Origin of the sequence: Arsukibacterium perlucidum DSM 18276, from assembly GCF_000382165.1 — a bacterium.
GTDB classification, from domain to species: domain Bacteria; phylum Pseudomonadota; class Gammaproteobacteria; order Enterobacterales; family Alteromonadaceae; genus Alishewanella; species Alishewanella perlucidum.
This window is the reverse complement of sequence record NZ_KB907725.1, coordinates 1-57,671: the sequence shown is the minus strand read 5'-3', so window position 1 is coordinate 57,671 and position 57,671 is coordinate 1. Positions and strand designations below refer to the sequence as shown.

52 protein-coding genes and 1 pseudogene are annotated in these 57,671 nt (G+C 51.0%); 33 read left to right on the top strand and 20 right to left on the bottom strand.

Annotated features, from left to right (window positions below):
- Positions 1-270 precede the first annotated feature (270 nt).
- The 6 genes from mtnK (at position 271) to H141_RS0115600 (ending at position 6,720) form a co-directional block, all read left to right on the top strand.
- On the top strand, positions 271-1,473 hold the full coding sequence (gene mtnK, locus H141_RS0115625; RefSeq protein ID WP_019677224.1) for an S-methyl-5-thioribose kinase: 1,203 nt from the start codon (positions 271-273) through the stop codon (positions 1,471-1,473).
- 135 nt (positions 1,474-1,608) lie between these two features.
- A complete protein-coding gene (locus tag H141_RS0115620; RefSeq protein ID WP_026349503.1) occupies positions 1,609-2,301 on the top strand; it encodes an ABC transporter ATP-binding protein in 693 nt (230 codons plus the stop codon).
- Positions 2,277-3,257: an HlyD family secretion protein gene (locus H141_RS0115615; RefSeq protein WP_019677222.1), complete on the top strand. Its 981-nt coding sequence runs from the start codon at positions 2,277-2,279 to the stop codon at positions 3,255-3,257. The genes H141_RS0115620 and H141_RS0115615 overlap by 25 nt, the downstream gene beginning before the upstream one ends.
- 14 nt (positions 3,258-3,271) lie before the next feature.
- Positions 3,272-4,288: an HlyD family secretion protein gene (locus tag H141_RS0115610; protein WP_205620408.1), complete on the top strand. Its 1,017-nt coding sequence runs from the start codon at positions 3,272-3,274 to the stop codon at positions 4,286-4,288.
- Entirely contained in the window at positions 4,278-5,480 is a 1,203-nt protein-coding gene (locus tag H141_RS0115605) for an efflux RND transporter periplasmic adaptor subunit (RefSeq protein ID WP_019677220.1), read from the top strand. Before H141_RS0115610 ends, H141_RS0115605 begins: the two co-directional genes overlap by 11 nt.
- Positions 5,481-5,484: 4 nt before the next feature.
- On the top strand, positions 5,485-6,720 hold the full coding sequence (locus H141_RS0115600) for an ABC transporter permease (protein ID WP_019677219.1): 1,236 nt from the start codon (positions 5,485-5,487) through the stop codon (positions 6,718-6,720).
- A gap of 57 nt (positions 6,721-6,777) precedes the next feature.
- On the opposite strand, the gene H141_RS0115595 is transcribed toward H141_RS0115600, so the two are convergent.
- Positions 6,778-7,389 (bottom strand): redoxin domain-containing protein, encoded by a 612-nt coding sequence (locus H141_RS0115595; RefSeq protein WP_019677218.1) that lies wholly within the window; start codon positions 7,387-7,389, stop codon positions 6,778-6,780.
- A 45-nt stretch (positions 7,390-7,434) separates the two neighbouring features.
- Positions 7,435-9,546 (bottom strand): protein-disulfide reductase DsbD family protein, encoded by a 2,112-nt coding sequence (locus H141_RS0115590; RefSeq protein WP_019677217.1) that lies wholly within the window; start codon positions 9,544-9,546, stop codon positions 7,435-7,437.
- A gap of 205 nt (positions 9,547-9,751) precedes the next feature.
- Between H141_RS0115590 and H141_RS0115585 the strand changes: the two genes are divergently transcribed.
- From H141_RS0115585 to msrA, 3 genes are all read left to right on the top strand, one after another.
- On the top strand, positions 9,752-11,974 hold the full coding sequence (locus tag H141_RS0115585; RefSeq protein ID WP_240473135.1) for a TonB-dependent receptor: 2,223 nt from the start codon (positions 9,752-9,754) through the stop codon (positions 11,972-11,974).
- Between the two features lie 203 nt (positions 11,975-12,177).
- Positions 12,178-13,260 carry a low-specificity L-threonine aldolase gene (ltaE, locus tag H141_RS0115580; protein WP_019677215.1) on the top strand — a complete coding sequence of 361 codons (1,083 nt, stop codon included), beginning with the start codon at positions 12,178-12,180 and terminating at the stop codon, positions 13,258-13,260.
- A gap of 102 nt (positions 13,261-13,362) precedes the next feature.
- On the top strand, positions 13,363-14,655 hold the full coding sequence (msrA, locus tag H141_RS0115575; RefSeq protein ID WP_019677214.1) for a peptide-methionine (S)-S-oxide reductase MsrA: 1,293 nt from the start codon (positions 13,363-13,365) through the stop codon (positions 14,653-14,655).
- Between the two features lies 1 nt (position 14,656).
- On the opposite strand, the gene H141_RS20465 is transcribed toward msrA, so the two are convergent.
- Positions 14,657-15,997 carry a mechanosensitive ion channel family protein gene (locus H141_RS20465; protein ID WP_019677213.1) on the bottom strand — a complete coding sequence of 447 codons (1,341 nt, stop codon included), beginning with the start codon at positions 15,995-15,997 and terminating at the stop codon, positions 14,657-14,659.
- A 77-nt stretch (positions 15,998-16,074) separates the two neighbouring features.
- Entirely contained in the window at positions 16,075-18,705 is a 2,631-nt protein-coding gene (gene ppc, locus H141_RS0115565; RefSeq protein WP_019677212.1) for a phosphoenolpyruvate carboxylase, read from the bottom strand.
- Positions 18,706-18,949: 244 nt separating this feature from the next.
- On the opposite strand from ppc, the gene H141_RS0115560 reads away from it, so the two are divergent.
- Entirely contained in the window at positions 18,950-19,666 is a 717-nt protein-coding gene (locus H141_RS0115560; protein ID WP_019677211.1) for a VC0807 family protein, read from the top strand.
- Here the strand turns inward: H141_RS0115560 and H141_RS0115555 are convergent.
- Positions 19,653-20,489, bottom strand: coding sequence for an ion transporter (locus H141_RS0115555; RefSeq protein ID WP_019677210.1), 837 nt, complete (start codon positions 20,487-20,489; stop codon positions 19,653-19,655). The two genes, H141_RS0115560 and H141_RS0115555, sit on opposite strands and share 14 nt — an antisense overlap.
- Before the next feature lie 387 nt (positions 20,490-20,876).
- Here H141_RS0115555 and H141_RS0115550 point away from each other — a divergent pair, with 387 nt between their 5' ends.
- From H141_RS0115550 to H141_RS0115520, 7 genes are all read left to right on the top strand, one after another.
- Entirely contained in the window at positions 20,877-21,164 is a 288-nt protein-coding gene (locus H141_RS0115550) for a BrnT family toxin (RefSeq protein ID WP_019677209.1), read from the top strand.
- Entirely contained in the window at positions 21,161-21,385 is a 225-nt protein-coding gene (locus tag H141_RS21200; RefSeq protein ID WP_083923070.1) for a BrnA antitoxin family protein, read from the top strand. The genes H141_RS0115550 and H141_RS21200 overlap by 4 nt, the downstream gene beginning before the upstream one ends.
- Positions 21,386-21,457: 72 nt before the next feature.
- The gene (locus H141_RS20460) at positions 21,458-21,778 is read left to right on the top strand and encodes a GNAT family N-acetyltransferase (protein ID WP_019677207.1); all 321 of its coding nucleotides are present in this window, start codon (positions 21,458-21,460) and stop codon (positions 21,776-21,778) included.
- A 25-nt stretch (positions 21,779-21,803) separates the two neighbouring features.
- Entirely contained in the window at positions 21,804-22,247 is a 444-nt protein-coding gene (locus H141_RS0115535) for a hypothetical protein (protein WP_157610965.1), read from the top strand.
- A 181-nt stretch (positions 22,248-22,428) separates the two neighbouring features.
- Positions 22,429-22,887 carry a helix-turn-helix domain-containing protein gene (locus tag H141_RS0115530; RefSeq protein WP_019677205.1) on the top strand — a complete coding sequence of 153 codons (459 nt, stop codon included), beginning with the start codon at positions 22,429-22,431 and terminating at the stop codon, positions 22,885-22,887.
- A gap of 23 nt (positions 22,888-22,910) precedes the next feature.
- Positions 22,911-23,603 (top strand): hypothetical protein, encoded by a 693-nt coding sequence (locus H141_RS0115525; RefSeq protein ID WP_019677204.1) that lies wholly within the window; start codon positions 22,911-22,913, stop codon positions 23,601-23,603.
- A gap of 66 nt (positions 23,604-23,669) precedes the next feature.
- Complete coding sequence (locus tag H141_RS0115520; protein WP_019677203.1) at positions 23,670-24,005, top strand: hypothetical protein; 336 nt, start codon at positions 23,670-23,672, stop codon at positions 24,003-24,005.
- 88 nt (positions 24,006-24,093) lie between these two features.
- Here H141_RS0115520 and H141_RS0115515 read toward each other — a convergent pair whose 3' ends face one another.
- Complete coding sequence (locus tag H141_RS0115515) at positions 24,094-25,272, bottom strand: cystathionine beta-lyase (RefSeq protein ID WP_019677202.1); 1,179 nt, start codon at positions 25,270-25,272, stop codon at positions 24,094-24,096.
- A 216-nt stretch (positions 25,273-25,488) separates the two neighbouring features.
- Between H141_RS0115515 and H141_RS0115510 the strand changes: the two genes are divergently transcribed.
- Positions 25,489-27,990 carry a TonB-dependent receptor plug domain-containing protein gene (locus H141_RS0115510; RefSeq protein WP_019677201.1) on the top strand — a complete coding sequence of 834 codons (2,502 nt, stop codon included), beginning with the start codon at positions 25,489-25,491 and terminating at the stop codon, positions 27,988-27,990.
- A gap of 40 nt (positions 27,991-28,030) precedes the next feature.
- On the opposite strand, the gene H141_RS0115505 is transcribed toward H141_RS0115510, so the two are convergent.
- Entirely contained in the window at positions 28,031-28,801 is a 771-nt protein-coding gene (locus tag H141_RS0115505) for an EAL domain-containing protein (protein WP_019677200.1), read from the bottom strand.
- A gap of 274 nt (positions 28,802-29,075) precedes the next feature.
- Between H141_RS0115505 and ubiD the strand changes: the two genes are divergently transcribed.
- Genes ubiD through fre form a run of 3 tightly spaced genes read left to right on the top strand, consistent with a single transcriptional unit; the run spans position 29,076 to position 31,597 of the window.
- On the top strand, positions 29,076-30,566 hold the full coding sequence (gene ubiD, locus H141_RS0115500; protein WP_019677199.1) for a 4-hydroxy-3-polyprenylbenzoate decarboxylase: 1,491 nt from the start codon (positions 29,076-29,078) through the stop codon (positions 30,564-30,566).
- Positions 30,563-30,841, top strand: a complete 279-nt coding sequence (locus H141_RS0115495; protein ID WP_019677198.1) for a 2Fe-2S iron-sulfur cluster-binding protein — start codon at positions 30,563-30,565, stop codon at positions 30,839-30,841. The genes ubiD and H141_RS0115495 overlap by 4 nt, the downstream gene beginning before the upstream one ends.
- 24 nt (positions 30,842-30,865) lie before the next feature.
- Positions 30,866-31,597 carry an NAD(P)H-flavin reductase gene (gene fre / locus H141_RS0115490; protein ID WP_019677197.1) on the top strand — a complete coding sequence of 244 codons (732 nt, stop codon included), beginning with the start codon at positions 30,866-30,868 and terminating at the stop codon, positions 31,595-31,597.
- 72 nt (positions 31,598-31,669) lie between these two features.
- Here fre and H141_RS21000 read toward each other — a convergent pair whose 3' ends face one another.
- Complete coding sequence (locus tag H141_RS21000) at positions 31,670-33,001, bottom strand: energy transducer TonB (protein WP_019677196.1); 1,332 nt, start codon at positions 32,999-33,001, stop codon at positions 31,670-31,672.
- A gap of 157 nt (positions 33,002-33,158) precedes the next feature.
- Between H141_RS21000 and H141_RS0115480 the strand changes: the two genes are divergently transcribed.
- Positions 33,159-33,569 carry an acyl-CoA thioesterase gene (locus H141_RS0115480; protein WP_019677195.1) on the top strand — a complete coding sequence of 137 codons (411 nt, stop codon included), beginning with the start codon at positions 33,159-33,161 and terminating at the stop codon, positions 33,567-33,569.
- 79 nt (positions 33,570-33,648) lie between these two features.
- Here the strand turns inward: H141_RS0115480 and H141_RS0115475 are convergent, their stop codons facing one another.
- The 12 genes from H141_RS0115475 to cyaY all read right to left on the bottom strand — a co-directional run bounded on the left by H141_RS0115475 (position 33,649) and on the right by cyaY (position 45,324).
- A complete protein-coding gene (locus tag H141_RS0115475) occupies positions 33,649-35,904 on the bottom strand; it encodes a transporter substrate-binding domain-containing protein (protein WP_083923069.1) in 2,256 nt (751 codons plus the stop codon).
- Positions 35,905-36,189: 285 nt separating this feature from the next.
- Entirely contained in the window at positions 36,190-36,903 is a 714-nt protein-coding gene (locus H141_RS0115470) for a hypothetical protein (RefSeq protein WP_019677193.1), read from the bottom strand.
- A gap of 99 nt (positions 36,904-37,002) precedes the next feature.
- Positions 37,003-38,061 (bottom strand): cyanophycinase, encoded by a 1,059-nt coding sequence (locus H141_RS20450; RefSeq protein ID WP_019677192.1) that lies wholly within the window; start codon positions 38,059-38,061, stop codon positions 37,003-37,005.
- Between the two features lie 68 nt (positions 38,062-38,129).
- Positions 38,130-39,527 (bottom strand): Type 1 glutamine amidotransferase-like domain-containing protein, encoded by a 1,398-nt coding sequence (locus H141_RS0115460; RefSeq protein WP_019677191.1) that lies wholly within the window; start codon positions 39,525-39,527, stop codon positions 38,130-38,132.
- A gap of 109 nt (positions 39,528-39,636) precedes the next feature.
- Positions 39,637-39,759 carry a hypothetical protein gene (locus tag H141_RS22015; RefSeq protein WP_276202896.1) on the bottom strand — a complete coding sequence of 41 codons (123 nt, stop codon included), beginning with the start codon at positions 39,757-39,759 and terminating at the stop codon, positions 39,637-39,639.
- Positions 39,760-39,910: 151 nt separating this feature from the next.
- Positions 39,911-40,423: a DNA-deoxyinosine glycosylase gene (locus tag H141_RS0115455; protein ID WP_019677190.1), complete on the bottom strand. Its 513-nt coding sequence runs from the start codon at positions 40,421-40,423 to the stop codon at positions 39,911-39,913.
- On the bottom strand, positions 40,423-41,502 hold the full coding sequence (locus H141_RS0115450) for a heme biosynthesis HemY N-terminal domain-containing protein (RefSeq protein WP_019677189.1): 1,080 nt from the start codon (positions 41,500-41,502) through the stop codon (positions 40,423-40,425). Before H141_RS0115450 ends, H141_RS0115455 begins: the two co-directional genes overlap by 1 nt.
- On the bottom strand, positions 41,499-42,629 hold the full coding sequence (locus tag H141_RS0115445) for a uroporphyrinogen-III C-methyltransferase (protein WP_019677188.1): 1,131 nt from the start codon (positions 42,627-42,629) through the stop codon (positions 41,499-41,501). Before H141_RS0115445 ends, H141_RS0115450 begins: the two co-directional genes overlap by 4 nt.
- Entirely contained in the window at positions 42,626-43,378 is a 753-nt protein-coding gene (locus H141_RS0115440) for a uroporphyrinogen-III synthase (protein ID WP_019677187.1), read from the bottom strand. Before H141_RS0115440 ends, H141_RS0115445 begins: the two co-directional genes overlap by 4 nt.
- Positions 43,375-44,307 carry a hydroxymethylbilane synthase gene (gene hemC / locus H141_RS0115435; RefSeq protein WP_019677186.1) on the bottom strand — a complete coding sequence of 311 codons (933 nt, stop codon included), beginning with the start codon at positions 44,305-44,307 and terminating at the stop codon, positions 43,375-43,377. The genes H141_RS0115440 and hemC overlap by 4 nt, the downstream gene beginning before the upstream one ends.
- Before the next feature lies 1 nt (position 44,308).
- Positions 44,309-44,989, bottom strand: coding sequence for an alpha/beta hydrolase (locus tag H141_RS0115430; protein WP_019677185.1), 681 nt, complete (start codon positions 44,987-44,989; stop codon positions 44,309-44,311).
- Entirely contained in the window at positions 44,989-45,324 is a 336-nt protein-coding gene (cyaY, locus tag H141_RS0115425; protein WP_019677184.1) for an iron donor protein CyaY, read from the bottom strand. Before cyaY ends, H141_RS0115430 begins: the two co-directional genes overlap by 1 nt.
- 72 nt (positions 45,325-45,396) lie before the next feature.
- Here cyaY and lptM point away from each other — a divergent pair, with 72 nt between their 5' ends.
- From lptM to H141_RS21495, 11 genes and pseudogenes are all read left to right on the top strand, one after another.
- Positions 45,397-45,609 (top strand): LPS translocon maturation chaperone LptM, encoded by a 213-nt coding sequence (lptM, locus tag H141_RS20445; RefSeq protein ID WP_019677183.1) that lies wholly within the window; start codon positions 45,397-45,399, stop codon positions 45,607-45,609.
- Entirely contained in the window at positions 45,596-46,855 is a 1,260-nt protein-coding gene (gene lysA, locus H141_RS0115415; protein WP_019677182.1) for a diaminopimelate decarboxylase, read from the top strand. Before lptM ends, lysA begins: the two co-directional genes overlap by 14 nt.
- Positions 46,856-46,865: 10 nt before the next feature.
- The gene (gene dapF, locus H141_RS0115410; protein ID WP_019677181.1) at positions 46,866-47,696 is read left to right on the top strand and encodes a diaminopimelate epimerase; all 831 of its coding nucleotides are present in this window, start codon (positions 46,866-46,868) and stop codon (positions 47,694-47,696) included.
- Positions 47,693-48,349 (top strand): DUF484 family protein, encoded by a 657-nt coding sequence (locus H141_RS0115405; RefSeq protein WP_019677180.1) that lies wholly within the window; start codon positions 47,693-47,695, stop codon positions 48,347-48,349. Before dapF ends, H141_RS0115405 begins: the two co-directional genes overlap by 4 nt.
- Positions 48,336-49,277 carry a tyrosine recombinase XerC gene (gene xerC / locus H141_RS0115400; RefSeq protein WP_019677179.1) on the top strand — a complete coding sequence of 314 codons (942 nt, stop codon included), beginning with the start codon at positions 48,336-48,338 and terminating at the stop codon, positions 49,275-49,277. The genes H141_RS0115405 and xerC overlap by 14 nt, the downstream gene beginning before the upstream one ends.
- Positions 49,277-51,349, top strand: a complete 2,073-nt coding sequence (locus H141_RS20995) for a M14 family zinc carboxypeptidase (RefSeq protein WP_019677178.1) — start codon at positions 49,277-49,279, stop codon at positions 51,347-51,349. Before xerC ends, H141_RS20995 begins: the two co-directional genes overlap by 1 nt.
- A complete protein-coding gene (locus H141_RS0115390) occupies positions 51,336-52,046 on the top strand; it encodes an HAD-IA family hydrolase (protein WP_019677177.1) in 711 nt (236 codons plus the stop codon). The genes H141_RS20995 and H141_RS0115390 overlap by 14 nt, the downstream gene beginning before the upstream one ends.
- Before the next feature lie 93 nt (positions 52,047-52,139).
- Entirely contained in the window at positions 52,140-54,311 is a 2,172-nt protein-coding gene (gene uvrD / locus H141_RS0115385; RefSeq protein WP_019677176.1) for a DNA helicase II, read from the top strand.
- Positions 54,312-56,378, top strand: a complete 2,067-nt coding sequence (locus H141_RS0115380) for a tRNA(Met) cytidine acetyltransferase TmcA domain-containing protein (RefSeq protein ID WP_019677175.1) — start codon at positions 54,312-54,314, stop codon at positions 56,376-56,378.
- A gap of 89 nt (positions 56,379-56,467) precedes the next feature.
- Complete coding sequence (locus H141_RS0115375) at positions 56,468-57,262, top strand: hypothetical protein (protein ID WP_157610963.1); 795 nt, start codon at positions 56,468-56,470, stop codon at positions 57,260-57,262.
- A gap of 240 nt (positions 57,263-57,502) precedes the next feature.
- Positions 57,503-57,671: pseudogene (locus H141_RS21495) on the top strand (IS110 family transposase); the annotation flags it as partial.

The following is a 57,671-nucleotide window of genomic DNA, read 5'->3' as shown; positions in this document are numbered from 1 at the left end:
GGTGCTTAACACTAATACTTTTGGCCTATACAAAATTGCAGAAAATTTGATCGCTTAAATTTTGAGCAACTGATTTGACGATTGAACGAGAAAACGGCTGGAACCTCTACTTGGGCGTCACAGAGTGTCTGAGTGAGCGCGCAAGTGACTCCAGGCACTTGCTTACCGTCGTGTTGCAGTTCTTTATCTTTGCACCACTGTGCTAAAGTTACCCCCGGGGCTGCGATTATGCAGCCCGGCTTTTATCAATTCAAGTAGCGGTGTCCCTGAATGAGTGAGTACAAAACCTTTAATGCCGACGAGGCAATGGCCTTTGCTGATGAGCATAGCGAACTGTTTGGCGACCATAGCAAATTAACTGCTGCAGAGTTTGACGATGCTAATCTGAACCTGGTATTTCGGGTAGAAAACGACAAAGGCACCTCGCTGATTGTTAAACAAGCGCTGCCCTATGTCCGTTTTGTTGGCGAAAGCTGGCCGTTAACTACCGACCGGGCGCGGATTGAAGCGGAAGTATTAAAAATGCACCGCCGCTTCTGCCCCGAGCATACGGTCGAAGTGCGCTACTTTGATCCGGTGGCCTGCGCCATGTTAATGGAAGACTTAAAAGCCTTCCGGATTTTACGCAACGAACTGATAGCCGGCAAAAAGTTTAACCACCTGGCACCGCAAATGGCGAAATATCTGGCCCATACTCTGTTCTTTACCAGTGATTTTGTAATGAGCAGCGAACACAAAAAGGCCGAAGTAGTGCGCTTTTTAAACCCGGAAATGTGCCTGATCAGCGAAGATTTATTTTTTACCGATCCCTACTGTAATCACGAGCGCAATAATATCGAGCCATCTATTCTGGAAAAAGCCAAAAGCCTGTGGCACGACGACGCTTTAAAAGCCGAAGTGGCTATGCTCAAAGCCGATTTTCTCAGTAAGCCACAGGCGCTGCTGCATGGCAGCTTACATAGCAGCAATATTCTTATCGATGATGAAACCTGTAAGGTTTTCGACGCGGAATTTGGCTTTTTCGGGCCGATCGGTTTTGATGTCGGCTGCCTGCTCGGCAATTTACTGCTGAATTATCTGGCCTGCCCCAGCTTGCATGACGCAGAAGACGCCGCTGAGCAGCAAGCCTTTTTACTGGAACAAGCCGAACAGTTATGGCAACAATTCAGCGAGCTGTTTACTGAACTAATGAACCGCGAAACCCAGGACCCGGCGCTGGAAAACAGCTTATATCAGCAGCGTTTTTTACGCCAGGTGTTCAGTGATGCTGCAGGTTATGCCGGCTGTGAACTGATCCGCCGCACTGTTGGCCTGGTTCATGCTGCCGACTTTGACAACATCGGCGATGCCGGCAAACGGGCCGGCTGTCAGCGCAGCGCGTTAAAACTGGGGCGTGAGTTGATTATGCAACGCGCTGATCTCAATAATATCAGCCAGTTACTTAATTTAGTGCGTTATCAGCAAACCGGCTGAGCCAACCAGGTAAAGCCTGCTTGACGTTTATTACATCTGCTTACAATTAATCAACCTGGTTGGCCATAACCGGCTATCAGCGTAGTTTAGCTTATGGCAAACTGTGGCGATTCTAACCACAAACAGATTAAGCGGATGATTACAGCAAAAGGACTTTATAAGAACTTTGGCAATGGCGACAGCCAGGTGCAGGCACTACGCGATGTCAGCCTGAGTATCGCCGAGAACGAATTTGTTGCCATTATGGGCAGCTCTGGTTCGGGCAAATCGACCCTGATGAATATTCTCGGTTGTCTCGACACCCCAAGCAGTGGCCAGTATCAGCTGGCCGGGCAGCTGATTGGCCAGCTGGATGATGTCAGCCTGTCGGCGATGCGTAACCAACATATTGGCTTTATTTTCCAGTCATTTCATCTGTTGCCCCGCCTTACTGCCGCCCAGAATGTGGCACTGCCACTGCGCTATACCGACACCGAGCCGGAGCAGGCCATTGCCCGCGCCAATGCGCTGCTGGAGCAGGTAGGGCTTAGCCACCGTAAAGATCATAAACCGCATGAAATGTCGGGTGGCCAACGCCAGCGGGTAGCGATTGCCCGGGCGCTGGTGAACCGGCCGAAAGTGATTTTTGCTGACGAGCCAACCGGCAACCTGGATAGCAAAACCTCAAAAGAAATTATGCAACTGCTGTGCGACCTACACCAGCAGGGTAATACCATTGTTATGGTAACGCACGAAGATGAAATTGCCGCCTATGCCGGCCGGGTGATCCGGATGCGCGATGGCCAGATCACGGAGGACAGTGCATGTTCCAAAGCACGTTCAGCTTAATTTTACTGGCCGCCAGCCAGCTCAGCCTTAGTGCTGGCGCCCTGGCCGCTGCCGGGCCAGACAGCGAGCTACCGCTCTTACTCACCGGCACCTTACAGTCAGCCGACCGGCAAGGCATAGTCGCACCGATGACCGACAACTGGCGGGTACAGGTGCAGTGGCTGCAAAGCGAAAGCGAGCCGGTAAAAACCGGTGATTTAATCGCCGTTTTTGATGCCGGCAATACCCAGGCCCAGATAGAACAGCTGAAAAGCAGCCTGATTAACCATCAGGAGCGGCTAAATCAGCTGAAAAGCGAGCATAAACAAGCGGTAATGGAAGCCGAGTACGAGCTGAACCGGCGCCAGTTACTGCTGGAAAAAGCCGGCATTGATGCCGGCGTACCGCAGGCTAACTTAAGCCAATATGATTACGAACAATATCAGCTGGAACAAAAACGCGCCCGCACCGAAGCCAGCAAGGCGGCAGAGAAGTTAGCCGTAGCCCGGATCACCGCTGAGGCAGCATTGACCAAACAGCAGCTGCAGATTGAGCAAACTCAGGCCGAGTTAACCGATGCCGAAAACCTGCTAAGCCGGATGAGTGTGTATGCCCTGCAGGATGGCAATATCAGTTATGGCAACCATCCATGGTACGGCACCAAAATTTATGCCGGCGTTACCGCGCAGCCTGGCTGGATAATTGCCGAGCTGAACCGCAAAGACAATTTATATATTGAAGCCTGGGTACATGAAACCGATTTGCCGCGCTTACAACAAGCCGCTGGCCTGCAGGCCCGTTTTGATATTGCGCCCGACCAGCCTTTTACCATTGCGCTTAGTGAACTGGCGCAACAGGGCGAAAAACGTCAGAGCTGGGGTAATGCCCTGTATTACAAAGCCTCGTTTAGCGCTGCCAGCCTGCCGCTTGCCAGCCCGATGCTGGGTATGGGTATGCTGATTGAGGTAGCCCGATAATGGCGAAAATAACGATGAAACCTATTTACCTAAAGCTCGCTGTGGTTATCAGTGCTTTGCTGCTTAGCGCTTGTCAGCAGGAAGCGGCCAGCAGCAAACAAGCTGTGGTCAGCAGTCATGTCCGGGCAACCGGCGAGCTGACTGCCGCCAATTCGTTTAAGGCCTCACCACCCAGTGTCAGCAACATGTGGCAATACAATATTAAACAGTTAGCACCGGAAAGCAGTATGTTAACTGAAGGCGCCGTGGTGGTGGCTTTTGATGGCCAGAGACTGGTAGACGAACTGAATAATAAAAGTATTGAACTGAAAAGCGCAGAGCAGGAACTGGCTAACCGGTTGCGCACTGATGAACAAACTTATGAAGAGCTGAAGCTGACCCTGGCCGAACGCAAGATGGAGTACGACCGTGAGCAGCGTAAAGCTGAAATTGTCGATCAGTCGCGCTCTGCCAATGACCGGCGTAAAGCACAGATAGACTTCACCATTGCCGACAACCAATACCAGCTGGCACAGGCCCGGCTGGCCAGCCACCAGCAACAGCGACTGGCCGAAGAGCAGATGCTGGCGGCCAAAGTCAGCCGCTTGCAATCGGAAGTAAGCCAGTTACAGCGAAATATCGCCAGTATGCAGGTAAAAGCCCCGTTCAGCGGGGTAATGGTGTACAGCATTGGCTTTGATGGCGAAAAATTCTCGGTTGGAGACAGTGCTCAGTTCGGCCAACCGGTGGCGGAAGTCAGCCAGCTCGACAGCCTGTATGTTAAAGCAGAAATTGACGAAATCGATTTAAAACAACTTACACCCGGTCTGGCGGTGGAAATAACCCTGGATGCGTATCCGGAGCGACGCTTTAATGGTGTGCTGCAAAGCCTGGGTAATGCGGTGCGGGACAAGTCCAACGACAACCTGCGCCGGGTGGTGGACGCCAGCGTCAGCCTGAACGACCTTGACACTGAACTGATGCGCCCTGGTATGAGCGCCCGCCTGAACATCAGCCTGAACACTAAACAAGGAGCGGATCATGCAAATTAAGCTATTTCGCTCGCTGCTGGCCGCAGCCGTAACCCTGGGATTGGTAACCGTAACCGGCTGCAGCGAACCGGAGTTACAGATCCCGGTTTATAAGGTTGCGCCAGACACTCTGGTGCATAAGGTGCAAACTGAAGGCGAATTGTTTGCGGTGAACTCTGTCACCATCAGTGCCCCGCGTAATGTGCAGGGCCCGCGCTTTATTGCCAGCCTGGCCAGAGAATACAGCCGGGTGGAACCGGGCGATGTGGTGGTCACTTTCGATGCGACCCAGCTGGTAAGGTCACAGCGCAAAGCCAACTCCAGCCTGAGCAGCGTGCAGGCCGACGAGCAGCAGAAACTGGCGGAGCAACAAAATGAACAAACCGCGCTGGGGCTGGATCAAACCCTGATCGCCCAGGAGTTTACTTTTGCCGATCGCTTCAGCATTGACGATGTGCAAATCCGCTCAAAACTGGAAATTCTTGATTCGATGCAAAATAAAGAATATCTGGGCGAAAAACAGCAATACCTGGGCTGGCAGGAGCAAAGCTTCAGCCAACGCAGCAGTGGCGAACTGGAGCTGTTGCAACTGCAACGCGGCCAGCAGCAAAACCTGTTGCAGCAAGCAGAAAGCGGCCTGGCCGCATTAGAAGTTAAGGCCCCCCATGCCGGTATTTTACTGTTCGACACCAACTGGCGTGGCGAAAAACCTGAAGTAGGCGGCATGGTGTTTCCCGGCTCAAAAATCGGCAGTATTCCCGATCTCGCGCTGCAACATCTGAAGCTGCAGGTGATAGAGCAGGAAGCGATAGGGCTGGCAGCCGGCCAGCGTGTCAGCTTCTATCTGGCAGCCTGGCCTGATGCAGAGCTGAGCGGCAGCATAGTGTCGGTTGCCGCGGTGGCGCAATCGCGCGAGCGACGCGACCCGCGCAAATATATAGAAGTGATAGTCGCGCCAGAGCAGCAAGACCCGCGTTTTATGCCCGGCATTAAAGTAATAGCCACGCTGTGGGTAAATGAAAAACCCGACGTATTAAAAGTCCCGCTACAAGCCATTTTCAGCGAACAGCAACAGTTGTATGTCTATAAACGCAATGGCAGTGACTTTGTTAAACAGCCCATCAGCCTGGGCAGTAAAAGCCTGAGCCACGCCGAAATCAGCACCGGCATTGTTGCCGGTGATGAAATTGCCCTTATAAATCCGGGAAGCTGACGCCATGAAACATACGCCTCTGATTAAAGACACCCTGGCCGAACTAGCCCAGCACAAGCTTCGTACTTTTTTAACCTTGCTGGGGATGATTTTCGGCGTGGGTGCAGTAATTGCCATGCTGAATATCGGCGAAGGTGCCGAGCGTGAAGCCTTAAAAACCATTGAAACCATGGGCCTGCGCAACCTGATTGTCGAAGGCCGCAAGTTTGATGAAAAAACCTTACAAGAGCAGCGCAAGCACTCGCTGGGGCTGAACCAGAGTGATATTGATGCTGCGGTGGCAACCATTCCCGGGGTTACCTCATACAGTGCCGAGCGCACCCTGGATACCCACGGTATTTATAGTCATGAAGGCAAAAGTGATGGCGTGGCGATTGGTGTCTCACCCAGCTATATGGAACTGAGCAAACTGCAGTTTGTTGCTGGCCGCAACTTTACCGGGCAGGAAAACCGCTATGCGGCACAAGTAGCCATTTTAGGCGCCCGGGTCGCTCAAAGCTTGTTTCCAAACGGCGATGCCCTGGGTAAACCGGTAAAAGTAAATCATGTCTGGCTGCAGGTAGTTGGCGTGCTGGCCGAACCCTATGCCGGCAGTGACGAATTTCAGGGCATTAAGCTCGGTGGTGAACAAAACCAGCTGTTTATGCCATTAAACACCGCGCAAACCCGCTTTAAAGCCGAGCCACTAAGCGCCGAGCTAACCTCATTCCGCTTGCAGCTAAGTGAAGATGCCAACAACGCCTTAAGTGCCAGGGCCCTTGATTACCTGTTAAAGCAACGGCATAACGACATTGATGATTACAATATTATCGTGCCGGCGGCCTTATTGGCCCAGCAAAAGCAAACTCAGCAGATTTTTAATATTGTGATGTCTTGCGTGGCCGGCATTTCGTTGCTGGTGGGCGGTATCGGCATTATGAACATAATGCTGGCGACAGTGCTGGAGCGCACCAAGGAAATCGGCCTGCTGCGGGCAGTGGGTGCCACCCGGCGCGATATTAAAATTCAGTTTGTCGCCGAAAGCTTTGCCATCGCCATTCTGGGCGGTTTACTGGGCATCGTATTTGGTATTTTACTGTCAGAGCTTATCGCCTTTTACTCCGACTGGGCGGTCAGCTGGTCACTGTTAGCCATTGGCCTGTCGTTTAGCATCTGTGCCTTAATCGGTGTGGCATTTGGAGTATACCCGGCGATTAAAGCCTCCGAGCTAGACCCGATCACCGCCTTACAGAGTGAGTAAAGCAATTATGCTCAGCCTGCAACCACAGGCTGAGCCATACTGCATTACGACATAGCGCTAATACTTCACACTACAGCCATAAGGCCGGGTTACCGCCGGATCTGGGATGTTGCCGGCCAGTACTGCGTTGGCAGCGTTGGCAAAGTACGGGGTGGCTTTGGCTATATCGTCTACCTTGGCTGACGGAATACTGTCGATACCGCCCATATATTGCAATACGCCCGCTTTATCGATGACATACATATGTGGCGTGGTTTTGGCGTCATAAGCTTTACCCATAGTGCCGCTTTCATCAAACAGTACCGCGGTCGGGCTGGCGTTACGGCTGCTGGTAAGCTCTGCGGATTTGGCACTGTCAATATGGCCCTGCTTACCTGGTGCCGATGAAATAACACTTAGCCAGACCACATCTTTTGCCTGCATGTCTTGTTGCAACTGCTGCATATTGCCACTGTAATGTTTAACCACGAACGGGCAATCATGATTGGTCCACTCCAGCACCACATTTTTGCCGGCGAAGTCCTGCAGGCTATGGCTGGTACCGTTGGCATCTTTAACAGTAAAATCCGGGGCCGGCTGGCCTACCTGTGGTGCGGCGGCCAGGGTGGCGGCAAACGCTGTTACACAAAGCATGGCGCCGGCGCTAACAACCAGTTTTGCTAATTTCATAATTATCACTCCTGTTAGTTCATTACTTATGTGATTGATTACAGCTTATTGCTGACTCAGAGAGTCAAAGGTTTGCCTGAGGGTATCAGGGGTTAAAATTTGTGGCAGCAGCTGTGGCGGCTGCCCCGGCCAGTACAATACGTAAAGTGGCACGCCATCGCGCTGATACTGCTGTAAGTAGACCGTAATGTCGCTGTCACGCCGGGTCCAGTCACCTTTTAAGTAACTGACGTTGTATTCACTAAGCGCCGCCTTGCTGCGCTCGGTATTCAAAGCGACCCGCTCGTTTACCAAACAAGTAATGCACCAGTCGGCTGTCATATTGACCAGTACCGGTTTACCTTGTTGGCGTAGCTCGCTGAGTTTTTCAGGTGACCAGCTTTGCCAGTGCTCCGTCGTGTTTGAGGTATGTTGCCCTTTGTTGTTCACTGCCACTTGCTGCGTAGCAACCTGCCACAGGGTAATAACCGCCAGCAACAGCAACCCCAGTGCCGCCAGCCGGTTAACCCAGCCAGCGCCGAGTTGCACTCTGCCCCACAGCCACAAGGCGGCAGCAAGCGCCACCATCCCCAGCAACAGCAGTGCTACCGCATCTATGCCGGTTTGCCGGCCAAATACCCAGACCAGCCAGACTGCGCTTAAATACAACGGCCAGGCTAACAGTTGTTTTAAAGTCTCCATCCAGGCACCGGGCTTCGGTAGCAGCCGGGCCAGCGCCGGTATAAACGCCAGCAGTAAAAACGGCAACGCCATACCCAGGCCCAGCGCGGCGAACACCAGCAACGCCACCTGCGGGCTTTGCGTTACCGCATAACCGAGCGCGGTGCCCATAAAAGGCGCGGTGCAGGGGCTGGCAACGATAACTGCCAGTACCCCGGTAAAAAACGATCCCTTGCCACCCCCTTTTGCGGCCAGCTCGCCGCCGGCATTCATTAAACCGAGGCCAAACTGCACCAGCCCGGATAAACTTAAGCCCAGCGCCAGCAGCAAATACGCCAGCAGGCCAACCAGCAGCGGGCTTTGCAGCTGAAAACCCCAGCCAATCGCATTACCGGCGGCTCGCAGCGCTATTAGCAAAGCAGCCAATACCAAAAAGCTTAGTACCACGCCCGCCGAATAGAGCAGGGCGTCGCGGCGCTGTTGTTGCCGCTGCTGACTGTTGCCGGCAATACTCAGCGCCTTTAACGACAATACCGGGAACACACAAGGCATTAAATTCAGAATAAGACCACCGCCGACAGCCATCAGTAAGATTAGCCACAAGTCAAAAGTATTCAGCGTGCCGCCGGTGACCAGAATTTCAGTACTGGTACCTTGTGCAGTGGGTTGCTCACGATATCGTAAGCTGGCGCTGTAGCCCTGGCCTGCGGCATCAATCAGTACCACGTCCACCTGCTCTGGGGGATCGCTAAAGTAGGTATTTAACGCCTGCTGCAGTAGCAGGCTACCGTCTTGCAGCACAATTTGTTGCGCTGCAGCATGGTCTACCAGCTCAGTGCCCGCCACAAAAAACGCTACCGGCGGTTGCGGCAACTGCGCATCTAATGCTGCAGAAAAGGCGCCGCCGCTGATTGCATAATCACCGACCGCCCCGGTTTTTAGCGGCAATGCTGCCCGGGCCTTTTCAAATAACGGCTGCTGGCTGACGGCCAGCCCGGCTTGGCCGCCGACGTTTAGCGTCAATGTAAAGCTGGCATCGGCCGGAATGCAGATTTCTTCACATACCAACCAATCAACCTCAGCATTAATAGTCAGGCTGTCTGCGGTATAGCCTGCCGGTATGGTCAGCTCAGTTAACAGTAAGGTTTGACCGGCATAGCCGTAGTTAACCAGCGGCGGGATCAGAAAAGATTGTGGCGTTGGCCAGGCAATAGTCCCGGCTTGCACTCCGGCGGGTAGCTGCCAGTTAATACTGGTGGCCAGGCCGGAATCACCAGGGTTTTTCCAGTAGGTATGCCAGCCCGGGTCCGGTTCAAAATGCAGCAGCACCGCAAACTGCTGGCCAGCAGTAACCGTGCTGTACTCACTTACCAGCTCTGCCTGAATATGCTTCGCTTGTTGCCAGCCAGTGCTACTGGCAGCCAGTGGTAGTGCTGCCGGCCCTAATGCCAGAAGCACTGCGGCAAGCCACACACCAAAGCGGGTTACTAACGCCATTATTAGTCCTCTTTTTGTTCAATACGCTATATAGCCAGTTAAGTTCAATAATGTAATTTAGTTACGGTTTTATTAAGCTAGACACAGCAAAATCCACGACAAAATGCTATATTAGCGAGGCTTTATTCTGTTGTTAGTCGTGGTCACTCCGGCTAACCTTATACCCACCCCAGTGATGATATGAAGGTTAAACTCAATGAAAGGCATGAAAAAGTCTGCTCTGAATCTGGCGATTTGCGCCGGTTTACTTGGTGCTGGTAGTTTTGCTGCTCTGGCGCAAACTCAGGAAAGCGATAGCGAACAACAAGAAAATAAGCTGGAAACGATAACAATAACCGCCCAGAAGCGCAGCCAGAGTATCCAGGAAGTGCCTATTTCGGTAGCCACCATCAGCCAGGAGCGGTTCAACGCTATTTTCTCCAGCGGCGATGATATTACCGCGCTGGCAGTAAAAGTACCGGGTTTGTACGCTGAAACGTCAAATGGCCGTGCTGCACCGCGTTTTTATATTCGCGGTTTAGGTAACACCGACTTTGACTTAGCCGCCTCGCAGCCAGTGTCCATTATCATGGACGAAGTCGTCATGGAAAACGTGATTCTAAAAAGCTTTCCGTTATTCGATATGCAGGCTGTTGAAGTAATCCGCGGCCCGCAGGGCACCTTATTTGGCCGTAACACTACTGCCGGTATTATTAAGTTTGACACGGTTAAACCTCGTCAGGATTTCGATGGTTATTTTAAAACCAGCGCCGGCAGCCTTGGTATGCGTAATGTTGAAGGCGCCATTGGCGGCGGCTTAACGGATGAGCTGTCAGCCCGGGTATCGTTAATGTCGAACCATCGTGACGACTGGGTCAGCAACAGCTTTTACGGCAACAAAGATGTTATGGGCGGTTATGATGAAATCGCTGGCCGGCTGCAATTCTTATATGAAGGCGACGGTTTTGACGCCCTTCTGAACCTGCATACCCGTAATTATGACGGTACCTCGAGCTTGTTCCGGGCTAATATTTTAAGCCCCGGCAGTAATAAGCTGAATGAAAATTACGATCGTGACACTGTAGCCTACAACGAAGGCCGGAATAACCCACAAAGCTATGATGCCTGGGGTGGTTCGTTAAAGCTTGATTTTGAACTGCAGGACATGACCCTGACCTCCATCTCTGCCATTGAGAAAGCCGATGGCGGTGGTATTGGTGATATCGATGGCGGCAACCCAACCGGCCCGGGTTTTATTCCGTTTCAGGCAGTTACCGAAGATCAACTGCGTGGTTTAAGGCAGGTAACTCAGGAAATCCGGCTGGCCAGTGATACTAACAATGCCCTGAGCTGGCAAACCGGTGCTTTTTACTTTGATTCAAGCTTCTCAGTAAACAGCATTGACGGCTTTTTCGGCGCTACTGAAGTATTCCACGGTAATACCAGCTGGGCCTTATTTGGTCAGAGCTCTTATAAAGTAGATGACAAACTGGATATCACTGCCGGTATCCGTTACACCGACGATGAAAAGACTTTCTATGTTGGCCAGCAAAACGTCAACGGTTTTGCGCTGGTCATTGGTGTTGCCCAAGAGCAGTATTATGCGCCAATCAGAGTGGCAGACGACAATATCAGCTGGGAGCTAAGCGCTAACTATCGCCTTACCTCAACCACAAGCTTATTTGCCCGGGTGGCAGAGGGTTTCCGTGCCCAGTCTATTCAGGGCCGCGATGTGGCGTTTGAAGCACCACCATCCGTTGCCGATTCAGAAACAATCACCTCGTTTGAAGTGGGTGCCAAGTCAGACTTACTTGATAACACCCTGCGCTTAAACGGTGCCCTGTTTTACTACACCATTGACGACATTCAACTGTCAGCCATTGGTGGTGAAACACAAGGCAACCAGTTAATCAACGCCGATCAGGGCGTGGGTTATGGTTTTGAAATCGACTTTGACTGGCGCGCTACGCCGTATTTCACCCTGGGCGGTGGTTTCAGTTATAACAACACTGAACTGCAGGACGATAATCTGACCGTAGCACCTTGCGGCTCAGGCACCTGTACCGTGCTCGACCCGATAAACAGCGAAGGCCAGGCCTTTATTCGTGGTAATCCGTTCCCGCAGGCACCGGAAACCATCTTAACCCTGAACGGCCGTTACGATTTCCCAATCGACAGCGGTGAAATTTATCTGTATGCCGATTATCAGTTACAGGGTAAAACCAACCTGTTCCTGTATGAGTCAGCCGAGTTCAGTTCTGACAATAACTTTGAAGCCGGCTTACGGGTGGCTTATATCAACTATGAGCATAACTACGAAGTGGGCTTCTTCGGCCGCAACATTACCGACGAAGATAATCTGAAAGGGGCTATCGATTTCAACAACCTGACCGGTTTTGTCAATGAACCGCGGGTATTAGGTGTTGATTTCAGGATCAGCTTCTACTAACAGTTTATGCCTTAGCTTCTACTAACAGTTTATGCCTTAGAGTGTAATTGCCTTCACAAAAACCGCCTGGGTAAGATCAGGCGGTTTTTTTATTTCCCGGCCAGCATGCTATTGGCCGAATCGACCTTGCTTTTTACCCTGCTGCCGTTTTAGCCTGCATTAAGTTGCAACACCACCCCAGCCTGATAAGCAGAGTAAAACTAATGGCCGATTTTCGCAGTGATACCGTAACCCAGCCCTGTGCCGCTATGCGCCGGGCAATGCATGACGCCGCATTAGGCGATGATGTGTTTAATGATGACCCTACAACGCTTGAACTGCAGCGCTATGCTGCAGAACTGCTGGGGTTTGAAGCCGCCTTATTTGCCCCGAGCGGTACCCAAACCAATTTGATAGCCATGATGAGCCACTGCCAGCGTGGCGATGAAGCCATTGTTGGCCAGCAATGGCACACCTATAAATGGGAAGCTGGCGGCATGGCGGTACTTGGTTCGGTACAGCCACAACCGCTGGAGCTGCAAAGCGATGGTACCCTGGCCCTTAGTGACATTGCCGGTGCCATAAAACCAGACGACCCGCACTTTGCCCGTACCCGGCTGATAGTGATTGAAAATACCGTCGGCGGCAAGGTCCTGCCGCTTAGCTATATGCGCGATGTGGCGGCGCTGGCCAGAGAGAATGGCTTAAAGTGTCATATCGACGGCGCGAGGCTGATGAATGCCGCCGTCGCGCTGGCAGATAAGCACCAGCTAAGCCCTCAGCAAATGGCCCGCGAGCTGTGTCAGGGTTATGATTCGGTGTCTTTATGTTTATCTAAGGGCCTGGGCTGCCCGGTCGGATCGTTATTGCTGGGTTCAGCGGATTTTATCCACCAGGCAAAGCGGGTCAGAAAAATGCTCGGTGGTGGTATGCGCCAGACCGGCGTACTGACTGCCGCCGGTTTGTATGCCCTTCAGCACAACATAGCGCGACTGGCTGATGACCATACCAATGCCCGGTATCTGGCCGACGGCTTAACTGAGCTGGCCAGCCAGTTGCCGGCCCTGCAACCGCTGACGGTGATCGCGCCACAAACTAATATCGTATTCACTGACATAAGTCCGGCCCTGGCCGCACGCTTACTGCCCTATCTGGCAGAGCATGGCGTAAAAGTGACTGCCAGCCGTTACCAGGCAAAGCAAGAGGCCTTAATGCGCCTGCGCTGGGTGTGTCATCTGGATATCAGCCGCAACCAGATAACGCAAGCTCTGGCGTTAATCAGGCAGTTTGCTGTGGAGCTCAATTAGGGCTGTGCTAAAAAGCTAGGCCTTTGAAAGCGCGCAGCCAGTGGCCCGGTCTTTATAGTAACCGGTCTGTTTAACTAACCAGAGCAATCACAGGACTATGACATGAAATACCTGAGTTTTAGCGTCGTCTTACTACTATCGTTGCTGGTGCTTTCCTCTCTGAATGTCGCGGCACAGGAAGCACCGGCGGTAAAACCGGCCAGCACTCAGCTGGACAGCATAGTGCTTGGCTCCGGCTGTTTCTGGGGCGCAGAAATGCGTTACGAGCAGCTACCCGGTGTGGTCGATGCGGTGTCAGGCTACGCCGATGGCAAGGGGGTTAAGCCCACTTACCGCGCAATTACCAAACGCAGTAATAAAAACAACCCGGACAATCATGCCGAAGTAGTGCAGGTTACCTTTGACCCACAACAAATCAGCCTGGAAGCGTTATTGCAGCACTATTTTGAAAGCCATGACCCTACCCAGCTGAACCGTCAGGGCAATGATATTGGTACCCAGTACCGTTCGATCATTCTGAGCAACAGCCCTGAGCAGCAGGCCCGCGCTCAGGCAGTAATGCAGCAGTATCAGCCATTGTTAACTGCGGCCGGCTATGGCCAGATTGTCACCCAGTTAAAACCTCTGACCGAATTTTTCCCGGCCGAGGAGTATCACCAGGACTATATCGCCAAAAACCCGAACGGTTACTGCCCCGACCATTCCACCGGCGTTCGGTTTAACAGTGCTGAAGCAGCGCTGACAGCAGAGGTTGATAACCGGGCAATGTTAAACGGTAAACATATCCTGGTGATAGACTCAGAAAGTTACTGCCCGTATTGTGAAAAGTTTAAAGCCGAGGTTGCCAGCAGTTATCAGGGCGATATACCAATGCATTTCCGCTTTGCCCGCCAGTTGCAGGGCCTGAGCATTAAAACCGAAGCGACAGCAACCCCGACTATTATTCTGCTGCAAGAAGGCCGCGAAGTGTTCGCGTTCCGGGGCTATTTAGCACCGGACGAATTTTATCTGCTGTTAGGTAAATTTAAACTGGGTGACAGCGAAGCTTTTGATGTCGCCTTTGATAAAGCTACCGATCAGCGATTTTGCAAAGAATACCAGATATTTAAAAACACCCCGGACGGTATTTTTGTCGATAAATTAAGTGGCGCGCCATTATTTGATACCCGTGATCGGTTTAACTCAGGTACCGGCTGGTTATCGTTTACCAAAGCCGTTGCTGATTCGGTCATCGAAAAACCTGATAACCGTTACGGCATGCGCCGCACTGAAATCCGCGCCAAAATCTCCGGCATTCATCTGGGCCATGTCTTTCCAGACGGCCCCAATGGTCAGCCGCGCTATTGCATTAATGCCACCGTACTCGACTTTGTGCCACGACCGGCACGCGGTTAACTTAGCTTGTCTTGGCAGCGGCGTTATCCTGCGCCGCTGGCAGTAAGTTTTCTTCGTCAGACTGGCGTAGCTCGGCATTAAATTGCTGTTCAATGCTGTCATCGGTGCTGACATCCACGGCCGGTTCAGCATCAGTGGCCACCACTGGCGTTGACGCAGGCTGTGGCTTGTCATTGTCCTTCGTTGCCGTGGCTGCCATATGGATCCGGTATATGGGTTCAGGCATTTCAATGCCCGCCTGATCAAAGGCCGTTTTCACCAGCCGGATCGCTTCGCTGCGGGCTTTTAAAAAATCGGTATCGCGCTGATCAAGCCAGGCAAATATTCTGATAGTAACCGTGCTGTCACCCAGTTCCTGTACCAGCACCCGTGGCCTGGGTTCAGCTAAAACACCGGGCATCGTTTGCAATGTGGCCACGGCCAGTTGCCGTACCACCAGTAAATCAAGGTCGACCGACACCCCAACGGTAAATTCAAACCGACGCAGCGGGTTGCGGCTGAAGTTAGTCATCGGTGAGGTAATAATCTGGCTGTTCGGAATCCGTAAATGATTGCCATCTAAGGTCATCAGCACGGTGTCGCGCGAGGTTAACCGCATTACTTTGCCGGTCATGTCATCAACCTGGATAAAATCACCTATCGCAAAAGGGTTACGGGTACTCAACAGCACCCCGGCCAAGTAGTTTTCCACAATGTTGCGAAAGGCAAAACCCAGGGCAATACCAATAACCCCTGCCACCCCCAGCATGGCACTGACCAGAGCCGTGGCATCCAGCAATTCCAACGCAATTAAAATACCAATACTGGTAATAATTAGCCGCACAAAACGCATACCCAGGTTGGTCGCCAGTTCGCTCAGCCCCAGCCGGCGTAACAGCGCACTGCGGTTAGACAGCCAGCTGCCTGCCATAGCAAACAGTACCACTGCCAGTATTGCCAGCAACAGCAATGGCAGCATTTGCACTGTAGTACCCAGCATTTCCCGGAATTTTTCGGCAGCAGGGGCTAACCGGGAACGCACCGCCAGCTGCTCCTGCAACTGGTTTTGTACATGCACCACCCCTTCCAGCCGGCTGGCGATTGCGGTCATTTCATTTTTCAGCTGGGCATTAGCTACCTCACCCCGTAGCGTAATAACCCCGGCACTAACGCTGATTTCTACATTCTCCAGGCCGGCCAGCGATGCCGTAATAGCGCTTAAGCGCTCAGCAATTGCCTGATCCTGTGGTGGATTAAGCACCTTAATCTCACCAGCCAGCTGTTCATCATCAGCCTGCAGCGCCAACGCACTGCCACAACCAAATATCCAAACTGCCAGTATCAGCTGTAACCAATGCCGCATTATCCCTCCGGCTTAATGTTAGTTTTCAGTAGGCTAATGTATACAGCTAACTATAGCAGCTCCCTGCAACAGCTTGGTTAACCCGAGTTGCGCATCCCGGCGGCAATACCAGCGATACTGACCATCAGCGCGCGGCTGATCATCGGATTTACCCGCTCGGGCTGATGCCGTACCCGGTACAACAGCTCGGCCTGCAGAATATGCAGCGGGTCAACGTAAGTGTTGCGCAACATAATCGATTCACGGATCCAACTCTCGCGGGCCATTAAGGTATCGCTGTGAATCAGCTGTAACAGCAACTCACGATCAGCAGTTAGCTGCGTTCTTAACTGCTGGCCAAGATGCTTTAACTCGTCCGGCACCAGCACTTTGTCATAATAAGCAGCAATTTCGCTGTCGGCTTTTAAAAATACCATTTCCAGCATCGACATCCGGGTAGCAAAAAACGGCCATTGCTGCTGCATTTCGTCAAGCAAAGCCGCTTTATCCTGCTCGGCAGCCTTAGCCAGTGCTGAGCCGGCACCCAACCAGGCAGGCAACATCAGGCGGTTTTGCGACCAGGCGAAAATCCACGGGATCGCCCGCAGGCTTTCCACCCCGCCAGTCGGGTTACGTTTGGCCGGCCGGCTGCCAAGCGGTAACTGGCCCAGCTCCTGCTCGGGCGTGGCGGCCCGGAAATAGGCGACGAAGTCTTTATCATGACGCACTACCGCGCGATACGCTTCGCACGAGTCGTCGGCCAGCTGTTGCATCAGCTCACGCCAGCTTTGTTTGGGTACCGGCGGCGGCAGTAACAAGCCTTCCAGTACGGCACTGGCATACAGTGCCAGGCTGCGCTCGGCTAATTTTGGCAGGCCAAACTTAAAGCGGATCATTTCACCCTGCTCGGTCACCCTTAAGCCACCAGCCAGCGAGCCCGGTGGCTGCGACAAAATAGCAGCATGAGCCGGGCCGCCGCCACGGCCAATGGTACCGCCACGGCCATGGAATAAGGTCAGTTGCACCTTGGCCTGCTGGCAAATGGCTACCAGGGCTTCCTGGGCGCTGTACTGGGCCCAGGCTGCGGCGAATACTCCAGCGTCTTTGGCTGAATCAGAGTAGCCAATCATCACTTCCTGTTTGCCGTTAATGTAACCACGGTACCAGTCGATGCTCAGCAACCGCTGCATACAATCCGGCGCGTTTTGTAAATCACTTAAGGTTTCAAACAACGGTGCCACCGGCATCCGGAAGCTGCTACCGGCTTCTTTTAACAGTAATTGCACTGCCAGCACGTCAGACGGTTTACCAGCCATTGAAATAACATAGGTACTAAGCGCTTCGCTGCCGTGGCGGGCCACGATATCGCAGGTATCCAGCACTTCCTGCACCTCGTCAGATGGCTGCCAATTTTTTGGAAACAGCGGCCGCTTGTTGGCCAGTTCGGCCAGTAAAAAGGCCTGGCGGGCGCCTTCGTCCCAGGCGCTGTAATCGCCCAGGCCCAGATGCTGGGTTAACTCGCCGAATACCTGAGCATGGCGGCCGGCATCCTGGCGGATATCCAGCTTTAACAAGGTTAAACCAAAGGCGTAGACGCGGCGAATGGTATCCAGCAGCCGGCCATGGGCAATGACGGCCATGCCGCAATCCAGCAACGACTGATAGCACAGCAGTAAAGGGTCAAGTAATTGCTGATTGTGCCAGATTAAATCCTGCGGCCGTTGCAGCCGCTCATGCTTCAACGCTTCGCTCAGCCAGTCGCGGCTGCGCAGCAGGCCGGTGCGCAATTGGTTCAGCACTAAGCGGTATGGCTCGCTGGCCTCACCTGAAGCGGCGCGTAATGCGTCATTCGCCTGATACATCGACAATTCGCTGCTCAGAAAATCTAAATCGGCGGCAAATAAGTCGGCAGCTTTCCAGCGGCTGAGCAGCAGCACCTGACGGGTTACTTTAGCCGTAACAAAAGGGTTACCATCGCGATCACCGCCCATCCAGGAGGAAAACCTGACCGGCGCAGCATCTAATGTCAGACCATTACCGGTAGCGCTTTGCAGTTTATTGTCCAGCTCGCGCAGAAAATCCGGAATAGCCTGCCACAATGAGCTTTCAATCACCGCAAAACCCGATTTGGCTTCATCTACCGGAGTGGGCCGTTGCTCGCGAATTTCATTGGTATGCCAGGCCTGGGCAATCAGCTCACTTAATCTCAGCTCAACTTTCTGTTGCTGAGTGGCGGTCAGATCGTGTTCCAGCTCGGTTAAACAGGCGGCAATTTCAGTCAGCTTATGAATAAGAGTGCGACGTGATACTTCGGTCGGGTGCGCGGTCAGTACCAGCTCAATCGATAAATTGGCCACCGCTTGTTTTATCTTAGTATCATCGAGCTTTTTATCCTGTAGCAGGCAGAATAACTCTTGCAGTGGCTCGGGTTTTTCAATGCTGGCATGGCCGATCCGGCTGATGGTGTGATGTTGCTCGGCTAAATTAGCCAGGTTTAAAAACTGGGCAAAAGCACGGGCCACCGGCAATAACTCATCGTCACTTAAGCCGCGCAGCACTTGTTTCAGCTTATCGGCCTGTAACTCTTCGCCCTGGCGCGCCGCCTTGGCCAGCGCCCGAATTTGTTCTACCCGATCCAGTACAGCGTCGCCCAGCTGCTGCCGGATCGTCTCACCCAGTTGAGTACCCAGCAAGCCAACATTAGTTTTTAGTGCAGCGTAATGGTCCATTTCAGCATCTCTGTTTTAATTAAGTGTTACCAATAAACTCACCCTAGCCTGTTATCAATTGGTACTCAACTATGATTGATTACAAAACGGGCAACGAAATTGGTAAGACCAAATTACCACACCAATGTGTCCGGGACCAGAATTCAACTTCCTTAATGCTATTCATCCCTAGCAGTATTGGCTAAAATAATCAGCAACAGCCATGTTATAGTTCGATACTATTTTAATAACGGTAGATCACCTGATGACCACACCAGCAAGCCCCCCAGCCCGCCCTGTTAAGCAAAAAAAATCCGGCTTTTTAAGTAATATGATTTTTAATATCGTGATCCCGGCAATGATCCTCAGCCGCTTTAGTGGCGAAGACGCTCTGGGGCCGGTGTGGGGGGTAGTAGTGGCGCTGGCCTTTCCATTGCTGTTTGGCCTGTGGGAGCTGGTAAAACTGGGTAAAGTTAACTTTTACTCGATTCTGGGCATTATCAGTGTATTGCTGACCGGCGGCATCAGCCTGCTGCAGCTCGACCCGTCATACATTGCGATTAAAGAAGCAATGATCCCGGCGATAATCGGCATAGTGGTGCTGGTAAGCCAGTACACCCCCTTTCCGCTGGTGAAAAAACTGCTGATTAACCCTGATTTACTGGATACCGATAAACTGTATCAGGCCCTGGCGGCCCAGACAAACCGTGAACTATTCGAGCAACGGGTGGCCCGGGCAGGCTATATCGTAGCGTCAGCGTTTTTTGTGTCGGCGGTGCTGAATTATGTGCTGGCTAAGGCCATCGTCATCAGCCAGCCCGGCACCACGGCCTATGCCGAAGAGCTGGGCCGGATGACCTGGCTCAGCTATCCGGTGATAGTACTGCCGGTAATGGTGATGCTAATGGGCGCCATCATTTATATGTTCGCCCAGATTGGCAAGCTTACCAACCAGCCTCTGGAAGAGTTTATTCTGGAGTAGGTTTTTTTAACTCGCTACTAAGCATCTGCAGCTCCTGCTGCAAATGCTGCATTTGCCGCAATAACTGCTGCTGAGTAGCCTGCTCGGCATCATGTTCTTGCTGATGCTCTTCGTCATGCATGGTTTGTACGGCATTAACAATAACCGCAATAAACAGGTTTAGCATGGTAAAGGTGGCGATCAGGATAAAGGGCACAAAGAACGCCCAGGCGTAAGGGAACTGTGCGATAACCGGCCGGGCAATGCCCATAGACCAGCTTTCCAGGGTCATGATCTGGAACAGAGTATACAAGGAGGCACCTAAGCTGCCAAACCACTCCGGGAAAGCCTCGCCAAACAGCTTGGTTACCATCACCGCCGCCACGTAATAGATCAGCGCCAGCACCATGGCAATCGACAGCATGCCGTTAAGCGATTTAATTAACGCCCCAACAATTTTGCGCATTGACGGCACAAAGGTCAGTACCCGTAACACCCGCAATACCCGCAGCGCCCGCAATACCGAGAATGGCCCGCTGGCCGGCAATAAGGCAATACCTACTACGATAAAGTCGAACAAGCTCCAGCCATCTTTGAAAAATGCCAGACGATGGGCAAACAGCCGTAGAGCAATTTCCACTACAAACACTGCCAGAATGCTTTTATCCAGCAGCAACACAGCGCTGCCAGCCACAGCCATTACCGCCGGCATGGTTTCCAGGCCCAGAGTTACTGCATTAATTAAAATCAGCGCCAGCAAAATACGCTGCACCAGGCCGTTTTCGACAAAGGCTTTTACCCGCTGTTGCATTGACGGCGTGGCAATGGCTTCGTTACTACTCATATCGCACCTCAGAATTAAACTGGCGCTATTGTATGTCAGCCAGATAACAGATCAATCAGCTGAACGGCCCATCCCGCTAAAATATTCTCCCGCGGTATACCGGCATGGTTTCAACACCCAAATTAAAGTGCTTGATTTACCTTTAGATAGCGGCATAATTTGGCTACAAATTTGCAACTTGATGGCTCTTAGTTACCCAACTTGCGGCTTTAGAGACGTTGGATAAATAGTTATATGACTCGATAAGATGAAATTACCAACAAAAACTGAAATTATAATGTAAACAAATATTAGCGCCAGCAACAAGCGCTGGCTGCGACGCCGACCCGCTAAATTTGGGCTTTAGGTCCTCTTGACGCCGAGCACCATTGTACATACGATGTACATATGATTAAATTCGAATGGAATATAGCCAAAGCAAGCTCAAATCTGAAGAAACACGGGGTGTCCTTCAGTGAGGCTCAGTCTGTCTTTTATGACGAGTTTGCTCTTCAGTTTTTTGATGCTGAGAGCTCAGAGGCTGAGGATCGCTTTCTCATGCTTGGTATGAGTAGTGAGGCTAGAGTCCTCCTCGTTTGCCACTGTGAACGAAACGATGGTGACACGATCCGCATCATATCAGCTCGTAAAGCAACTAGTAACGAACGTAAGCATTATCAAGGTGGATTAAAATGAAAGCTGAATACGATCTTTCAAAAATGAGTTCTCGTACGAACCCTTATGCGTCAAAGCTCAAAAAGCCCGTTACTATGCGCCTGAGTGAAGATGTTATTGCTTATTTTAAAGATATGGCGGAAGCAGAAGGGATACCTTATCAGAGCCTCATTAATCTTTACCTCAGAGATTGCGTGGCTCAACATCGCAAACTGAGTGTAAAGTGGCCATCCCAGCCTTAAAAAATAAAAGGCAGCCGACACGCACAGCGCAGCAGCTTTGAGCGTTAGCATTTCAGCCAGGTAGGTGTTCATTTGATAGTGCGTAAAGCAAAGCCAGAAGATGCTTCAAGGTTATCAGAACTATATACCCAGTTGGTCAACAACCCTGCGGTAAAAGTGGAGCCAGAGCAAATACAGGCTCTTTATGACAATGCTCGTTCAAAGCTCTTTGTCTGTGACTACCAAGGTAATGTTGTCGGGAGCGCGTTAGTTTCACTTTGTTCTGATGTTATGTTTCGTAAACAACCGTTTGCTGTAGTAGAAAACGTTATTGTTGATGCAAACAATGACTTGCAAAACGCCTCTACAACGCTCGACTCGCCACAAATTTTTGGCGTTTGTGGCGGGCCTTAGGTGCTAAAGCAGAATGGAGCTCGTATTGAGTTTTAATGTTAAATCAAAACTATTAATTAGCGGTGGCGTTATTGCGTCGGCTGCTGCTATCTGGCATCTGCTGTGTATTTGGGGCGGCCCAGGCTGGTTTGCTTTTGCGCGAGCGCCGAAGCAACTTATAGCCTCAGCTCAGCAAGGTACTTTACTCGCACCTGTCGGTACTGTAATCGTTGCAGGTTTAATGTTTGCATGTACGGTATTTGCCTTTTCAGCCGCTGGTTTAATTCGCAAAGTTCCATTGATTAAACCTGCTTTAATTACTATCGCATTGCTTTGTACTGTACGAGGGTTAATTGGCATTCCAACCTTTGTTTCAGCCGCCGGTTTAGATATCTGGCAAATAGTTGCCAGCACAGTTTGGTTGTACGTTGGCGTTTGTTTTATTGCTGGCAGTATTGAACATAGTACTGCTGTAAAATCAGGCATATAACATGGATAGGCAGGGCGATACGTAAACGCACGCCGAAACTTTCCTCACCAAGGTGCTCGCGTTTCTAGAATGCTTTACGTGAGTTAAATATGCAGCTGTCGGCTAAATGTCGGGGACTTTACGTACCTGACAGCTGAAAATATAAGTAACACTCTTGGTTCAGGAGTACAGGAGGCATCTGATGATTTTAAAAGAACTGCGAATTAGCCGGCATATTTCTCAAGAGCAATTAGCGCAAATGTCCGGGCTTAATGTCCGAACTATTCAGCGTATAGAGAGTGGCCATAATGCCAGTGTCGAATCATTAAAATGTCTTGCTGCGGCTCTTGATGTCGATGTGACAACACTGAACCAGGAGAGATTTATGATTGATAAAAGCACCAATGAATGGCAAAAGTTACCGCTTTTTTTAAAAATTTGGTTTTGGCTAAATTTTTTACAAGTGCGGCCTGCACGCAACACAGCAAAGCGGGCAGAAATAATATCGCATATTGCTGGTTTTATATTTTGCAGTGTCGGGTTGGTAAATGAAGCGGCGTTGGCTGGTGGCCTCATCATGCTGGCATTAGCGTACTTTTATTCATTGCTAAAATGGCAAGGTGATAAGTACGGGATCTGGTATGAGCCCGATGCTGCTTAAGTTTTAAATTTAAAAGAAGAGTTATGAAAAAAGTATCGGTTTTTTACCTCTTAGCTAGCTGCTTTATACTCGGGGCGCCTTTATATGTATTTAAGGGCGCTGTTGCTTGCGGCATGGCAAAGCCGTTGGGGTATAAAGAAATTCGGCCAAATATTTTTATTGCCAAAGCCAGCTCGAGATCAAATGCATCGTTAGACTTTATTAGCAAGGGAGCCCAAAGGGTCAGTGACACCTTTGGCGCGACAATAGCTTCACCGATGATCATACTGACCGATAGTGCACAGGAGTCTGATAAGTTTTTTGCTTCCGACACGGCGACCCCTCATGTCAGCCCGTTTGGCACTTGCCTTGTTGTCGGGCCGAAAGGCCAGAACGTAGATGTGATGGCGCATGAATTTGTTCACGCGGAAATATATGCCAGGCTTGGCTGGGTGGCTTGGGTGCTGGAAATGCCAAGGTGGTTTGAAGAAGGCGTGGCTTTATTGGTCGATTTTAGAGAGCCTTTTCTTCCTCAGAATATATCACTGGAAGATAGCGAAATTACCGCAGTTAAAACCATTTTCTACGGACATCATTTCTATACCGATAATGCCTTCAAAAATTATCAGGCGGCAAGATTAGCAGTTGAATCAGTTGATAAAACTGAGTTTTATGCCAACCTTGCTAGGATTAAACAAGGTCAAAAATTTGATGCTGTGTTTGGCATTGGTAACTAGTGCTGCCCCGCAACATATTCGGGTTCTTTGTGGCGAAGACTAATGACAGTTCATCCGGGAATATGAATGACTGATAAGCTTAATGAAACAACAGCAAAGCTGCTAACGACCGATTATCCGCAATGGCGTAACCTGCTGTCTTCTGTAGTTCTGGCAATTTTATGCACCGGCACTGCCTCATCATGGTGGTACGCCTATTACACAACTCCCGGCTCGGATTGCCACAAAGGTTTCGTATACCTCTCGGTTTTGTGGCTTGCTGTTCAATTTGTTGTCATCAGTTATCTGTATCGAACTACTACTATTCCGGCATTTGCCCGCGGCGCGATTAAGCTATTAATTATGCTAGCTAATATTTGGTTTGGATTATTCATTTTTTCGCTTAAGCCGTGTGCCTTGTAAATGAAAATCTACTGGACACTAAAAAATATACCAGAGCTATCAACTTTATCGCGAAAGGAACAGAATGCCCGCTGGCAGAAGGTTTATTTTAACTGCTTCCGGCATTGGCAAACCGCGCAAACGCGGCGGTTAAGTCGGCCAGTAAATCGTCGATATGCTCCAGGCCGATATGCAGCCGGATTAGTGGCCCGCTATATGGCCAGCTGCTGGCTGTGCGTAGTTTTTGCAGTTGCATAGTGGCAGTTACCAGGCTTTCATAGCCGCCCCAGGAAAAGCCCATTTTAAAATGGCTCATACCTTCAATAAATGCTGCCACCTGCTGCTGACTACCTTGCTCTAACACAAACGAAAACAAACCATTACTGCCAGAAAAATCACGCTGAAAAATAACATGCCCCGGGTGCGATGGTAAGGCAGGGTGTAACACCGTCTCTACCTCTGGCCGCTGCTGCAGCCAGTTGGCCACAGTGAGTGCGCTTTGTTCGTGCTGCTGCATCCGCACTGCCAAGGTTCGTAAACCACGCAGCGCCGTGTAGGCATCATCGGCAGAGGCACAATAGCCCATTAAATAACTGTGTTCGCGAAGCGCTGGCCAATGCTTTTCGTTAGCACTGGCGGTACCCAGCATCACATCGGAGTGGCCGACAATATATTTGGTAGCCGCCTGAATAGAAATATCCACCCCCAGCGCAAACGGCTGGCATAAAATGGGCGACGCCCAGGTGTTGTCTAGTATGGTGACAATATTATGCTGCTGTGCCACTGCACAAATGGCCGGAATATCCTGCATTTCAAAGGTTAGCGAGCCGGGCGACTCCAGAAAAATCACTTTGGTATTCGCTTTAATTAATCCGGCAATAGCGCTACCTATTTGCGGATCATAATACGTGGTTTCAATACCAAAGCCTTTTAACAGCTTGTCGCATAAGGCCCGGGTGGGCTCGTATACGCTGTCGACCATCAGCAGGTGATCACCACTTTGTAAAAATGCCAGCAGGGCGCCGCTTACTGCTGCTGCCCCGCAAGGATACAAGGCACAACCGGCCCCGCCTTCCAGTTCACAAATGGCTTCCTGCAACGCAAAATGGGTATCGGTGCCCCGCCGGCCATAAAAAGGTACCCGGTTGCCGCGCTGCAAGGTGGCCTGCTTCAGTTCACTAAAGGTATCAAATATGATGGTAGATGCCCGCACCACAGGGGGGTTAACCGCATAACCCGTGTATTTTTTAGCCCGGCCGGCATCGATAAGTTTAGTATTTTTATGCATGGATACGCCCCACTGCGACCTTAGTCGGATATAAAAGCCATCTGGATGTCTGTAGCATGCTAACCTGTTTTTAGAGAAAGATCACGATACTAAATATCAGGCTATTGATCCCGCTGCAGTTAACCACAGCATTGCATAATAGAAACAAAGTTTGCTGAAGTTTGACAAGCCCGATGCGGCAGCCTACGTTTTAATGATAACAACAAGGAGTTTACTATGCGCAGCGCAGCTATCCACCCTCTGGTATTGGCGATCAGTGCCGCTTTGCTCAGCCCGGCTTTTGCAGTGCAGGCGCAGAGCAACAATAACCAGCAAGCCGATGAGCAAAAAATAGAGCAAATCATCGTTACCGGCACCCGGGTTGCCGGCCGCTCAGTGGATGATACCGCAGTACCCATAGATATTATTGGGGTTGAAGCACTTGAGCGTTCAGGTTCGACCGAGCTCAATCAGGTGCTATCTGTAGCATTACCATCATTTAACTTTCCTCGCCCGGGTCTGGCGGATGGTACAGATACCATTCGCCCGGCTACCTTGCGCGGTCTTGGCCCCGACCAGTCTTTAGTGCTGGTAAACTCAAAACGGCGTCATGCCGCTTCGCTTGTTAACGTAAACGGCACGGTTGGCCGCGGCAGTTCTGCGGTAGACTTAAATACCATTCCGACCGCGGCTATTCGTAGTGTCGAAGTACTGCGTGATGGCGCCTCAGCCCAGTATGGCTCTGATGCCATAGCCGGGGTAATTAACGTCCGGCTGCGTGATGCCAGCGAAGGTGGCAGCGTCACCTTATCTTATGGCTATCGGGATTCAGCTTACACCACCCCTACTACGCCCCCCCCAGCTAATGCCACCTGGAGTGCACCGGCAGAGATTAAACGTAGTGTAAATGATGGCGAAACCATTAACTTATCTGGCTGGAAAGGCTTTGCCCTGCCCAGCAATGGCTATCTGACCCTGGCCGCTGAATTTAAAGACGGTGAACGCACTGAACGGGGTGGTTACGACTATCGCCAGCAATATCCGTTAGTCGGCGGCGAGTATGACCCGCGTGAACAAACCATTGAGCGGTTTAACGCCTGGTATGGTGAACCAGAATTGCAGCAATTTACCTTATTTGCCAATGCCGGCATGATGCTAGACAGTGGCAAGCTATATGGCTGGGCCAGCTTTCAGGACAGGTCAGCCCGCTCTGGCGGCTTTTACCGACGGGCGCTGGACGCTCGCAACGTGATTGAAGTGCATCCGGACGGCTTTCTACCCATTATTGCTCCAGACGTAACGGATACCAGCTTTGCTGTCGGCTATGAGTGGGACCTGGCCGAGTGGAGCATGGATGCTTCGGTAGTATACGGCATGAATGAGATGGCCTTTACCATTGAAAATACCGTTAACCGCTCTATTGGCCCCAGCAGCAAAACAGAATTTGATGCAGGTGGCTTTGACTACAATCAGTGGGTATTTAACTTATCAGGCGTAACGTCTTTTGATGTGGCCAGCTTTGCCTCACCGGTTAACCTGGCAACCGGCGTTGAGATTCGCCGTGAAGGTTACTCGATTTTTGCTGGTGAACCCGACTCCTACCGCAATGGCGGCGTATTGTTGCCAAACGGTAACCCTACTCAATCCGGCGCCCAGGTATTTCCTGGCTTCAGGCCAGCCAATGCGGTAGATGAAAGCCGGCGGGCAGTGGGTGTTTATGTTGACCTGGAGGCCAATATCACCGATAACCTGCTGGGTTCCGTGGCGCTGCGGGCAGAGGATTATTCAGATTTTGGTAATAATATTACCGGTAAACTGGCATTACGCTACGATGTCAGTGACAGCGTTGGCCTGCGGGGCAGTTTACAGAATGGCTTCCGGGCGCCGTCATTGCAGCAGCAACATTTTACCAGTACGGCCACTAACTTTATTGGTGGTATTCCGTTTGATATTACTACTTTCCCGGTAAATAACCCGGCCGCCATTGCTCTGGGCGCCACCCCGCTGGATGCCGAAGAGTCGGTTAACTTTTCTCTGGGTGCAGTGTTCCGGGTTGGTGATTTCTCACTGACCATTGATGGCTACAGGATAGATATCGACGACCGGATAGTGCTGTCAGAAAACCTGACACAGCCTAATGTGCGGGCTTACCTTGAGTCGCTGGGCCTGATTGGTATTGGCGGTGGCCGCTTCTTTATTAATGGGGTTGATACCGAAACCCAGGGCGTAGATATTGTGGCTAATTATCCGGTTTATACTGCCGACATGGGCCGCTTCGATTTAACCCTGGTGGCTAACTTTAACAGTACCGATGTGACCCGGGTGCCAGAAACGGCAGAACTATCGGCGCTGGACCCGGCCCCGACATTGTTTGGCAGGGTAAATGTACTGACCTTTGAAAAAGGCAACCCAAAAAATAAGTTAGGAGCACATGTTAACTGGAGTTTAGACCGCCTTGGCGCCACCTTCCGGGCGACCCGTTATGGCGAAGTGTTAGCGCCCAATGCTAACCCGGCCAACGACTTTACCCTGGATGCCACAACCCTGATTGATATTGAAGCGCGCTATCAGCTAACCGACAATATGAAGCTGGCGTTTGGTGCTGATAACCTGCTGGATGAATATCCGGATGCTTTTCCAATTAACCTTAATGGCACTGGCAATACTCCGTTTTCGAACTATTCACCCTTTGGCCGCTCTGGCCGGCTGGTGTATGGCAGAGTCAGTTACGATTTCTAATCAACAACCCATTATAAGAAAAGGCGCTTCGGCGCCTTTTTTATAACATACCGCTTAACTCGGCGGTGGTAATTAACCGTTCCAGCTCAGGCCTGGCAAAATAGTAGCCCTGATAATAACGAATGCCCAACCCTAACAGGCATTCCAGTTCAGCTTTAGTTTCCACACCCTCGGCCAATACCTGCGTGCCTTGCAGCTCACACTGAGAAATAGTTTGCTCCACTATAAACTGCTTGGCAGGGTTATTTTCAATATTACGGATAAGCTGCATATCCAGCTTTAATATGTGCGGCTTTAGTTCCACCAGCCAGTCCAGTGTCGCATAACCTGAGCCGTAGTCGTCAATCGCTGTTTTGAAGCCCCGTTTGGCATAGCTGCGAAAAATCCGGTTTAAATGGTCTTTATCTGGTATTTGCTCGCCTTCGGTCACTTCAAACACTAGCTTGGTTAAATCAAAACCATATAAATCTGCGGCTTCGATGGTGGCTTTAATACAGGTTTCCGGGTTATAAACAGCATTAGGTAAGAAGTTAATATTCAGATAAGTATTGCAGCCAAGCCTGGCCGCAGTTTCAATGGCTTTTACCCGGCAAGCCTGATCAAAATAGTATTTATTGCCGTCGTTAATATGTTCAAACACCCAACCGGCGCCCTGGCCTTCAGGGCCCCGCACCAGTGCTTCATAGCCACAAATAACCTGATTTTGCCAGTCAATAATCGGCTGAAACGCCATCCGGATCTGAAAACCCAGAGATTGACCGCTTAAACAGTCACTACAAGTTTGTTGTTTAATTTGTGCAGGAAAATCCATCAACAACCTTAATTTTCTGAAAAAATCACTATTTACTGTAGCGATTATCAACTGTTTTTACCAACTATAAATCGTTAAATCTCGTTGGTTCGAAGCAATTTCACTGATATTTTATAACCCTTTTTTGCTTGTCCATCGTATAGCCTGCTCTGATTGCTCTATAACTAAAATAATGTAAGCCAAAAATCACTCCAGGTGCTTAGCCGGCCAAACTGGCAAGCACGGGCCAGAGCTGTATAATAGCCTGCAATAACTTACAGGGCCGATGCCAAGTATGAAATACAAAGACCTACGCGATTTTATCAGCCAGCTGGAACAGCGTGGCGAGCTGGTGCGGGTAACCGCAGAAGTAGACCCGGTATTGGAAATGACCGAAATTGCCGACCGAACCCTGCGTGCCGGGGGCCCGGCCATTTTATTTGAAAACCCGAAAGGCTATAGCATGCCGGTGCTGGCCAACTTGTTTGGTACGCCACAGCGGGTGGCGCTGGGCATGGGCCAGGAAGAAGTATCGGCGCTGCGTGAAGTGGGTAAGCTACTGGCTTTTTTAAAAGAACCCGAGCCGCCAAAAGGCCTGAAAGATGCGTTTAGCAAACTGCCATTGTTTAAGCAGGTGCTGAATATGTCACCTAAGCAGGTAAAAAAAGCCCCTTGCCAGCAAGTTGTACTAAGCGGTGAAGATGTTGACCTGACGCAACTGCCGGTCATGACCTGCTGGCCAGGCGATGCGGCCCCGTTAATTACCTGGGGTCTAACCGTCACCAGAGGGCCGCATAAAGAGCGGCAGAACCTGGGCATTTACCGCCAGCAAGTGCTTAGTAAAAATAAACTGATTATGCGCTGGTTATCGCACCGTGGCGGTGCCCTGGATTTTTATGAGTTTCAAAAGGCCAACCCGGGCCAGAATTATCCGGTTTCGGTGGCGTTAGGCGCCGATCCGGCAACTATATTAGGTGCCGTAACCCCGGTGCCGGATACTTTATCTGAATACGGCTTTGCCGGCTTGCTGCGCGGTGATAACACCGAAGTAGTGAAATGTATCAGTAATGACCTGCAGGTACCGGCCAGCGCCGAAATTGTGCTGGAAGGTTATATTGCGCCCGGCGAAATGGCGCCGGAAGGACCTTATGGTGACCATACCGGATATTACAACGAAGTGGATAACTTCCCGGTATTTACCGTTACCCATATTACGATGCGCAAAGACCCTATCTACCACAGCACCTATACCGGCCGGCCACCAGATGAACCCGCAATACTGGGCGTGGCCCTGAATGAAGTATTTGTGCCGATCCTGCAAAAGCAGTTTCCGGAAATTACCGACTTTTACCTGCCACCTGAAGGCTGCTCGTACCGGCTGGCAGTTGTCACCATGAAAAAACAATACCCGGGCCATGCCAAGCGGGTAATGATGGGGGTTTGGTCTTACTTGCGCCAGTTTATGTATACCAAGTTTGTAATTGTCTGCGATGACGATATCAATGCCCGTGACTGGCAGGATGTGATCTGGGCTATAACCACCCGGATGGACCCGGCCCGCGATACTACCCTGGTGGAGAACACCCCGATAGATTATCTCGACTTTGCCTCGCCGGTATCTGGCTTAGGCTCGAAAATGGGCATGGACGCTACCAACAAATGGCCGGGCGAAACCAGCCGAGAGTGGGGTGAGCCTATCGTCATGGATCAGACCACGAAGCAGCGGGTAGATGCCATCTGGGACAGCCTGGGTATCGTCCTGCCGGTGAAGGAGCCCAGGCTTTGAGCTTCCAGGTTACCATAGCGCCGGCCCAACTCAGTTTTACGGTGCAGGACGGCGAAACTATTCTTAGTGCCGCCCTGCGCAGTGGCATCGATTTGCCAAACCGTTGCCGGCAAGGCGTCTGCACCAGCTGTGTCTGCAAACTTAAAAGTGGTGAAGTACGTTATAACGAGCCGCAACCGCTGAGTGAAGTGGACAAACAACAGCAGTTTACTTATTGTTGCCTGGCTTATCCGGTCAGCGACCTGGTATTGCACCACCCTTTTATCAGTGGCTGACTGCCGCTAGCGAACGAGAGCTTTATGACGAACAATGCGAACACCAGCAACACTGCTGTAGCCTGTAATGTAATTGCGATAGAAGCGCTGGCACCAGGGATCAGTAAAGTGGTGTTAAGCCCACTACAGGCAGCTGATTACAGTGCTGGCCAATATTTGCAACTGGTGTTAAGTGTAAAAGATAAAAGGCCTTTCTCCATCGCCAGTATTGCCAGTAGCAGCCAGCTGGAATTGCATATTGGCACCCCGGCAGGCGATACCTGGTCCAGTGCGGCACTAACCCATATTGCACAGCAATTCCGGGCGGGCTTACCAGTAATGGCAGAAATTGGCCTGGGCCAGGCGCAGCTGCGCAATAACAGCAACAGGCCGGTGATTTTGTTGGCCGGAGGTACCGGCTTCTCTTACGTTTATGCCATAGCACAAGCACTTAGCAAGGCAAACACCAGCCAGCCGGTGTTTTTATATTGGGGAGTGCGCCACCAGGATGCGTTGTATTATCAAGCTGAGTTACAACAATGGGCCAGCCAGCAGAAACAGTTCCGCTTTATACCGGTAGTGCAGCAACCCGACGCAGACTGGCAAGGCCGCACTGGTTTGGTACATGAAGCAGTGTTAGCTGATTTTGTCTCGCTGGAAGCCTACGATATTTATATCGCCGGCCCCTTTGCGATGGCAGGAGTAGTCCGTGAAGCCTTTGCCGAAAAGGGCGCCCACCGCGAGCATATGTTTGCCGATGCGTTTGCGTATATCTGAGCCTAATACCTGATCTTAACCAGTATTTATAAATATCTTTGCCGGCGATAACGTATTATTGCCGGCAACTAATTACATCAGCTGCTTTTTCATCTCACGGGCCTGCGGGTAATTAAGCGCGATAGCCTGTTCCAGTAATGCCATGCCTTGCTTGCGGTTTCCTTCCAGAATCATTCTACTGCCCGTCCAGGCCAGCACTACCGGATCGTTCTTCGACAGCAGGTAGCGCTCCCAACGGGAATCGTTTGCCGCCATAATTTGCTGAGCACGTTGATCTCCATTGCGCGCTGCTAACTCCCACCAAAAATAAGGGGTAAGCGACGACGCTACCTTTATAACGTGTTCTACATTGATATTTGCTGATAATTTATCAGATAAGCGGGTAATCCGATATTCGCCGGCGGCTCCCTCTTTGCTTACCTGCAGGCCAACAAGGTCAATATTCTGGCTATCCGGATATAATTTATGTGAGCTAACTCCGGTAATAATACCCTGTTCATTGAGCTTGATTGTAGCCCAACCACTAAACTGTTCGATTTCTATGCCGGGTGTTTTTTTGCTGGCAAAAACGGATAAATCAGGTAACTCTGCTGTTACCTTTGCCGTTTTGTCTTCAACAAAATAATGCTGGCTATAAGATGCGGCTAACTCTAGTAAGGTGCCAAGCGCCTCCTGATAATTTGGTACTCCAGCCACGGCATACTGCCACAATTTTTCTTTCTCAATCAGCTTAGTTAACTGAATGGCATCAACATAACCATCCAGGGTGAAATCAAGCTTAACCCTGACCAGATGCTTTTTATCACTCGGTTGATACTTCCAGCGTTTTATAGCGCGGATAGCCGACTTTTCGAACACCCCTTGCGGAAAAGCATCCAGAGTGTCAATTGATGTTACGCTACCCGACTCGTCTACCAGAAACCTTACATTTACATAACCAAACTGGCCATTCATTGCCGCTTCTTTAGGGTAACGCGGATGCACCCGCTTTATCGCTGTAGGCATTTCATATGCAGAATTTTCAGGGGCTGTCGGCACAACTTTGGGAATGAAAACTTGCTCCTGCAATGCCAACAGATCTTGTTGCACTGTGCGATTCTGCTCAGGTGTCAGTTTACTTTTAAGCTGATTTGCCAATTGGCTGGCCGTCGGATGCCCCAGCACGCCCGCCAGTTCAAAAAAAGCCACTGCTTTGGCCAGGTTAACATCCTCTCCCTCGCCGTGATACGCCATGGCTGCAAGATTAAATGCTGCCATGTCATTACCTACTTCTAATAGCTCAGTAAAGCCTTCCCGCGCTGACTGATAATCTTTGGCATCGTAGGCCAGCATGGCATCCAACCAATTTGCAGCCAGGCCCGTACCAGACCAAAGCAGCAAACATGTTAAAAATAGATAACGCATGACGATTCCCTGTTAATTTTTTTATTTCAACATAGGGTAGCAGATGGTTTCAGCCACTGCAGTATCTTTTTTAGTTACAACTAGTATTTCAACCATCTGGTATGGCCAGTTAAACTATGCCACACTTGACGCCTTTCAATAGAACAGGACCTTCTTTATGCAACATAAAACCCTGATTAAAGTTCGTGGCTATCACCTGGATATTTATCAGCATGTGAACAATGCCCGTTACCTGGAGTTTCTGGAGGAAGCACGCTGGGGTTACCTGGAAGACAGTGGCGATATCGAGTGGTTCGCCAAACATAAGCTGGCCTGGATTATAGTAAATATTAATATTAACTACCGGGTGGCCGCCACCATGGGCGATACCCTGGAAATATTTACCCGCTTTAGCAAAATTGGCGGCAAAAGCGCTGTGGTTAAACAGGAAGTGCGAATTGCCGGTAAAGACGCCATCGCGGCTGATGCTGAAGTGACTATTGTTTGCCTTGATCAGCAAACAGGCAAAGCCGTGGCCATTGATGGTGAGCTTAAACAACGGCTTGAACAGCATATTGCTGAGGCTTGAGCAACTAACGCTTAATGTGTTTACATCGATACAAGGCAGTAAGCTTACCGGGACTTGTTCAGAAGTGAAATCAGCAAAGCTATTGACTAGTGTGATTGATTAGGTCCTGCTCATCAGAGCGACGCCTTTTCATACTTGCTTTAACTTGGTACATCTGGGCATCAGCCAATGCGATGATCTTGTCGAGAGAGGCTTCCGCATTTTCTTGAAAAGCATACCCCATAGCAGCACTGGTTTGCATACGACTGCCATCTGGCAATTGACAATGAACGTTTTGGCAGCGGATCCTAAACGCTTCCAGAGCGCGGATTAGCTCAGTTTCGGTGGTGTTGGACAGCAAAATCAAAAACTCATCACCACCAATGCGATAACACTCGCTTTGCGGCCATTGAATTCTGACTTGTTCGGCAAACATGACCAATAGGGCATCCCCTGCGGCATGACCATATTCATCATTGACCTGCTTCAGGTTGTTCAAATCAGCAACAACGACGGCTCGCGGATAACAACCAACTTCTGCTGTTTCAACTTTATTGCTAAAGGCGTTGCGGTTATGAAAACCGGTTAAAGTGTCAGTATAGAGAAAATGCTCGCGTTCGATTAGCAGTTGCGTTCTGGCCTTTTGTTCCACCAGACGGCGCACCACGAGGACAGTGATTAGCACAATAAATAGTAAAGCAACGCCCATGACGGCGACCAGTTTTAGCAACTGAATATTCGCTTCGTTTTGTAAGCTGGGCACACCTTGAATTGCCGCGAATTTCACTTCCTCAAAGCGGATCAGGGGAATCACTTTGTCCATGATCGAGGCTAACTCTGGTTCATGACGGCTCACACCGAAGTAGACAAACGAGTCTTTGCTTGTGTTACCACGCTTTACCACATTGCTATAGCCCAATCCGTTAATATAGAACTCTACCACGGTCGGGTTTTCAACAATGTAGGCAACTTTGCCACTACGCAGTAACTGGAGCGATTCCTTTATGTCCGATGTTTTGATCAAGATCGGATTTTTGAGATTTTGATTTAAAAATTCTTCATGCCAAAAACCCTCAATCACCGCCACTGGTAACCCTTCTAATTGGTAAATATCTTGCACCGGTGCGCTGGTTTTTAAGCCCACGATAATATCCCGCTCGGCGCTGATGGGATGGGGAAATATAAAGCTTTTTAACCGATCTTCGGTTTTTGCCATATTGACAATATCAATCTTGCCGGCGCTGGCCTGTTGCATAATTTCGGCAAAAGACCCACTGACCACTTTTAAACGGATACCCAAACTATCTGCCACACGTTTTAACATTTCGCCGGCAATACCACGGTATTCACCTTGATGGAAGTAGTCAAACGGCAGGTAGTCTGCAGCGACGCCGACAACGGCCTCGCCCTTTTGATCAAGCCAGCTGAGCTCAGCTTCGGTTAAACGAAAAATCTTCCGATTGTACAAACGGACGGCATCACGCATTAAGTCGCGGATCGTCTCCTTCCTATAGGCAATGTACTTATCGAGAATGCTCGCGAAAACAGCCTGATCTTTTGACACCGCCAGGGTCATATCTGAAGTAATGACGTGTAGTTCGGCAATTAGAGTCAACTCTGGGTGCGCATACAAATATTCGAATTCGACGCCGCCACCAGAAGTGACAAAACCATCCACCTGGCCCAATACCAAAGCCAGCAAGGCGTGGCCTGGCTCGTCAAACTCGACACTTTTTGGGCGGACTCTTGGGTATTCTTTTGGCAGTTGTTGAATAACAAAATCATTGCGCAAAAAACCAACCGGCTTCTCATCCAAATCGCCTAGTGATTGGACCGGGTCATTTTTTCGGGCAAATACGGTATATGGATGCTTCCAAACTGGCTGAGTGAACCGCATGATTAATTCGCGTTCAGGCGTTGGGTTTGCCCCGTATAAGATGTTTATGTCTCCAGAAATAAATCTTAGGTACGCATCGTCCCAGTTTTTAACGTCCGCAGGAACAATCTGAATACCGAGTTGAGTTTGTATGTCCTTTAGTAATTCAGGCAGCAACCCAACCAGACGCCCTTGCAACTCAAAGCTATCGAGTCCCGCATAAGGATCAAAGCCGACGGTCAGAGTTTTCCCTTGTTGTGCGGCAAGCCATGCCTGCTCTGCACCACTGAGCTGTAGTGTTGGTTTCGTTTGTCCTGCCGCAGCAAACGATAGACCGCATCCAGTGATGAAAATGCAAAGCCAGCGCACAGCTGCAGAACAAATAGGACGTCTCCAATGTAATGCCAGAACATGTCTCCTAAAGCAAGCAAGATGCAGGTTGCGACTGCGTGCTGCTACCTCATATCCTATATCAAACATCTAAAGTAAGACATCCTTTAATTATAGTTAGCGCTGAGCGGCAGATTGACGCCAAAACGGATTTAACGTTGCCAATTTGGGTGCTCAAAATATCGACAAATCAATGCCTACGTCTCTAAGTGCGACGGATTTAACTTTAGCCTGTTAACAGAAAAAGGCAAAACGAAAGCCCTTAGATGTGTTGCTTTCTGAACGTTTTTCAAATCCGGCAGATTAAGGCAACACGATGCCTTAAATAGTGGTGCGGTTTAACAATCCAGCGTTTACCTGCTGATGCTTGAGTAACTAACGCTTAATGTGCTTATCCAGTGCCTGCTTTAACAGCTCACTGGAACTGATTTCATCGCCGCAGGGCACTGGCTTTGCGGCCATTAGCGCCGCAAAGCCGTCCAGCATTGGGTCGGCAATTCGACACCCCTCTCTTGTTCGGATTATTTGCCTACCATCATCTAATTTCGCCACAACTTGTTTTGCCGGCTCCTGACTAAGCGGCCAGTGCTTTTTATCCACTGTTAACCGCGGCTGTTGCTGCTTTTGTAAGGATTGCTGGTAGCTGGCAGTTGCGGCGCGGTCAATGGCTGCCTGATCAGGTTTGGCTACCTGGTTCAGGGCACGTTGGGTCAGGCTGTTGCTTGTTAGAGACCTGTCCCGACTAACCGACACCGACTGTTGGCTCGGTACAATTACCTCAGGGACCATTTCGGACAGTTCTGTTTGCGGACTTGCTGTACCGGCATTATCTGTAACCTTTGACTCTCTGGCGGTTGCCCTATCTGGTTGGCCCTGCTCTGGTGTCTGCTCAGTAACGACTGGTTGGCCGGGCGGAGGTGGTTGATATAAAAATGAAGTGATTGGCTCGGACAGCGGCAGCTGAACAGGGGCACGAAATTTTATGCTGACAAGCATGGCAGCTAGCAGAGCATGTACCAGCAGTGCCAGCAGCACCGGGTTACCATATTCACTGATCAAACGCTTTAAAGGGTGTGTAACCGCTGCCAAAGATTGCTGTCCCGGGCCTGATGTTGTTTTGTCAGCATCAGACCCTTAGCGCAGCAATTAATTCCGACGTCAGATGAACTTGGCAATAATTCCTTAAGTTTAGTAAGGATTTGCCGGGGTATAAAAGTTTTCGTTATTACCATTAATACTTATCCGGCTGGCTGGAACTGCACTGGTATGGTCGAGTAAGTGATAGCTGTGGCCTTTCTGCAGTTTGTAATACAGCAGGTCATCAATAATTACCGGCTTACCACACTCAGTTTGCCTGAAGTTCGTTTGCTGATCAGCACGCAGCAGGTAAACTTCATGCTCGCCGAAAACCTCGGTATTGCCGCTGCGCTCGACCCATAGCGCAGTGCGCTCTGATACGCCGATACCGGTAATTTGCTGTTGTTGATGGTGGGCCAGAAACACCATAAGCCGGCCCATTCTGTCGCGTTGTTTAAAATGGGTATCGCTAAGGGTATTGCCCAGCATTGGCGCTTTTAAAAAGTCCGGGCTGAAAGCGATATTAGTATCACAGAAATCTTGTACCACTTCTGATGACACTGCACTACCAACACCATCAGGATTATAAATAATACTACTGAGAATGGCATTGCCAGCCGAAGTGCCTCCAATAATGGCCCCACGCTGATAAGCGGCATGCAAGGCCTGTTGCAATGCAGTATCTTGCCAGTTTGCAATATAGGTTGACTGATCACCCCCGGCAAACCAAATGAACTCGGCGCTGCGCAATGCCCAGCTCACATAATCGCTGTTTGCTTTATCCCTGCTATCAACCAACAAGGTCTCAACCGATGCGGCTTGCAATAAATTCAGCAAGTAATCGTTGTAGCCGGCTGCGCCCTGCGTCCGCAAGACCAACACATTGCCACCCTGAATATACGGCCGCACTTTATCGGTAAAAATGCTGTCCACATCAGTACTGCCACCCATCAGAATAATGCCTGCTTGCTCCGGCGATAAAGGCACGCAAACATCTTCGTTATAGCCGACAGCAAAACGCTGCAGAGAGACAGGTTTTATTGGCCGTGGCCCGAAGCCACATTGCTCAGCATTAGCAATGACATCCAGTGCTGTTTTGGTATCTGCCTCCAATCCCTGCTGGCTGCATCCGCTCAGCAGTAAAACCAGCAGTAATAAACATAATTTCATTTTCACTTTACCTTAAACAAGTCTGCCACCTTGTGGTGGCAGACTGCACTTAACTCACTAAACCAGGCTTAATAGGGATTAGTCGGATTATAGAAACTGCCACTACGGCCATCTATACTCAGTCTCGATGGGCTGACACTGCTGCTATTGTTCAGCAGGTTGTAGCTCTGGCCTGGTAATAATTTATAGCGCAGTAAATCGTTGATGATGACCGGCTGGCCACAGCTGGTTTGCTGATACTGGGTCTGGCCATCGGCACGCAACACGTAAACCTCATGGCTGCCATCCACCACACCATTGCCGTCTGCGGTGACAAACAGTGATGTTGCTTCTGATACCGCCACGACCCGGCCAGTACTGCCCAGCTTGGCCTGGAACACCGCCGAGCGGCCCATCCGGTCACGCTGTTTAAAGTGAGTATCGGTAATAATGCCATCTAACACCGGCAGCCCCAGAAAGTTGCTACTGATGTTAATCGTTTCATGACAGAAATCTGTTACCGCTTCTGAGCTGATGGCACCCAGCACCCCATCCGGATCATAAATAAACTCGCCCAACACATGGTTACCAGCCGAGGTACCGCCTAATGCGCCACCTTTGTTATAAACATGCATTAAGGCATCCTGCACCCTGGTGCCTTGCCACTGATTCAGATAGTCAGACTGATCACCACCAGCAATAAATACGAACTCGGCACTGCGAATTGCCCAGTCAACGTAGTCACTATTGGCCTTGGTGCGGGTATTTACAATTAAGGTTTCTACCGAGGCGGCATCGGTTAAACCCTGCAAATAATCGTTATAAGCTGCGGTGCCAGAAGTACGTAGCACCACCACATTACCCCCTTTTATATGCGGCTTGATCCGGTTAGCGAATGCCGTATCAACATCGGCACCGCCGCCCATCAGTAGTAATGCCGGGGTAGTCAGACTGACACAAACATCGTTACTGCTACCCAGCAGGGTTGCGCTTAAGCCACCAGGTTTCGAGGGTCGGTTACCATAATTACAGTTCTCTGGTTCAGGTTCAGGCTCAGGGTTGGTGCCACCGCCGCCACTTTCTCCGCTAAAATTTACCGTTAACTGGTAATTGCCGGTGCCACTGTAACGGGTCACCTTTAGGTAATGTGGCCCGGCGGGCGAAGCAACATAACTGCCAGTTTCCGGGTTGGCACTGCTTTGGCCTGAAGCTATGTAACTGCCGCTTGAGCGGTATAGAAACCACTCAAAATCAACGTTATTGCCGTGGCTGAGGCTGACATTGATATCACCGGTTGCGGTAGTATCAAAATAAAACCAGTCCTGATCGTTGCGGCTGCCAATACTGGCTTGCACCGCTACCCCGCTGCACAGCGGACCATCGGCACCACTTTCGCTATTATTGTTTTCGCTTTCTAGTAATAAACAGGCCTGCGCATTGCCACAAAGCAATAGCGCAACCACGCCTAACAGACTTAGTGCTTTCATTTTTACTTCCTGCATATAGTTTTGTTTTAGGAAATGGCCAACAGGCCAAGTTTCTTCGCATGGCCAAACGCCAGGCAAAAGATTTTGGAGCTAACTCAGAGGGAGGTGGCTATTCGTCGAACCACTCAGACAAGTGATAGTCGGTGGCGCACTCATGCAAATAGTTATGCAGATTAGCCGGTTTGGCAACCGACCACAGTAATTTACTGGCTCCGCATAACAGTTTTTGCATAAGATTAGGTTCGTAACATAGTTTGATGACTGTTTAATTACTTTTCAATATTGACCTGAATAAGCATGCTGTCAAGCAGAAAATTCATGCAATTGTAAAAAAAACCGACAGGTACCTGATGCAGGAAAAGTTTACCTGAAAAATGATAATGTCAGTTATCAGGCAGCAACGGCGCCAGTTTTTGCCAATGCTGAAGTTTATCGGCAAAGCTCAGGCTGGCATGCGCCGGGCTGGTGGAAGGCAGTTGCAGTAGTTGCAACCCGTCAGGTAATTGCTGTTTGCCAATAACCTGCCGCCGGAAACTTTGCCAGGCTTTACCACCATTAAAGGCGATAGCGCTGATCTGGCTATGCTGTTGCATAAAACAGCTAAAATCGTTGGGCTGCTCCGCACTTATCGCACTATCCAGGCTACCCTGACGCTGGCAAAAACCAATCACATCCCACAACGCTACCTGCCTCGCAATTAAAGCCTGCAACCGCCCGGGATAACTTAAGGTCGGATCAAAATTAAGAATGCTGGCCATCAGCGGCCAGAATGCATTACGGGGATGGGCGTAGTATTGTTGCTGCTTCAGCGATTTCGCACCCGGCATGCTACCCAGAATTAACAACCTCGCATCTGGCTGCGCTACCGCAGCCAGGCCACTAAGTAAAGGTGACATTAACGTAGTTCAGGCTGGTACTGCCGGGCTTTTTGCCAGGCTTGTTGCGCCTGTTGTTGCTCGCCTTCCTGCTCTGCCAGATAGGCCAGCACCGCATAAAGGTAGCCATTACTCGGATTATCACGCAACCAGTGTTGAGTTTGCTTGCGCAAGCGCAAAACCGAGTGGCCCAGTGCTATTTGCCGCAGATGCGGCCACGCTGGTGCAATATCTGCCAGCGACAACACCGCCACCAACCGTTTTTCTGCCGCATCAGCCTGACCAGCATTGGCTTCAGCCCAGGCTAAGCCAAGTGCTGCCGCCGCTGATTTACGTTCTTTGGCGGGTAACGCCTGCCAGTCATTCTGTTGTTGATCAAATCCTGCTTCACCGGCCAGATGGCGAATTGCCTGTGGATAAAGCGCAAAACGTTGTTGCCGCCAGCTCACTTTATCAAACCAATGCCCGGTTGCTGCCCGACCAGCTGCCACCAATAGCTGTTGCCACTGGCCGGCTTGCTGCAAGGCACGCAGGTATAATTGGCCAAGCGCAGGGTCTACCGGCGGTTGTTGCAGCAAGGCTTCCAGAGTCAGCACAGCCTGGCTGGCATGGCCCTGGTGCAACAACATCTCGGCTTCCAGATACTGACGGTTTGGGTCATCTTCTGCCAACTTTGCCACTACACTTTTTGCCTGATCATAATCGCCAGCGTAAAACGCGGCATAAGCTGCCAAAAAACGTTTCTCCTGGCTGAAGTCGCCGGCTTGCAGCGCCAGTTGCAGTTGGCTGGCGGCTTCAGCCCACTGCCGCCTGGCATAGGCATGAAGTCCACTGGCAAATGCCCGGTTGGCTTTGCGCTCACGGCGGGAACTGAAAAAATTCAGGGAAAAATGTTGAATTCGTAGCAAGTGGCGTACTACTTTGACCAGCAAATACAACACCAGCAACGCCACTATCAGCACAATAGCAAAACCCAGCGCTGTCATTTCAATAACGTAGCCGGCCAGTACCAGTTTGATATAGCCAGGGTTATTAGTTAACACCGGCCCTAATAACATCGCCAGGGCCAGTATTGCTATTAGCAGAATGGCCTTGATCATAATTCTGTCTCCGCCATGCTTTGCAGGTAATCCTGCAATTGCGGGCCACTTTGCAATGCTGGCAGCTGTTGTTCAGTGATATCAATGGCCGCCAGTGCCAGTAGTTTTTCACTTAGTTGCTGTACCGCAGGTTCAGTCGCCTGAAAATGACGCTGCAGCTGATCACTGGCTTGTTGCAAGGCACTCCGATACACCGCGGGTTCACCTGATAACACAGCTAGCTGTGCCAGTAATAACTGCTGATTAAGGGCAATCCGCACCATCAGTTGTTGCTCTTCAGTTAGGTTGAAGTAATCTTCCGGCATCGCCACCCGGGCTGAAAACAACTGCTGCAGGCTACTGTCCCAGTAATACTTTAAGGTGCTGCGCCAGTTTTTCAGCTCGCCTTGCGGCTCTGCCACGGTAACGCTGAGCTCAGTTTGTTGCTGTTTCAGCGGCAAGCCCATACTGCTTTTGCGCATCTGGGCCAGTTCAACATGCACGGCGCTCAGATCGGGACTTTTTAACGCAGCCAGCGCTGTTAGATCAGCGGCGATCGCCTGACGCACGTTAATTAAAGAGGCGTCATCCAGCCCGGCCAGTTGCTGCTGCGCCCGTTGCAATAACAAGCGGGCGCTGTTGATATCCTGATTTAACCACAGGCTGTAATCCGCCCGTTTTAACAAAAACTGAATTTCAGCCAGGGCCCAATGCCGCGGCGGTGCGCCGTCACTTTGCTGCACCAGCTCGCGCACGGCCTGCATTTGCTGCTGTAATTGTTGTTGCTGGCGTTGCTGAGCGGCAGTTAATTGTTGCTCGAAGGCACTCAGGCTCTGTTGCTGGCTGCTCAGACTTTGCTGCAGCTGGCTCTGGCTGCTACTCAGCAACTCAGCACTTTGCCGGTTAATCTCCTGCTGTGCCTGCTGCAATTGCTGTTGCTGATTTTGCATTTGCTGCCATTGTGGCCATAACCAGTAACCCGCCGCAGCCACTGCTGCGGCCAACAAAAGTGAGCACAGTAATGCCAGCACAGCTATGGCGCGGCCAGCACCGGCAGGACGTTGCTCCTGCTCAGCAATTTGCTGCTTTAATTGCTCCAGTGGTGCTGCGGATTCTTCAGCCGGGGTTAACTCTGCCTGCTCACTCATAATATTTCCTTGTTAAGCTGAATAATTTGCTGCAGCAACGCCTGATCATTGGCATTTTCTGCCCGGCTGATGTGCTGTGGGCCAATCCCAAGTGCCAATGCCTGCTCCTGCATGCGCGGGCTTACCAGCAGCCAATGCCGCTGCTGCAGCCAGGCCACACCAGCCTCGGGCATTAAGGCGAACAGCTGCTGCAAAATTTCGTTACTGGTAGCTACAATACAGCGTACCTGTTGTTGCTGCCACAACTGCCACAGCTGGGCACCATCCAGTGGCAATGGCAACCTGGTGTAACTTTGTACATATTTAACGGTAGCACCGCGGGCAATCAATTGCTGTTTAAGCAGTTCACGGCCGCTGTTGCCGCGCACTACCACCACCTGCTTACCACTAACCTGTTGTAACTGCGGTAACGCCAGCAAACCTTCGCTACGCTGGTCCTGCGGTACTATTACTTCCCGGCTGGTCCAGCGTTGTAACAGCCCTGCGGTAGTGCTGCCGACCGCAAACAAATGCCCCGGCAACTGCTGCGGCTTGATTTGCTGTTCCAGCGCATGGACCGCACTGACACTGACAAAAATAACCAGCTCAGCCTGCTCCAGCAAGCTGATGTCTTTCGCTTTCAACGTCACCTGCTGCGTGGTAATCAATGGCTGATAACTATAAGCAACGCCCTGTTCATCCAGACTGGCCAGCAAATTGTCGGCTTTGCCCGCCGGTCGGGTGATTAAAAAAGGCGTGGTTATGCTCATGCGTTCGCCTGATATACCTGTTGCAAAATGGCGCCGGCGCCCTGGGCTAATAATTGCTCGGCAACAGCCAGACCAATTTGCTCGGCCAGCTCAGCGTTGCCGGTTTGCTCGGCGCGGATGATCACGCTGCCATCGAGCGAGCCCACGAGACCCCGTAACTGCAGCTGCTCATCTTTAAGCGTAGCAAAAGCCCCTATCGGCACCTGACAACCGCCCTGTAAACGCCGGTTCATCGCCCGCTCTGCCAGCACACATAATCGGGTTGGCTGATGCTCCAGCGGCGCCAGCAACTGCTGAATGGCGGTATCGTCACTGCGACATTCAATACCCACCGCGCCCTGGCCATTGGCCGGCAAGCTTTGCTCTGGTTCAAGGTAACTGGCAATCCGCGCCGAAAAACCGAGCCGGATTAAGCCAGCTGAGGCCAGAATAATGGCAGCAAACTCGCCGTTATCCAGCTTAGCCAGCCTGGTGTTAACATTACCGCGCAAGTCACGCACAGTTAAATCAGGCCGTAATGCTTTTAACTGACATTGCCGGCGCAGGCTGGAGGTACCAACCACCGCACCATGGGGCAACTGCGAAAGATCCTGAAACTGATTGGAAACAAAAGCATCACGCGGATCTTCACGCTGGCAAATAGTTTGCAGCACCAGGCCGTCCGGAAAGGCGACCGGTACATCTTTAATACTGTGCACCGCAATATCAGCCCGACCATCGAGCATGGCAGTTTCCAGCTCTTTAACAAACAAGCCTTTGCCACCTATTTTTGCCAATGGCGTATCAAGAATTTTATCGCCCTGAGTCGACATCGGCACCAGCTCTACCTGTAATGCCGGGTGGTGACGCAGCAATTCCGCTTTAACAAATTCAGCCTGCCACAAGGCCAGCGCGCTTTTGCGGGTTGCAATACGTACAATCTGGCTCATGTTAGCTTTCCTTTACTGTCATTAAGCGGCGTTGCAAGAAGCTGCTGATATCGGCCACTTCCTGCGCGCAAACACTGTGCTCCATCCGGTAATCCTGCCAGCTGACATTAAAGCCGAGGCTTTTTAAAGCATGAAACGCCTGCTGGCCCGCGGCCATCGGCACTACCGGGTCCTGGCTGCCATGGCCGATAAACACCGGCGTTGCCTTATTAGCAGATGTTGTCTCTGCCGCCAGCTTTTCCGGCGCGCACATATAGGTTGATAACGCCATTACTCCAGCCAGCTTATAAGGCAAGCGGGCCAGCAAATGCAGCGCTATCACTCCGCCCTGACTAAAGCCTGCCAGCACAATTTGCTCGCTACTCAGACCGTCGGCAATAAGTTTATCCAGCAACTGCTGCACTGCGCTGGCTGATTCACGCACGCCGGCTTCGTCGGCCCGGTGCGCTAAGTCCATGGTTTTAATATCGTACCAGGCGCGCATCCGCATACCGCCATTAACAGTAACCGGTCGCTCGGGCGCATGCGGAAACAAAAACCGGATACCGGCGTCAGCTGGCAACCTCAGTTCCGGCACTATAGGTGCAAAGCCATGGCCAGAATCGCCAAGGCCATGCAACCATATTACTGCCGCCTTAACCGGGCCGTTTGGTTTTACATCAACAAAAGGGAGTAACGCCATTATTCAGTTCCAGATTGCTGCGGAGCCAGCTCCACCGGGCTACCAGCCTGTTTTGAAGCTGCATCGGACAATAGCTGCCAGAATTCGCTACCGCTGCGGTTATCAATCCACTGCTGATTGCGCCATTCAAAGTGGTGGCCATTAAATTTTGTAGCTACCCAAAGCTGCTGCAGTGGCGGTTGTTTGTTAATAATAATTTTGCTTTGATCCGGAAAGGTTATCGACAATAAGCCACCATGCGATTCGTAGTCTAAATCAAGCTCAAGTTGCTCAATCGCCTCTTCTACCGCTAACAGGGTATTGTCGGTTAATTCGTCATATTCTAAGTCATTCATCTGCGTCACCTGTTTGCTTTTATCGCTAAGGATGCGATTATAGAGCCTCAAGCCGTTAAAGAAATAGAAACCATGCAAACGAAGCGCATTTCATCCCAGTTTCTTTTGCCTGCCTGCTTATTGCTGGGCAGCATTATGCTAACTGCCTGTGGTCAAAAAGGGCCTCTTACCTTACCACAAGCTGCACCAGAAGTGGCAGAGCCGGCCCAACAAAAGCCGGTAGCGCAAACCGCCGGGGAACAGCAACCCAGCGCCAGTGAGGAGCCAAGCCGTGGACCACTTTAATTATCAGCACAATACGCTGCACGCCGAACAGGTGGATCTGCATAAGCTGGCGGCTGAATTCGGCACCCCTTGCTATGTCTATTCAAAAGCAACCATCGAGCGCCATTATCAGGCATTTGCCAATGCCGCAGCGGCGCATCCGCATAGCCTGGTTTGTTACGCGGTAAAAGCCAACAGTAATCTGGCAGTGTTAAATGTACTGAGTAAGCTGGGCAGTGGTTTTGATATTGTCTCAGGTGGTGAACTGCGCCGGGTGATTGCCGCTGGCGGCGATCCGGCGAAAGTGGTGTTTTCCGGGGTGGCGAAAACCGCCGACGATATGCGTTTTGCGCTGCAGCTGGGCATTAAATGTTTTAATGTTGAGTCAGAGGCTGAACTGGAACGTCTGCAACAGGTGGCCAGCAGCCTGAATATCATGGCGCCGGTATCCTTGCGGGTAAACCCGGATATCGATGCCAAAACCCATCCTTATATTTCTACCGGCTTAAAAGCCAATAAGTTTGGCGTTGATATTTTAAAGGCACCAGACATTTATCGGGCCGCAAGCCAGATGAGCCATCTGCAGCTGGTGGGGGTAGATTGCCATATCGGCTCGCAGCTCACCGAAACCCAGCCGTTTTTAGAAGCATTGGAAAAGCTGCTGCAGTTAATTGAAGCGCTGAAACAAGAAGGCATTCAGCTTAGCCATATTGATATCGGTGGCGGCCTGGGCGTTACCTACGACAAAGAAACGCCGCCCGAACCTTATGCCTATATCAGCAAAGTGGTAGAGCGCTTGCAACAATATCCGCAGCTGGAACTGATCATGGAGCCCGGCCGCGCTATTATGGCCAATGCCGGCATTTTGCTGACCAAAGTGGAATATTTAAAACCAGGTCAGGAAAAGAACTTCGCTATTGTCGATGCAGCGATGAACGATTTAATCCGGCCAGCGCTGTACAGTGCCTGGCAGAATATCGTGCCGGTAAGTCAGCAAAGTAGTGCAACCGCCCAGCTGTATGATGTAGTAGGCCCGGTATGTGAAACCGGTGATTTTCTTGGCAAAGACCGCATGCTGGCCATTGCTGAGGGCGATTTACTGGCGGTGCGCTCGGCGGGCGCTTATGGCTTTACCATGAGCTCCAACTATAACAGCCGGCCACGGGTGGCTGAAGTGATGGTGGAGGGTAACCACTGCCACTTAATCCGGGCACGCGAACAGTGGCAGGATTTATGGCGCGGCGAAAAGCTGCTAAGCGAACAGTAATAAGGCTTTGATGATCATTAACTTTTCAAAAATGCACGGCCTGGGCAACGACTTTATGATGGTCGATAGTGTTAGCCAGAATCTGTTTCTTACCAAAGAGCAAATTCGCCAGCTGGCGGACCGCAACTTCGGCATTGGCTTCGACCAGTTGCTGATGGTAGAGCCACCGTATGACCCTGAGCTGGATTTTCATTACCGGATTTTTAACGCCGATGGCAGTGAAGTTGAGCAATGCGGCAATGGTGCCCGCTGCTTTGCTAAGTTTGTCCGTCATCGCGGCCTGACTAATAAAAGCAAAATTCAGGTAAGTACCAAATCGGGCAAAATTACTCTGTATGTTGAGCAGGATGGCCAGGTAACGGTAAACATGGGCGTGCCGCAGCTGGATCCGGCACTGGTGCCGTTTAAAGCTCAAAAGCAGGAAGCCACCTACATTATGCGGGCTGACGAGCATACTGTGCTTTGTGGCGTAGCCTCTATGGGTAACCCGCACGCGGTGCTGGAAGTTGAAGATATTGCCAGCGCCAATGTGGCAGAGTTGGGCCCTCTTTTAGAAGTGCATGAGCGCTTTCCGCAAAAAGCCAATATCGGCTTTATGCAGATAGTGTCACCACAGCATATTAAACTGCGGGTATGGGAGCGCGGCGCCGGAGAAACCCTGGCCTGTGGTACCGGTGCCTGTGCTGCTGCGGTCATTGGCCAGCTGCAGAAAAAACTCGGGCCACAGGTGCAGGTTGACTTACCCGGTGGCACCTTACACATTCGCTGGAATGGGCCTGGCCAGGTTGTGAAAATGACCGGCCCGGCTGAACACGTATTTGATGGACAACTTTCGTTATGAACGACACCCTGACTCAGGATAAAGACGCTATTGCCGCCACTGTGGTACTGGATTATTTGCAGGACCACCCGGAGTTTTTTCAACAGTACCCGCAGCTGTTACAACACATGCGCCTGCCGCATCAGCAACGGGGCAGCGTGTCGCTGGTTGAGCGTCAGCTGGAAATGCAACGAACCAAAATTGCCGCACTGGAAGATGATATCACCCGCTTAATGTCGGTTGCCCGCCAGAACGAACATATTTTTCATGCTCTGAACACCCTGCACCTGAGTTTGCTGCAACAGCCGTCACTGGCCGATGCCGAGCAGGCGCTGCAACAGTTTGCCAAAAGTATGCCGCAAGTGCATGCCTGCCGGCTGGTGTGTCTGCAACCTGACAGCAGTGCCATCAGCCAATACCAGTTGTTATTGTCGCGCCGCTTAAGCAGTGACAATGTTTATCTGGGCCGGTTAAACAGGGAAGAACAGCAGCCGTTATTCGGCGAGTCCATTCATTCGGTTGCCTTACTGCAAATTGGCAGTGGCCCGGGTTTGGCGCTGCTGGCTTTTGGCAGCGAGCAGGATGATCACTTTCAGCCGGCCATGGACCGGCTGTTTATCCGCCACCTGGCCAAACTGCTACTGCTGGTATTGCCTGGCCATGACGACAGCTGAGCCGCGCTGGCAACAAGATCTGGAACAATACCTTAGCTACCTGCGCTTTGAGCGCGGTTATGCCAACCGCACCTTACAAACTTATCGCCAGCAGCTTAGCCTGTTCGCCTCCAGCCATCAGCCGTCAGGCACTGAGCCAGCTGAATTCAGCTGGCTCCAGCAAACAGAAACCTCGCTGCAAAGCTATCTGGCTAATGGCCGGCGCCGCGGCCTCAGTGCCCGCAGCCTGGCGTTAACGGTCGCCTCATTGCGCGGCCTCTACCGCTACCTGCAGCAACAGCAGCAGGTTAGCGACAACCCGGCCCAGTACCTGACAATTCCCAAACCCAAGGCAAAACTGCCGAAAAATCTTGATATTGATACCTTGCAGCATTTACTCAGCTTTGACAGCAGCGATGATGTGCTGGCTTGCCGGGATAAAGCCATGCTGGAGTTATTTTATTCGTCCGGCCTGCGCCTGGCAGAATTAGTTGGCAGCAATATTAATGATATCGACTGGCACGAGCAGTTAATCCGGGTGCGCGGCAAAGGCAGTAAGGAGCGGCAAATACCGATAGGTTCAGTGGCATTAAAAGCGCTGCAGCACTGGCTCAGTCAGCGCCATCTTTTATTGGGCGACGCTACGCCGGAGGCGGATCAAAACGCGCTGTTTTTAAGCAAACAACAGCAACGAATTTCCGCGCGCCAGGTACGGCAACGGGTTGAACATTGGGCTAAAGTGCAGGGCCTGGGCCAGCAGCTGCATCCGCATATGCTGCGCCACTCTTTTGCCAGCCATGTACTGCAATCCAGCGGCGATCTGCGCGCGGTGCAGGACTTACTGGGCCATGCTAACCTTAGTACCACCCAGGTTTACACCCACCTCGATTTTCAGCATCTGGCTGCGGTGTACGACAATGCCCACCCGAGGGCCCGGAAAAAAACCTAATGCCAATGTCAGTACGTTTAATGTTGCTTATGTTAATGTTGCCGCTAAACGGTGCCGCTGCAGATGAACTGACAACAGCATCAACATCAGCAACGGCTTATCAGCAAGTGCGGCTGCAGGCCACGGATATGGCGCAACATGCTCAGGCCAGCATCAGCCTGCACCCTTATATTCTGGCGACCGACCGCACAGCGTTAACGTTAGATGTGCGGCTACCCACCGCAGAACTGGCAGCGCTTAAAAACTACAACATAAGCTGGCAGCCACTGCCCGCCAATGCCTACCCTAATCTGGATGCCACACGCCAAACCGCTGCCGCCAGCGATACAACTTTTGATACCTCTGCTGACACTATTGCCGGCTACCCGTGTTACCACACGGTAGAGGGCACCTATCAGCAGGCAGCACAACTGGCTGCCGATTATCCCGAGGTAGCGCAGTGGTTCAGTATTGGCAGTTCATGGCAGCAGCTGCAGGGCGAAGGCGGTTACCCGCTGATGGTATTGCGACTGGGCCGACGCGAACCGGTCGCCAATCCGGCCGATGAAAGGCCCATCTTATTTGTACAAAGTGCCATGCATGCCCGCGAGTATGTTACTGCTGAGCTGAACCTGCAATTTGCCAGGCAATTGCTGCAGAATTATCAGCAGCAGGCCGATGCCCATTGGTTGCTGAATTTTACCGAGATTCATTTACTGTTTCAGATGAACCCCGATGGCCGCAAATATGCCGAACAAGGACAGTTGTGGCGTAAAAATGCCAACCTTAACCATTGTCCGCAGGATGAACCCGGAGTCGATTTAAACCGCAACTTCAGCTACAGCTGGAATATCAGCAGTAATGGTTCCAGCGGTGACGCCTGCTCTACCGTCTACCGTGGCCCGCAAGCGGGCTCTGAACCCGAAACCCAGGCTGTCGAGAACTACATTCGCCAATTATATAGCGATCGCCGTGGCAGCAGTTTTCAGGATCCGGCACCAGCAGACACCACGGGGTTGCATCTCGACTTACACAGTGCCGGCGAACTGGTGCTCTGGCCCTGGGGCCATACTACTACCCCGGCACCAAATGCCAGCCAGTTGCAAACTCTGGGCCGCAAGCTGGCCTGGTTTAATAATTACTATCCCAGTCAGAGCATCGGTTTATACCCGACCGACGGCACCAGTGACAGTGTCAGTTACGGTGAGCTGGGTGTGGCGGCCATTACCCTGGAACTGGGTACCGGCTTTTTTCAGAGCTGCCAGTTTTTTAGCAACTCACTGCTACCGGCTAACTTACCGCTGTTAAATTACGCGGCTAAAATCAGCAAGGCGCCTTATCAACTGCCCGCCGGGCCTGACATTAGCTCTGTTAACGTTAACGGTGCCAGCCATGCTTATATTCAAGCCGGAGACGAAGTAACCCTGACCCTTACCGCCGATGATCAGCGCTTTAATCAGAGCAATGGCCGTGAGCCGACTCAAACCGTTGTCGCCGCCAGGATTTACCGGGATGCACCGCCCTGGCACAGTAGCAGCGTAGAGCTCGGCACAGCTGACATCTTTAACAGTAATGCTAATGGCTCAGTGGCCAATATGCGGGCCCAGCTGCTGAGTAACGACTGGCCAGCGGGCAGGCAGCTGTTATATGTGCAGGCTGAAGACAGCGATGGCAACGTCGGTGCTGTCAGCGCAGTTTTTGTTACTGTTGGTGATTTACGCAGCCCGGTTGCTGATTTCAGTAGCCAGTGTACTGCACTCGGCTGCTCCTTTGACGCCAGTGCCAGCAGCGCAGATTCAGCGATTACCGCTTACCAGTGGCAGCTTTCGGATGGCAGCAGCTACAGCGGTGCCAAGGTAAACCATCAATTTGCCAGCGCCGGCAGTTATCAGGTAACGCTAACCATTACCGACAGCGATGAGTTAAGCGCCAGCATCAGCAAAACCGCTTCCGTTACCGCGCCACCTGCCCCGCCTCCACAGCCTGCCGCGGCAGAAGGCAGTGGTGGCAGCAGCAACGTATATGTATATGGCGGCTTGCTGTTACTGCTTTTTGTCCGCCGCTTTTTTGGGAAAACCAATGCAAATTTATAAAGCACTAACACCATTGCAGGCATTGTCATTTGATTTAGATGATACCTTGTATGATAACGCACCGGTTATCGAAGCCGCTGAGCAGGCAATGCTAAGCGCGCTGGCAAAACTTGCACCACAAAGTAACCAGACCAGCAGCGACTTCTGGTGGCAACACCGCTTAAAGCTGGCCAAAATCACGCCGGAAATTCGCCACGATATTGGTCGCTGGCGTCTTTTAGGTATTGAGGCTGGGCTACTTGAGCTGGGCATAGCGCAAGCAGAAGCTAAAAAAGTAGCACAGCAGGGCTATGATGCTTTTCTCGACGCCCGCACCCGGATTAGTGTTACCCCTGAGATCACAGGTCTGTTAACCAAACTGGCCAAACAGTACCGGTTAATTGCCATAACCAATGGTAATGCCTGTATTAAGAAGATGGGTATAGGTGAATTATTTGAATTCAGCTTACAGGCAGGGCCTGATGGCAAAATGAAACCCTACCCTGATATGTTTCAGCTGGCGGCAGCGCGGCTGCAGCTTAATCCCGCGCAAATTCTGCATATAGGTGACAGTCACCGCGCCGATGTGATGGGTGCCTTAGCCGCTTGCTGCCAGACCGCCTGGCTGGATCATCATCAGCAACCAGTAAGTACCTTGCCACATATCCGGCTAACGGACGTGCAGCAGTTAAACGCTTTACTGCTGCCAATCAGCTGACACTGGTTATTTATCCACTAAATTCTGTTGCTTTACTTGGCGCTTACGGCAGGGCTGTTATAATGGCCGCAAATGGTTTACTGAGATGTGCTGATGGATGTATCCAACCTGCTGGATGGCTTAAACGATAAACAACGTGACGCGGTGGCGGCACCGGCGCAGCATATGCTGATTTTAGCCGGTGCTGGCAGTGGTAAAACCCGGGTACTGGTGCATCGTTTAGCCTGGTTAATGCAGGTGGAAACCGTCGCGCCCTATAGCTTACTGGCGGTGACTTTTACCAATAAGGCAGCACAGGAAATGCGCGGCCGGATTGAAAGCACTATTGGCGTCAGTTTAAATAACCTGTGGATGGGCACCTTTCACGGTTTATCACATCGGATGCTGCGGGCGCATTATCAGCAGGCCGGCTTACCCCAGGGCTTTCAGATCATCGACTCGGACGATCAGTACCGGTTGGTTAAGCGGGTACTAAAGGCGCTGAATCTGGATGAAAAGCACTGGCCGGCCAAGCAAATTCAGTGGTTTATTAATGGCCGCAAAGACGATGGCCAGCGTCCGGGTATGATTGACGCCGGTGGCGATTTCAGCCTGCAGCAGATGGTGAAGATTTATGCTGCCTATCAGGAAATGTGTGACCGTGCAGGCTTAGTCGATTTCGCCGAAATTCTGCTACGCAGCTTTGAGCTGCTGAAAAACCATGCCGATGTACGTGGCCATTATCAGCAGCGATTCCGCCATATTCTGGTAGACGAATTTCAGGATACTAACGCTATTCAGTATAACTGGCTTAGGCTACTGGCTGGTACAGCGGCCAAAGTGATGATTGTCGGTGATGACGATCAGTCAATTTACGGCTGGCGCGGCGCCCGGGTTGAAAATATTCAGCAGTTTCTGCGCGATTTTGACGGCGCAGAAACAATCCGGCTGGAGCAAAACTACCGCTCTACCGCCACTATCTTAAAAGCCGCTAACGCCGTAATTGCCAATAACAGTGGCCGGCTGGGTAAGGATTTATGGACTGACGGCAGCGACGGCGAAACCATTTCGCTGTATACCGCTTTTAATGAACTGGATGAAGCCCGCTTTATCGTGTCGCGTATTCGCAGCTGGCATAACCAGGGCGGCAGCCTGACCGAAAGCGCCATTTTGTATCGTAACAATGCCCAGTCGCGGGTGCTGGAAGAGGCGCTTATTCAGGAGGGCCTGCACTATCGTATTTATGGTGGTTTGCGCTTTTACGAGCGGCAGGAGATTAAAGATGCCCTGGCTTACTTAAGGCTGATCAGCAACCGCCAGGACGATGCGGCAATGGAGCGGATTATTAATACGCCGGCCCGCGGTATTGGTGATACCACCATGAATAAGGTGCGACTGCAAGCCCGCAGTGAACAGCAAACACTGTGGCAGGCGCTGCAGCAGATGTTACAGCAAAAGCAACTGAGTGGCAGGGCGGCTAATGCGATAGAGCAGTTTATGCAGCTTATCGATCGATTAGAGCAGGAGCTGACCGACTTACCGCTGTTTGAACAGGCCGAGCATATTATTAAGCAGTCGGGTTTATATGCGATGTATCAGGCAGAAAAGGGTGAAAAAGCCCAGACCCGGATTGAAAACTTAAACGAACTGGTCACCGCTTGTCAGAACTTTAATAGCAGCACAGTTGAAGACATGAGCCCGCTGGCGGCATTTTTATCCCAGGCGGCGCTGGAGGCTGGTGATTATCAGGCCGAAGAGCATTCTGATGCAGTGCAGTTGATGACCCTGCACAGCGCCAAAGGTCTGGAGTTTCCGCTGGTCTTTATTTGTGGCCTGGAAGAAGGTATGTTTCCCAGCCAGCAAAGCGGCGACGACCCGACCCGGCTGGAAGAAGAGCGGAGGCTGTGTTATGTCGGCATGACCCGCGCCATGCAGAAACTGTACTTGTGCCATGCTGAAAGCCGCCGTTTATATGGTCAGGAGCAGTATCATAAAGCATCGCGTTTTATTCGTGAGATCCCGGCAGAATATCTGGAAGAAATTCGGTTAACTACCCAGGTGAGCCGGCCATCGCAGGCTGGCAGGTTCGGCAGTGCAGCCAGTCATGTCGCCTTTGAAAACACCGGTTTTAAACTGGGCCAGCGGGTACTGCATGATAAATTTGGTGAAGGCACTGTGCTTAATTACGAAGGTGTTGGTGCACAGTCACGTATTCAGGTTAACTTTGACCAGCTTGGCAGCAAATGGCTGATGACAGCCTACGCCAGGCTGCAGGCTACTGGCTAAATGCCGGTAACAGCCTGCCTGCAACCGCTGCTGGCTGAAGCCGCAGCCCGTCAGATCCGGTTGCCGGTTTTGTTGCAAGGCAAGCAAGCTGAGCTGCGGCTTCAGTGCCAACAGCTGATTGCGACGATTAAACCGCAACGATTGTACTGGCTGGGTGAACAAGCGCCTGCCGCCAGCACTCAGCTCAAACCCGGCAACAACTACCAGCTACTGGGTAGCGAATGCGATATGTTGGTAGTTAATGCCTTCTCTGGATTTAATGCTGATTTAATCGCTGCCAGTGCCGGTTGTTTAAAGGCCGGCGGCTTGTGGCTGCTGCTGGCACCACCCGATGAACACTGGTATCAGCAGCCAAACCCGGCGCATAGTATGTTGTTACCTTATCCGCTTAATCCGTTGGCTCATCAGGGCCAGTTTATTCGCTTCTGGTTAGCCAGGCTGGCTGAATGCCAGCTGCTAAAGCTTACCTTGAATAATGATCAGCTCAATGTTAACCAGCAACTCACCCTGCCAGATTATCAGTCGCCTGCAGCTGTAGCAGCTCTCTATGCCAGCACTGAACAACAACAGGCTGTAGCAGCGATTTTAAAAGTGGTATCGGGACACCGGAAAAGACCTCTGGTTTTGGTGGCTGATCGTGGTCGCGGTAAATCTGCTGCGCTGGGCTTAGCAGCGGCACTGTTAGTGCAACAAGGTAAAAAACGACTGATAATCACCGCAGCCAGCCCAAATGCGGCGGCTACCGCAATTAGCCATTATCAGCAGCAATTGCCAGATACCCCGGGGCTACGCTTTATGGCTGTTGACCAGCTGCTGTTGGAACAACCAGAACTGGATTTATTATTAATTGATGAAGCCGCAGCCCTGCCAACAGCAGTATTAAAACAACTGGCTGATCACTATAGCCGGATTGTGTTTGCTACTACTGAGCATGGTTATGAAGGCACCGGTCGCGGTTTTCAGCTGCGCTTTCAACGCTATCTTGAGCAAACCCAAAGTGGCTGGAAACGACTACAGATTAAACAGCCGGTGCGCTATCAGCAGCATGATCCGTTAGAGCGGCTTATCTTTACCAGCTTTTTACTGCAACAACCTGAAACTGAGCCAATATACCGCCCTGGCCAGCCTCTGCAGCTGCGCCAGTATCAGCACAATGACTGGCTGGCTACACCAGAGCAACTTAGCGCTGTGTTTCACTTACTTAGTCAGGCGCACTATCAAACCCAGGTGAAGGATCTCGCTGCGTTGCTTGATAATCCGCAGCTTAGTGTGGTCGCCCTTTATCAGCATGACCAGTTGTTAGCTTGTGCTTTGCTAAGCTATGAAGGTGAGCTCGAGCCGGCACTTTGCCAGCTGATTTATCAGGGGAAGCGCCGGGTACAAGGCCATTTACTGGCGCAAAGTTTGGCATTTCACCTGGCAGAGCCTCAACTGGCATGCCAGCGCCTGGTAAGGGTTATGCGGATTGCTGTTGCGCAGCCTTTGCAACGGCAAGGTCTTGGCGGCCAGTTGCTGGCTGAAGTTACTAACTTGCTGAAGCAACAAAATATCGACTGGCTTGGCACCAGTTTTGGCGTCAGTTCGGCGCTACTGGCATTCTGGCAAGCTGCTGCATACATTCCGGTACGGCTTAGTCACTTTGCCGACAACGCCAGCAGCGAGCCTTCGGTATTGATGCTCAAGCCAATTAATGGCAGTAAAAAATTAGTGCAGCAGCTTAATCAGCAGTCAGCTAATGAGTTATACCACTGCCTGCAAGAATATCCGGCCAACCTGAGTTTCGATGTGATCAGTAAGTTAGTCCTGCCACCGTCAGCAACGCTAACTGCCGCAGACATTGCACAACTACAATTATTCGCAGAGGGAAAACGCCCCTACCAGCTTGTCGCTCACCAGCTTCTAAATTGGTTTAATTTACACTATCTTCAGCTTGAGTCCTTTGCTGCCGCAGTTATTGCAGCACGGTTATGGCAAAAGCAAAGCTGGCAGACAATAAGCCAGCGTTTTCAGCTGGCGGGCAAAGCAGCCTGTATTAAACTAATCCAGCAGCAAATTAGCAGTAGCTGAGCGCAACTGATGGTAGAAATGCTGTTTAAAACGCGGGAAAAGTGCTACTGTGCGGCGTTTTTATTTGAATCTTACTGATCATAACTTCTATGACAATGATAGCGCCTCTTCTATTAAGCCTCGCTGTAAGCACAGCCGGCTACAGCCAGAGTGAATTGCGTACCTTGCAGTATGCGGTTAACAGCCATGCTTACAGCAACGCTCTGGAGCAATTTTATCAGAATTGCATTCAGCTCGATCCAGAGCAATATATGATAAAAAAGCCAGATAACTCTCGCTTTCACAACTTACTGCAGCAACAGTTACAACTTGAGATAAACCAATTTGTCAGCAGTGTCGCCACTAACCCGAAGCTACACCAGCGCGTACCTGATGATATCGTCCTGACTGATTGTAATGATCATGCTGCTTATCAGAAGGTGTTAGACCGGTATGAACTTGAACTGTTTGCCCTGGAAATTGCCACACCGGTTAAGGTAAGCAAGCAGGACGCAACAAGCCAACGCAAACAACAGCAACAGCTGGCAATCAAAAATGCAACAGAACTTTTAGCCAGAAGTAAAGCTGTGGCAATAGTTAGCATTATCGACCGCAACAGCCTCAGTACGCTGGAACAAAGTAATTTCTTACACCCGGATTATAAAGGCCGTTATATTTACCGGGTTGACCAGGGTTGGCGCAATATCCCCTCCAGATATATGGGGATGCAAAGTTATCTGACCGAGCAGCAGTATGCCAAAGGCCCGAAAAGCTGGCTGCTATTACTGGACCAGCATAATCAGTTTATTCAGGTATTCAGTGAAGCAGAGGCAAAAGTTTATCTGAATCTGTTAGGTAAAGCGGAATGGCACTTTGATAATCAGGGCAACTTACAGCGTAAGTAAAACCTCTCAATTTCCAAATCCCCGAATCCCCCTCAATCCCCCTTTGTTAAAGGGGGAGGCTCAGTAGCACTCAGAATTAGCATGGCGACTAAAACGCCGGGAGCGTTTTAAGACGTCGCGTGCGACGGCCCGAAGGGCGAAACACAGAGATGATGAGATGGACACCTCAAGTGAAATCGGCGTCACAATGCGCCATTATTGATGTGTTAACCGTCAATAAGCTTACATGAGGTGTCCAAAATGAAAGTTACACTAATTGGAATCGATTTAGCAAAAAGTATTTTTCAGATCTGTGGCGTTAATCAGGCAGGTAAAGCGGTTTTTAATCGCACGATTAAACGCAAAGATTTATTGGTCTTCTTAGCTAATTACCCAGATGCAACCATTGCGATGGAAGCCTGCTCAGGCT

Coding starts and splice junctions, on each gene's coding strand:
- mtnK (WP_019677224.1), top strand. CDS start 271: ATGAGTGAGTACAAAACCTTTAATGCCGACGAGGCAATGGCCTTTGCT.
- H141_RS0115620 (WP_026349503.1), top strand. CDS start 1,609: ATGATTACAGCAAAAGGACTTTATAAGAACTTTGGCAATGGCGACAGC.
- H141_RS0115615 (WP_019677222.1), top strand. CDS start 2,277: ATGTTCCAAAGCACGTTCAGCTTAATTTTACTGGCCGCCAGCCAGCTC.
- H141_RS0115610 (WP_205620408.1), top strand. CDS start 3,272: ATGAAACCTATTTACCTAAAGCTCGCTGTGGTTATCAGTGCTTTGCTG.
- H141_RS0115605 (WP_019677220.1), top strand. CDS start 4,278: ATGCAAATTAAGCTATTTCGCTCGCTGCTGGCCGCAGCCGTAACCCTG.
- H141_RS0115600 (WP_019677219.1), top strand. CDS start 5,485: ATGAAACATACGCCTCTGATTAAAGACACCCTGGCCGAACTAGCCCAG.
- H141_RS0115595 (WP_019677218.1), bottom strand. CDS start 7,389: ATGAAATTAGCAAAACTGGTTGTTAGCGCCGGCGCCATGCTTTGTGTA.
- H141_RS0115590 (WP_019677217.1), bottom strand. CDS start 9,546: ATGGCGTTAGTAACCCGCTTTGGTGTGTGGCTTGCCGCAGTGCTTCTG.
- H141_RS0115585 (WP_240473135.1), top strand. CDS start 9,752: ATGAAAAAGTCTGCTCTGAATCTGGCGATTTGCGCCGGTTTACTTGGT.
- ltaE (WP_019677215.1), top strand. CDS start 12,178: ATGGCCGATTTTCGCAGTGATACCGTAACCCAGCCCTGTGCCGCTATG.
- msrA (WP_019677214.1), top strand. CDS start 13,363: ATGAAATACCTGAGTTTTAGCGTCGTCTTACTACTATCGTTGCTGGTG.
- H141_RS20465 (WP_019677213.1), bottom strand. CDS start 15,997: ATGCGGCATTGGTTACAGCTGATACTGGCAGTTTGGATATTTGGTTGT.
- ppc (WP_019677212.1), bottom strand. CDS start 18,705: ATGGACCATTACGCTGCACTAAAAACTAATGTTGGCTTGCTGGGTACT.
- H141_RS0115560 (WP_019677211.1), top strand. CDS start 18,950: ATGACCACACCAGCAAGCCCCCCAGCCCGCCCTGTTAAGCAAAAAAAA.
- H141_RS0115555 (WP_019677210.1), bottom strand. CDS start 20,489: ATGAGTAGTAACGAAGCCATTGCCACGCCGTCAATGCAACAGCGGGTA.
- H141_RS0115550 (WP_019677209.1), top strand. CDS start 20,877: ATGATTAAATTCGAATGGAATATAGCCAAAGCAAGCTCAAATCTGAAG.
- H141_RS21200 (WP_083923070.1), top strand. CDS start 21,161: ATGAAAGCTGAATACGATCTTTCAAAAATGAGTTCTCGTACGAACCCT.
- H141_RS0115530 (WP_019677205.1), top strand. CDS start 22,429: ATGATTTTAAAAGAACTGCGAATTAGCCGGCATATTTCTCAAGAGCAA.
- H141_RS0115525 (WP_019677204.1), top strand. CDS start 22,911: ATGAAAAAAGTATCGGTTTTTTACCTCTTAGCTAGCTGCTTTATACTC.
- H141_RS0115520 (WP_019677203.1), top strand. CDS start 23,670: ATGACTGATAAGCTTAATGAAACAACAGCAAAGCTGCTAACGACCGAT.
- H141_RS0115515 (WP_019677202.1), bottom strand. CDS start 25,272: ATGCATAAAAATACTAAACTTATCGATGCCGGCCGGGCTAAAAAATAC.
- H141_RS0115510 (WP_019677201.1), top strand. CDS start 25,489: ATGCGCAGCGCAGCTATCCACCCTCTGGTATTGGCGATCAGTGCCGCT.
- H141_RS0115505 (WP_019677200.1), bottom strand. CDS start 28,801: ATGGATTTTCCTGCACAAATTAAACAACAAACTTGTAGTGACTGTTTA.
- ubiD (WP_019677199.1), top strand. CDS start 29,076: ATGAAATACAAAGACCTACGCGATTTTATCAGCCAGCTGGAACAGCGT.
- fre (WP_019677197.1), top strand. CDS start 30,866: ATGACGAACAATGCGAACACCAGCAACACTGCTGTAGCCTGTAATGTA.
- H141_RS21000 (WP_019677196.1), bottom strand. CDS start 33,001: ATGCGTTATCTATTTTTAACATGTTTGCTGCTTTGGTCTGGTACGGGC.
- H141_RS0115480 (WP_019677195.1), top strand. CDS start 33,159: ATGCAACATAAAACCCTGATTAAAGTTCGTGGCTATCACCTGGATATT.
- H141_RS0115475 (WP_083923069.1), bottom strand. CDS start 35,904: ATGTTTGATATAGGATATGAGGTAGCAGCACGCAGTCGCAACCTGCAT.
- H141_RS20450 (WP_019677192.1), bottom strand. CDS start 38,061: ATGAAATTATGTTTATTACTGCTGGTTTTACTGCTGAGCGGATGCAGC.
- H141_RS0115460 (WP_019677191.1), bottom strand. CDS start 39,527: ATGAAAGCACTAAGTCTGTTAGGCGTGGTTGCGCTATTGCTTTGTGGC.
- H141_RS22015 (WP_276202896.1), bottom strand. CDS start 39,759: ATGCAAAAACTGTTATGCGGAGCCAGTAAATTACTGTGGTCGGTTGCC.
- H141_RS0115455 (WP_019677190.1), bottom strand. CDS start 40,423: ATGTCACCTTTACTTAGTGGCCTGGCTGCGGTAGCGCAGCCAGATGCG.
- H141_RS0115450 (WP_019677189.1), bottom strand. CDS start 41,502: ATGATCAAGGCCATTCTGCTAATAGCAATACTGGCCCTGGCGATGTTA.
- H141_RS0115445 (WP_019677188.1), bottom strand. CDS start 42,629: ATGAGTGAGCAGGCAGAGTTAACCCCGGCTGAAGAATCCGCAGCACCA.
- H141_RS0115440 (WP_019677187.1), bottom strand. CDS start 43,378: ATGAGCATAACCACGCCTTTTTTAATCACCCGACCGGCGGGCAAAGCC.
- hemC (WP_019677186.1), bottom strand. CDS start 44,307: ATGAGCCAGATTGTACGTATTGCAACCCGCAAAAGCGCGCTGGCCTTG.
- H141_RS0115430 (WP_019677185.1), bottom strand. CDS start 44,989: ATGGCGTTACTCCCTTTTGTTGATGTAAAACCAAACGGCCCGGTTAAG.
- cyaY (WP_019677184.1), bottom strand. CDS start 45,324: ATGAATGACTTAGAATATGACGAATTAACCGACAATACCCTGTTAGCG.
- lptM (WP_019677183.1), top strand. CDS start 45,397: ATGCAAACGAAGCGCATTTCATCCCAGTTTCTTTTGCCTGCCTGCTTA.
- dapF (WP_019677181.1), top strand. CDS start 46,866: ATGATCATTAACTTTTCAAAAATGCACGGCCTGGGCAACGACTTTATG.
- H141_RS0115405 (WP_019677180.1), top strand. CDS start 47,693: ATGAACGACACCCTGACTCAGGATAAAGACGCTATTGCCGCCACTGTG.
- xerC (WP_019677179.1), top strand. CDS start 48,336: ATGACGACAGCTGAGCCGCGCTGGCAACAAGATCTGGAACAATACCTT.
- H141_RS20995 (WP_019677178.1), top strand. CDS start 49,277: ATGCCAATGTCAGTACGTTTAATGTTGCTTATGTTAATGTTGCCGCTA.
- H141_RS0115390 (WP_019677177.1), top strand. CDS start 51,336: ATGCAAATTTATAAAGCACTAACACCATTGCAGGCATTGTCATTTGAT.
- uvrD (WP_019677176.1), top strand. CDS start 52,140: ATGGATGTATCCAACCTGCTGGATGGCTTAAACGATAAACAACGTGAC.
- H141_RS0115380 (WP_019677175.1), top strand. CDS start 54,312: ATGCCGGTAACAGCCTGCCTGCAACCGCTGCTGGCTGAAGCCGCAGCC.
- H141_RS0115375 (WP_157610963.1), top strand. CDS start 56,468: ATGACAATGATAGCGCCTCTTCTATTAAGCCTCGCTGTAAGCACAGCC.